The organism is Cyanobium sp. Maggiore-St4-Cus (assembly GCF_024345615.1).
In the GTDB taxonomy this organism is placed as follows: domain Bacteria; phylum Cyanobacteriota; class Cyanobacteriia; order PCC-6307; family Cyanobiaceae; genus Cyanobium_A; species Cyanobium_A usitatum.
In genome coordinates, this window is record NZ_JAGQBL010000003.1 from 159295 (window position 1) to 210471 (window position 51177).

Annotated in this window: 71 protein-coding genes and 1 pseudogene (2 of these 72 cut by a window edge); 37 read left to right on the forward strand and 35 right to left on the reverse strand. The window is 60.3% G+C overall.

All coding sequences use genetic code 11. The annotated features are described in order from the left end of the window. Positions 1 to 320: the 3' portion of a DUF3368 domain-containing protein gene (locus KBY99_RS04065; RefSeq protein WP_254997494.1), read on the forward strand. 211 nt of this gene lie to the left of the window's left edge; only the last 320 of its 531 coding nucleotides appear in the window; its start codon lies off the left edge, out of view; its stop codon occupies positions 318 to 320. Here KBY99_RS04065 and KBY99_RS04070 read toward each other — a convergent pair. From KBY99_RS04070 to KBY99_RS04080, 3 genes are read right to left on the reverse strand one after another with little or no spacing between them, the layout of a single operon-like run. Next, a complete protein-coding gene (locus KBY99_RS04070) occupies positions 317 to 799 on the reverse strand; it encodes a sigma-70 family RNA polymerase sigma factor (RefSeq protein WP_254997496.1) in 483 nt (160 codons plus the stop codon). The genes KBY99_RS04065 and KBY99_RS04070 overlap by 4 nt on opposite strands. Before the next feature lie 36 nt (positions 800 to 835). Continuing rightward, positions 836 to 2572, reverse strand: a complete 1737-nt coding sequence (gene terL / locus KBY99_RS04075; RefSeq protein WP_254997498.1) for a phage terminase large subunit — start codon at positions 2570 to 2572, stop codon at positions 836 to 838. Beyond that, the gene (locus tag KBY99_RS04080) at positions 2572 to 3198 is read right to left on the reverse strand and encodes a hypothetical protein (protein WP_254942767.1); all 627 of its coding nucleotides are present in this window, start codon (positions 3196 to 3198) and stop codon (positions 2572 to 2574) included. The genes terL and KBY99_RS04080 overlap by 1 nt, the downstream gene beginning before the upstream one ends. A gap of 124 nt (positions 3199 to 3322) precedes the next feature. On the opposite strand from KBY99_RS04080, the gene KBY99_RS04085 reads away from it, so the two are divergent. The 9 genes from KBY99_RS04085 (at position 3323) to KBY99_RS04125 (ending at position 10571) form a co-directional block, all read left to right on the forward strand. After that, the gene (locus KBY99_RS04085; protein WP_254942766.1) at positions 3323 to 3478 is read left to right on the forward strand and encodes a hypothetical protein; all 156 of its coding nucleotides are present in this window, start codon (positions 3323 to 3325) and stop codon (positions 3476 to 3478) included. 389 nt (positions 3479 to 3867) lie between these two features. Beyond that, positions 3868 to 5598, forward strand: coding sequence for an AAA family ATPase (locus KBY99_RS04090; protein ID WP_254942765.1), 1731 nt, complete (start codon positions 3868 to 3870; stop codon positions 5596 to 5598). Between the two features lie 78 nt (positions 5599 to 5676). Further along, complete coding sequence (locus KBY99_RS04095; RefSeq protein ID WP_254942764.1) at positions 5677 to 6291, forward strand: hypothetical protein; 615 nt, start codon at positions 5677 to 5679, stop codon at positions 6289 to 6291. Positions 6292 to 6569: 278 nt separating this feature from the next. Next, positions 6570 to 6968, forward strand: coding sequence for a hypothetical protein (locus KBY99_RS04100; protein ID WP_254942763.1), 399 nt, complete (start codon positions 6570 to 6572; stop codon positions 6966 to 6968). 113 nt (positions 6969 to 7081) lie between these two features. After that, a complete protein-coding gene (locus KBY99_RS04105) occupies positions 7082 to 7519 on the forward strand; it encodes a RusA family crossover junction endodeoxyribonuclease (RefSeq protein WP_254942762.1) in 438 nt (145 codons plus the stop codon). 102 nt (positions 7520 to 7621) lie between these two features. Beyond that, a complete protein-coding gene (locus KBY99_RS04110) occupies positions 7622 to 8338 on the forward strand; it encodes a hypothetical protein (protein ID WP_254942761.1) in 717 nt (238 codons plus the stop codon). 58 nt (positions 8339 to 8396) lie between these two features. Then, a complete protein-coding gene (locus KBY99_RS04115) occupies positions 8397 to 9104 on the forward strand; it encodes an ERF family protein (RefSeq protein ID WP_254942760.1) in 708 nt (235 codons plus the stop codon). A gap of 660 nt (positions 9105 to 9764) precedes the next feature. Next, the gene (locus tag KBY99_RS04120; RefSeq protein ID WP_254997499.1) at positions 9765 to 10103 is read left to right on the forward strand and encodes a hypothetical protein; all 339 of its coding nucleotides are present in this window, start codon (positions 9765 to 9767) and stop codon (positions 10101 to 10103) included. A 210-nt stretch (positions 10104 to 10313) separates the two neighbouring features. Further along, positions 10314 to 10571, forward strand: a complete 258-nt coding sequence (locus KBY99_RS04125) for a hypothetical protein (protein ID WP_254997500.1) — start codon at positions 10314 to 10316, stop codon at positions 10569 to 10571. Here KBY99_RS04125 and KBY99_RS04130 read toward each other — a convergent pair. Next, a complete protein-coding gene (locus tag KBY99_RS04130; protein ID WP_254997501.1) occupies positions 10568 to 11770 on the reverse strand; it encodes a site-specific integrase in 1203 nt (400 codons plus the stop codon). The genes KBY99_RS04125 and KBY99_RS04130 overlap by 4 nt on opposite strands. Positions 11771 to 12180: 410 nt before the next feature. Between KBY99_RS04130 and KBY99_RS04135 the strand changes: the two genes are divergently transcribed. From KBY99_RS04135 to brnA, 4 genes are all read left to right on the forward strand, one after another. Next, positions 12181 to 12843, forward strand: coding sequence for an alpha/beta family hydrolase (locus KBY99_RS04135; protein WP_254997502.1), 663 nt, complete (start codon positions 12181 to 12183; stop codon positions 12841 to 12843). 214 nt (positions 12844 to 13057) lie between these two features. Further along, positions 13058 to 13345 carry a hypothetical protein gene (locus KBY99_RS04140; protein WP_254997503.1) on the forward strand — a complete coding sequence of 96 codons (288 nt, stop codon included), beginning with the start codon at positions 13058 to 13060 and terminating at the stop codon, positions 13343 to 13345. Beyond that, positions 13339 to 13782: a type II toxin-antitoxin system VapC family toxin gene (locus tag KBY99_RS04145; RefSeq protein WP_254997504.1), complete on the forward strand. Its 444-nt coding sequence runs from the start codon at positions 13339 to 13341 to the stop codon at positions 13780 to 13782. Before KBY99_RS04140 ends, KBY99_RS04145 begins: the two co-directional genes overlap by 7 nt. A gap of 287 nt (positions 13783 to 14069) precedes the next feature. Beyond that, positions 14070 to 14324, forward strand: a complete 255-nt coding sequence (gene brnA / locus KBY99_RS04150; RefSeq protein ID WP_254997505.1) for a type II toxin-antitoxin system BrnA family antitoxin — start codon at positions 14070 to 14072, stop codon at positions 14322 to 14324. A 159-nt stretch (positions 14325 to 14483) separates the two neighbouring features. Here the strand turns inward: brnA and KBY99_RS04155 are convergent, their stop codons facing one another. The 3 genes from KBY99_RS04155 to KBY99_RS04165 are packed head-to-tail and all read right to left on the reverse strand — an operon-like array spanning position 14484 to position 15131. Further along, positions 14484 to 14696 carry a type II toxin-antitoxin system HicA family toxin gene (locus KBY99_RS04155; RefSeq protein WP_254997507.1) on the reverse strand — a complete coding sequence of 71 codons (213 nt, stop codon included), beginning with the start codon at positions 14694 to 14696 and terminating at the stop codon, positions 14484 to 14486. After that, positions 14697 to 14894 (reverse strand): type II toxin-antitoxin system HicB family antitoxin, encoded by a 198-nt coding sequence (locus tag KBY99_RS04160; protein ID WP_197153641.1) that lies wholly within the window; start codon positions 14892 to 14894, stop codon positions 14697 to 14699. A 42-nt stretch (positions 14895 to 14936) separates the two neighbouring features. Continuing rightward, positions 14937 to 15131, reverse strand: coding sequence for a hypothetical protein (locus tag KBY99_RS04165; RefSeq protein ID WP_254997508.1), 195 nt, complete (start codon positions 15129 to 15131; stop codon positions 14937 to 14939). Between the two features lie 100 nt (positions 15132 to 15231). Between KBY99_RS04165 and KBY99_RS04170 the strand changes: the two genes are divergently transcribed. The 3 genes from KBY99_RS04170 to KBY99_RS04180 are packed head-to-tail and all read left to right on the forward strand — an operon-like array spanning position 15232 to position 16506. Then, entirely contained in the window at positions 15232 to 15516 is a 285-nt protein-coding gene (locus KBY99_RS04170; protein ID WP_254997509.1) for a galactose oxidase, read from the forward strand. Positions 15517 to 15523: 7 nt separating this feature from the next. Next, positions 15524 to 15808: a DUF1651 domain-containing protein gene (locus KBY99_RS04175; protein WP_254997510.1), complete on the forward strand. Its 285-nt coding sequence runs from the start codon at positions 15524 to 15526 to the stop codon at positions 15806 to 15808. Between the two features lie 14 nt (positions 15809 to 15822). Next, positions 15823 to 16506, forward strand: a complete 684-nt coding sequence (locus tag KBY99_RS04180; protein WP_254997511.1) for a cupin domain-containing protein — start codon at positions 15823 to 15825, stop codon at positions 16504 to 16506. Here the strand turns inward: KBY99_RS04180 and KBY99_RS04185 are convergent. The 5 genes from KBY99_RS04185 to KBY99_RS04205 form a co-directional block, all read right to left on the reverse strand. After that, on the reverse strand, positions 16495 to 16662 hold the full coding sequence (locus KBY99_RS04185) for a DUF924 family protein (protein WP_315857958.1): 168 nt from the start codon (positions 16660 to 16662) through the stop codon (positions 16495 to 16497). The two genes, KBY99_RS04180 and KBY99_RS04185, sit on opposite strands and share 12 nt — an antisense overlap. A 6-nt stretch (positions 16663 to 16668) precedes the next feature. Further along, the gene (locus tag KBY99_RS04190) at positions 16669 to 16779 is read right to left on the reverse strand and encodes a DUF924 domain-containing protein (protein WP_254997512.1); all 111 of its coding nucleotides are present in this window, start codon (positions 16777 to 16779) and stop codon (positions 16669 to 16671) included. 359 nt (positions 16780 to 17138) lie between these two features. Next, entirely contained in the window at positions 17139 to 17891 is a 753-nt protein-coding gene (locus tag KBY99_RS04195; protein WP_254997513.1) for an amino acid ABC transporter ATP-binding protein, read from the reverse strand. Positions 17892 to 17895: 4 nt separating this feature from the next. Continuing rightward, a complete protein-coding gene (locus tag KBY99_RS04200) occupies positions 17896 to 18840 on the reverse strand; it encodes an amino acid ABC transporter permease (RefSeq protein WP_254997515.1) in 945 nt (314 codons plus the stop codon). A gap of 96 nt (positions 18841 to 18936) precedes the next feature. Beyond that, positions 18937 to 19884, reverse strand: a complete 948-nt coding sequence (locus KBY99_RS04205) for an ABC transporter substrate-binding protein (protein WP_254997516.1) — start codon at positions 19882 to 19884, stop codon at positions 18937 to 18939. Between the two features lie 309 nt (positions 19885 to 20193). On the opposite strand from KBY99_RS04205, the pseudogene KBY99_RS04210 reads away from it, so the two are divergent. The 4 genes and pseudogenes from KBY99_RS04210 to KBY99_RS04225 form a co-directional block, all read left to right on the forward strand. Further along, a pseudogene (locus KBY99_RS04210) lies at positions 20194 to 20574 on the forward strand (zincin-like metallopeptidase domain-containing protein); the annotation flags it as partial. A 123-nt stretch (positions 20575 to 20697) separates the two neighbouring features. Continuing rightward, on the forward strand, positions 20698 to 20907 hold the full coding sequence (locus KBY99_RS04215; protein ID WP_254997517.1) for a hypothetical protein: 210 nt from the start codon (positions 20698 to 20700) through the stop codon (positions 20905 to 20907). A gap of 145 nt (positions 20908 to 21052) precedes the next feature. Next, the gene (locus KBY99_RS04220; RefSeq protein WP_254997518.1) at positions 21053 to 21280 is read left to right on the forward strand and encodes a hypothetical protein; all 228 of its coding nucleotides are present in this window, start codon (positions 21053 to 21055) and stop codon (positions 21278 to 21280) included. 10 nt (positions 21281 to 21290) lie between these two features. Further along, complete coding sequence (locus KBY99_RS04225) at positions 21291 to 21575, forward strand: DUF1651 domain-containing protein (RefSeq protein ID WP_254997519.1); 285 nt, start codon at positions 21291 to 21293, stop codon at positions 21573 to 21575. Positions 21576 to 22044: 469 nt separating this feature from the next. On the opposite strand, the gene KBY99_RS04230 is transcribed toward KBY99_RS04225, so the two are convergent. The 3 genes from KBY99_RS04230 to KBY99_RS04240 all read right to left on the reverse strand — a co-directional run bounded on the left by KBY99_RS04230 (position 22045) and on the right by KBY99_RS04240 (position 23491). Next, positions 22045 to 22272, reverse strand: coding sequence for a Nif11-like leader peptide family natural product precursor (locus KBY99_RS04230; RefSeq protein ID WP_254997520.1), 228 nt, complete (start codon positions 22270 to 22272; stop codon positions 22045 to 22047). 147 nt (positions 22273 to 22419) lie between these two features. Further along, positions 22420 to 22581: a DUF924 family protein gene (locus tag KBY99_RS04235; protein ID WP_315857959.1), complete on the reverse strand. Its 162-nt coding sequence runs from the start codon at positions 22579 to 22581 to the stop codon at positions 22420 to 22422. Positions 22582 to 22678: 97 nt separating this feature from the next. After that, positions 22679 to 23491, reverse strand: a complete 813-nt coding sequence (locus tag KBY99_RS04240) for a class II aldolase/adducin family protein (protein ID WP_254997522.1) — start codon at positions 23489 to 23491, stop codon at positions 22679 to 22681. Positions 23492 to 23891: 400 nt separating this feature from the next. Here KBY99_RS04240 and KBY99_RS04245 point away from each other — a divergent pair, with 400 nt between their 5' ends. Beyond that, complete coding sequence (locus KBY99_RS04245) at positions 23892 to 25487, forward strand: carboxylesterase/lipase family protein (RefSeq protein WP_254997524.1); 1596 nt, start codon at positions 23892 to 23894, stop codon at positions 25485 to 25487. A gap of 444 nt (positions 25488 to 25931) precedes the next feature. On the opposite strand, the gene KBY99_RS04250 is transcribed toward KBY99_RS04245, so the two are convergent. After that, on the reverse strand, positions 25932 to 26342 hold the full coding sequence (locus KBY99_RS04250) for a Fur family transcriptional regulator (protein WP_254997525.1): 411 nt from the start codon (positions 26340 to 26342) through the stop codon (positions 25932 to 25934). A gap of 73 nt (positions 26343 to 26415) precedes the next feature. Between KBY99_RS04250 and KBY99_RS04255 the strand changes: the two genes are divergently transcribed. From KBY99_RS04255 to KBY99_RS04275, 5 genes are all read left to right on the forward strand, one after another. After that, positions 26416 to 27399, forward strand: a complete 984-nt coding sequence (locus tag KBY99_RS04255) for a CobW family GTP-binding protein (protein ID WP_254997526.1) — start codon at positions 26416 to 26418, stop codon at positions 27397 to 27399. 7 nt (positions 27400 to 27406) lie between these two features. Then, on the forward strand, positions 27407 to 28507 hold the full coding sequence (locus KBY99_RS04260; protein ID WP_180667594.1) for a WD40 repeat domain-containing protein: 1101 nt from the start codon (positions 27407 to 27409) through the stop codon (positions 28505 to 28507). 106 nt (positions 28508 to 28613) lie between these two features. Beyond that, positions 28614 to 29609, forward strand: a complete 996-nt coding sequence (locus KBY99_RS04265) for a metal ABC transporter solute-binding protein, Zn/Mn family (protein ID WP_254997527.1) — start codon at positions 28614 to 28616, stop codon at positions 29607 to 29609. After that, positions 29606 to 30397 (forward strand): metal ABC transporter ATP-binding protein, encoded by a 792-nt coding sequence (locus tag KBY99_RS04270; RefSeq protein ID WP_180667589.1) that lies wholly within the window; start codon positions 29606 to 29608, stop codon positions 30395 to 30397. The genes KBY99_RS04265 and KBY99_RS04270 overlap by 4 nt, the downstream gene beginning before the upstream one ends. Beyond that, positions 30390 to 31283, forward strand: coding sequence for a metal ABC transporter permease (locus tag KBY99_RS04275; protein ID WP_254997528.1), 894 nt, complete (start codon positions 30390 to 30392; stop codon positions 31281 to 31283). The genes KBY99_RS04270 and KBY99_RS04275 overlap by 8 nt, the downstream gene beginning before the upstream one ends. Here the strand turns inward: KBY99_RS04275 and KBY99_RS04280 are convergent. Genes KBY99_RS04280 through KBY99_RS04300 form a run of 5 tightly spaced genes read right to left on the reverse strand, consistent with a single transcriptional unit; the run spans position 31192 to position 35384 of the window. Continuing rightward, positions 31192 to 32094, reverse strand: coding sequence for an alpha/beta hydrolase (locus tag KBY99_RS04280; RefSeq protein WP_254997529.1), 903 nt, complete (start codon positions 32092 to 32094; stop codon positions 31192 to 31194). The two genes, KBY99_RS04275 and KBY99_RS04280, sit on opposite strands and share 92 nt — an antisense overlap. Further along, positions 32091 to 32801: a phosphoesterase gene (locus tag KBY99_RS04285; protein WP_254997530.1), complete on the reverse strand. Its 711-nt coding sequence runs from the start codon at positions 32799 to 32801 to the stop codon at positions 32091 to 32093. Before KBY99_RS04285 ends, KBY99_RS04280 begins: the two co-directional genes overlap by 4 nt. Further along, the gene (locus tag KBY99_RS04290) at positions 32801 to 33622 is read right to left on the reverse strand and encodes a metallophosphoesterase family protein (protein ID WP_254997532.1); all 822 of its coding nucleotides are present in this window, start codon (positions 33620 to 33622) and stop codon (positions 32801 to 32803) included. The genes KBY99_RS04285 and KBY99_RS04290 overlap by 1 nt, the downstream gene beginning before the upstream one ends. A gap of 5 nt (positions 33623 to 33627) precedes the next feature. Continuing rightward, positions 33628 to 34377, reverse strand: coding sequence for a GTP-binding protein (locus KBY99_RS04295; RefSeq protein WP_254997533.1), 750 nt, complete (start codon positions 34375 to 34377; stop codon positions 33628 to 33630). Continuing rightward, a complete protein-coding gene (locus tag KBY99_RS04300; RefSeq protein WP_254929601.1) occupies positions 34374 to 35384 on the reverse strand; it encodes a CobW family GTP-binding protein in 1011 nt (336 codons plus the stop codon). The genes KBY99_RS04295 and KBY99_RS04300 overlap by 4 nt, the downstream gene beginning before the upstream one ends. Before the next feature lie 138 nt (positions 35385 to 35522). Here KBY99_RS04300 and KBY99_RS04305 point away from each other — a divergent pair, with 138 nt between their 5' ends. Continuing rightward, on the forward strand, positions 35523 to 35720 hold the full coding sequence (locus KBY99_RS04305) for a hypothetical protein (RefSeq protein WP_254929602.1): 198 nt from the start codon (positions 35523 to 35525) through the stop codon (positions 35718 to 35720). 186 nt (positions 35721 to 35906) lie between these two features. Here the strand turns inward: KBY99_RS04305 and KBY99_RS04310 are convergent, their stop codons facing one another. From KBY99_RS04310 to KBY99_RS04325, 4 genes are all read right to left on the reverse strand, one after another. Further along, positions 35907 to 36323 (reverse strand): PIN domain-containing protein, encoded by a 417-nt coding sequence (locus KBY99_RS04310; RefSeq protein ID WP_254997534.1) that lies wholly within the window; start codon positions 36321 to 36323, stop codon positions 35907 to 35909. Positions 36324 to 36325: 2 nt separating this feature from the next. After that, positions 36326 to 36547, reverse strand: coding sequence for a prevent-host-death protein (locus tag KBY99_RS04315; protein ID WP_254997535.1), 222 nt, complete (start codon positions 36545 to 36547; stop codon positions 36326 to 36328). A gap of 66 nt (positions 36548 to 36613) precedes the next feature. Then, positions 36614 to 37183 carry a hypothetical protein gene (locus KBY99_RS04320; protein ID WP_254997536.1) on the reverse strand — a complete coding sequence of 190 codons (570 nt, stop codon included), beginning with the start codon at positions 37181 to 37183 and terminating at the stop codon, positions 36614 to 36616. 9 nt (positions 37184 to 37192) lie between these two features. Continuing rightward, positions 37193 to 37681 carry a hypothetical protein gene (locus tag KBY99_RS04325; RefSeq protein WP_254997539.1) on the reverse strand — a complete coding sequence of 163 codons (489 nt, stop codon included), beginning with the start codon at positions 37679 to 37681 and terminating at the stop codon, positions 37193 to 37195. A gap of 116 nt (positions 37682 to 37797) precedes the next feature. Between KBY99_RS04325 and KBY99_RS04330 the strand changes: the two genes are divergently transcribed. Next, positions 37798 to 38064, forward strand: coding sequence for a hypothetical protein (locus tag KBY99_RS04330; RefSeq protein ID WP_254997540.1), 267 nt, complete (start codon positions 37798 to 37800; stop codon positions 38062 to 38064). Beyond that, the gene (locus tag KBY99_RS04335) at positions 38064 to 38492 is read left to right on the forward strand and encodes a type II toxin-antitoxin system VapC family toxin (RefSeq protein ID WP_254997541.1); all 429 of its coding nucleotides are present in this window, start codon (positions 38064 to 38066) and stop codon (positions 38490 to 38492) included. Before KBY99_RS04330 ends, KBY99_RS04335 begins: the two co-directional genes overlap by 1 nt. A gap of 476 nt (positions 38493 to 38968) precedes the next feature. Here KBY99_RS04335 and KBY99_RS04340 read toward each other — a convergent pair whose 3' ends face one another. Beyond that, positions 38969 to 40111, reverse strand: coding sequence for a cation:proton antiporter (locus tag KBY99_RS04340; RefSeq protein WP_254997542.1), 1143 nt, complete (start codon positions 40109 to 40111; stop codon positions 38969 to 38971). Positions 40112 to 40279: 168 nt separating this feature from the next. Between KBY99_RS04340 and KBY99_RS04345 the strand changes: the two genes are divergently transcribed. Continuing rightward, complete coding sequence (locus KBY99_RS04345; protein WP_254997544.1) at positions 40280 to 40474, forward strand: hypothetical protein; 195 nt, start codon at positions 40280 to 40282, stop codon at positions 40472 to 40474. A 39-nt stretch (positions 40475 to 40513) separates the two neighbouring features. Here the strand turns inward: KBY99_RS04345 and KBY99_RS04350 are convergent, their stop codons facing one another. From KBY99_RS04350 to KBY99_RS04370, 5 genes are all read right to left on the reverse strand, one after another. Further along, positions 40514 to 40936, reverse strand: a complete 423-nt coding sequence (locus KBY99_RS04350; protein ID WP_254942707.1) for an NUDIX hydrolase — start codon at positions 40934 to 40936, stop codon at positions 40514 to 40516. A gap of 9 nt (positions 40937 to 40945) precedes the next feature. Further along, positions 40946 to 41188: a hypothetical protein gene (locus tag KBY99_RS04355; RefSeq protein WP_254997546.1), complete on the reverse strand. Its 243-nt coding sequence runs from the start codon at positions 41186 to 41188 to the stop codon at positions 40946 to 40948. 103 nt (positions 41189 to 41291) lie between these two features. Next, positions 41292 to 43376, reverse strand: coding sequence for a 4Fe-4S binding protein (locus KBY99_RS04360; protein WP_254997547.1), 2085 nt, complete (start codon positions 43374 to 43376; stop codon positions 41292 to 41294). A gap of 197 nt (positions 43377 to 43573) precedes the next feature. Next, positions 43574 to 43879: a hypothetical protein gene (locus tag KBY99_RS04365; RefSeq protein ID WP_254997548.1), complete on the reverse strand. Its 306-nt coding sequence runs from the start codon at positions 43877 to 43879 to the stop codon at positions 43574 to 43576. After that, the gene (locus KBY99_RS04370) at positions 43876 to 44160 is read right to left on the reverse strand and encodes a PQQ-dependent sugar dehydrogenase (protein WP_254997549.1); all 285 of its coding nucleotides are present in this window, start codon (positions 44158 to 44160) and stop codon (positions 43876 to 43878) included. Before KBY99_RS04370 ends, KBY99_RS04365 begins: the two co-directional genes overlap by 4 nt. A 100-nt stretch (positions 44161 to 44260) precedes the next feature. On the opposite strand from KBY99_RS04370, the gene KBY99_RS04375 reads away from it, so the two are divergent. The 3 genes from KBY99_RS04375 (at position 44261) to KBY99_RS04385 (ending at position 45246) form a co-directional block, all read left to right on the forward strand. Then, positions 44261 to 44632: a hypothetical protein gene (locus tag KBY99_RS04375; RefSeq protein ID WP_254997550.1), complete on the forward strand. Its 372-nt coding sequence runs from the start codon at positions 44261 to 44263 to the stop codon at positions 44630 to 44632. A 17-nt stretch (positions 44633 to 44649) separates the two neighbouring features. Continuing rightward, the gene (locus tag KBY99_RS04380) at positions 44650 to 44901 is read left to right on the forward strand and encodes a hypothetical protein (protein WP_254942714.1); all 252 of its coding nucleotides are present in this window, start codon (positions 44650 to 44652) and stop codon (positions 44899 to 44901) included. A gap of 141 nt (positions 44902 to 45042) precedes the next feature. Next, on the forward strand, positions 45043 to 45246 hold the full coding sequence (locus KBY99_RS04385; RefSeq protein WP_254997551.1) for a hypothetical protein: 204 nt from the start codon (positions 45043 to 45045) through the stop codon (positions 45244 to 45246). Between the two features lie 56 nt (positions 45247 to 45302). Here KBY99_RS04385 and KBY99_RS04390 read toward each other — a convergent pair whose 3' ends face one another. Together KBY99_RS04390 and KBY99_RS04395 are read right to left on the reverse strand one after the other, a co-directional pair. After that, positions 45303 to 45530: a hypothetical protein gene (locus KBY99_RS04390; RefSeq protein WP_254997553.1), complete on the reverse strand. Its 228-nt coding sequence runs from the start codon at positions 45528 to 45530 to the stop codon at positions 45303 to 45305. A gap of 39 nt (positions 45531 to 45569) precedes the next feature. Further along, complete coding sequence (locus KBY99_RS04395; RefSeq protein ID WP_254942720.1) at positions 45570 to 45974, reverse strand: YccF domain-containing protein; 405 nt, start codon at positions 45972 to 45974, stop codon at positions 45570 to 45572. Between the two features lie 186 nt (positions 45975 to 46160). On the opposite strand from KBY99_RS04395, the gene KBY99_RS04400 reads away from it, so the two are divergent. Then, the gene (locus tag KBY99_RS04400) at positions 46161 to 47783 is read left to right on the forward strand and encodes an FAD-dependent oxidoreductase (RefSeq protein ID WP_254997554.1); all 1623 of its coding nucleotides are present in this window, start codon (positions 46161 to 46163) and stop codon (positions 47781 to 47783) included. Between the two features lie 150 nt (positions 47784 to 47933). On the opposite strand, the gene KBY99_RS04405 is transcribed toward KBY99_RS04400, so the two are convergent. Beyond that, positions 47934 to 48353 carry a MerR family transcriptional regulator gene (locus KBY99_RS04405; RefSeq protein ID WP_254997555.1) on the reverse strand — a complete coding sequence of 140 codons (420 nt, stop codon included), beginning with the start codon at positions 48351 to 48353 and terminating at the stop codon, positions 47934 to 47936. A 173-nt stretch (positions 48354 to 48526) separates the two neighbouring features. Between KBY99_RS04405 and KBY99_RS04410 the strand changes: the two genes are divergently transcribed. Beyond that, positions 48527 to 48745 (forward strand): DUF3721 domain-containing protein, encoded by a 219-nt coding sequence (locus KBY99_RS04410; protein WP_254942721.1) that lies wholly within the window; start codon positions 48527 to 48529, stop codon positions 48743 to 48745. A 42-nt stretch (positions 48746 to 48787) separates the two neighbouring features. Then, positions 48788 to 49180, forward strand: a complete 393-nt coding sequence (locus KBY99_RS04415; protein WP_254997556.1) for a hypothetical protein — start codon at positions 48788 to 48790, stop codon at positions 49178 to 49180. A 404-nt stretch (positions 49181 to 49584) separates the two neighbouring features. Here the strand turns inward: KBY99_RS04415 and KBY99_RS04420 are convergent, their stop codons facing one another. Next, positions 49585 to 51177 carry the 3' portion of an iron uptake porin gene (locus KBY99_RS04420; RefSeq protein ID WP_409996525.1) on the reverse strand. 57 nt of this gene lie beyond the right edge of the window, so 1593 of the gene's 1650 nt are visible here — the last part of the coding sequence; the start codon falls outside the window, past its right edge; the stop codon is at positions 49585 to 49587.

Sequence of the window (51177 nt, forward strand, 5' to 3'; positions counted from 1 at the left end):
CAGCTCTGGCGCAGGGCATTGATCCATACAGGCCGCTCAACCCCGGGGTGGATGCAGGAGAAGCCAGTGCGATTGGCTTGGCCCTGAGCCAGCAGGTTGCCGGCCAGTCGGTTCTTTTGGTCGTAGACGACCGATGCGGTCGCGCAGAAGCTCGAAACCAGGGACTAGCAATCATTGGCACCGCTGCAGTGCTCGTGCTTGCAAAGGAACGGGGACTGGTGAAAGTTTGCTCGCCTCTGCTATTTGCACTACGGGATCAGGGCTATTACCTCAGTGATGCATTGGTGGCAGCGATTCTCAAGCAAGCCCAGGAGGATTAAAGCTCGAATTCCTGAATTGGAGAAGCCATTGCCACCACCCGGACCGAGCAAGCGGCTGCGATCTCAGCCCAACGCTCCGGTGTGAGCCCCAACTGCTTGGGGATCTGATCTGCGGCTATGCCCTGCCGCAGCAACTTCTGCCCCCTGGCATGTAGCTCCCGCCAGCGGCCTGGCACCGAGATCAGAAACCCCTTATCGCGCAAGTAGTGGGTGATCTCACCGTTCACAAACGGCCTGGCGTAGGCGATGAAGTTGGAGCTGCTGCGGTTCACCCGCTTGCAGTCGTAGCGGCGTGAGGCCTTGATCAGCCCAATTGCTGCCAGCTGCTCGAGGTCTTCTTTGGGATGGCCGGTGCGGCGGGCGTAGTTGGCCGCCACCTTGGCCGCAAAGTGCAGGTGCTCAACCACCAGAGCATCAGCAGCGCCGTGGGGCGAACGGCAGGGTCGCTGCCGGCAGTGGTTTTGGGAGGTAGGGCTCATGGCAGGGCGGCAGTGAGGGGAGGGGGCTATGCCCCCTCAGCGGGAGAAGAGAAGCGGTCTTGCGGCAGTGCTGCCGCTGCCTCGCCAGTGCTGGTTTTGCAGCCAGATCACCCCCTGGCAGAAGGCATCCACCAGGTCGTCATGGGCGGCATTGGGAAAACCCAGCAGCTCTGTGATCAGGTCGTCGTTGCCGTGGCAAAAGCCCAGTTGGCCGGCCTCAAGCAAGGGGGCGGCGGCATGGGCGCGGCTGACCTTGCTGCCTACTGGCCGCACTGCGATCAGTCCAGGTATCTGGCGCTGGAGCAGCTGACATACCGCCGGGCCATTGGCGGCGTCTTCTATCAACACCGCATCGGGGCATAGCCCCTGCGCTTTGAGCGTGGCCAGGCACTGGCCAAGAAATTTGACAACACCAGGCAGATCCAGGTGGTGGTGCTGACTCCAGAGCACCTCAATGCGGTGACTCGGTGCTGTTGATCTGCCAAGTGCACCTACCGGCGCGACTGTTCCACTGCGCGCAGAAGCGGCGGTGCGATGTAGCTGCAGGCCCTGGCCATGGGCCTCAACTGCTGGGTGAACAGCTCGCTGTTCTGCAAGCAGACCGAGCAAGACAAAAGCGCAGTAGTCATTGCCCTCACCGCCCTTAAAGCTCAGGTCACAGCTGAGTACCAAGGGGGAGAAGGGCTTCTGCTGGCCCCTCTGGTGATTGCTCCTTTGGGGCTGCTCCCGTTGCGGCGTCTGCAGCAGCCAGTGCCGCTGGAACAGCAGGCCCTCGGCTGGTGATGGCCGTTGCTGGTAGAGGGCATTCCACCAGTAGCTACCGGCGCGGATGCGAATCTGCTCAAGCTCCGCAGCAGGGAACCGCTCTGGGCAGAGCGGTTGACCGGGCTGGCGCCAATCAGGCTCAAGGCTGCAGGTATCTGGAAAGCGCAGTTGCTGGGCTGGATGTTCAGCAAGGGCGGGCAGGTTGAGCACCTGCCAGTGCTGCGGTGCGGCGCCACTTTCTTGGCTAAGTAGCCAGCCGATCAGATCGTCCTGATGCCAGCGGGTGAGCACCACCACCTGGGCGGCAGAGCCAGCCCCCGGCCTGTCTTGCTCTTGCTCTTCTCCCGTTCCAGCACTTGGGCCCTCATCTGCAACACCCCATCGAGGAGGCCCCTGTGGGGCCCCGGGTTCGGCGCGGGTTAGCCAGACGGACTGGAACCACTCGATCAGCTTCTGGCGTTGAGCTGCGGAGTTGGCATCTTCTGGGCCCTTGTAGGGGTCATCGATGATCCCCAGGGCGTAGCCCTTGCCTGTGAAAGGTCCGCGCACACCAGCAGCAATGCAGCCGCCGCGATCAGGGGTGAGCCAGTTACCAACGGCGGTGGAGTCCTTAGAGAGGGGATGACCAACCGCGCGGTAGTAGTGCCTCGCTTCTCGGCTGTGGGCATAGGCCAGCTCGGCTGAGTAGGAAGCAATGGCGCAGAAGCGTGTTGGGTAGCGGCTCACCCAGTAGGCGGGAAACAGCTTGGAAACCAAGAGCGATTTCCCCAGCCTTGGCGGACAGCAGACGATCAGGCGATTGAGCTGGCCATCAGCAACGCGCTGCAGCAGGGCGATCAATCGCTCGGCCCAGGTGTGGAAGGCGTAGCCGGGATAAGCGGCCACGATGAAGTCACGAAAGCTCTGCTGGTCCTGCTGCTGGATTTGGCTGCGGTTGGGATCGGGAAAATCCAGCAGGCCCCAGTCAGCCCAGAGGTCGGTGGCCGGATCTAGGAGCAGGCCTGCCATTAGAGCCTTCTCCCGGGCAACGATTCAGGTGGCTTGAGTGGTGCGCGCAGCATCCCGCCGATCTCGGCGATCACCCGGAAGGCACCGACGGCAGCGCTGAACTGCTCAGCCTCCATTGCGCGGCGGGCACATTCATTGAGGGCAAAGATCTGCTCGGCCTGATGCCGTTTGCGATCGCGAACCAGCTCCTCGACCATGCGCTGACGCGCAACGTTGAGGTAGCGGTTGAGGGTCTGGATGTTCGTGACGTTCCAACTGTCACGAGCGTTCTCGTAGATCTGATTAAGGGCTTTGCGTTGTGCAATCCAAAGCTGGGCCTCAGCAATGCGGCGCTCCACCTCATAACGAGTGGGCCTAGTGGCCTTGGGAGCGGGCTTGCCTTTGACGCGCCGAGGGGGGTTGCGATCACCGATTGGTCTTGAGGGATCGGTAGGTGCGTAGAGGGGTTTTCCTTCCCCGTCCTCAGCGTTGGCCGCATCACGCAGGAGCTCGGCGTTGTCCTGCTCGTCTGCGGTGGGCTCCTCTACCAGTGCGGCCGTAGAGCAGCTCGGCGCAGCGAGAGACGCGTCGCTTGACGTGGTGCCCGCAAGAGAGGGGGGCGAAAGAGGGGGGTCCGGCTGAGCCACTGAACTTGCTACCTGGGATACCGCTGCGCAGTCGCTGGAGATGGGGCATGGCCCCGGTCCGATCAAATGCTAATACGCCGCCGTATGAAACGGTTAGCGTGCAGCGGCAGTGCACTTTTGGGGCATGAAGGATTCCAAGATCGTGATCGTTGGGGAGGTGATGGAGCGAGTAGAGGCAATGATTCCGCCGTATATCAGCAGGACGGCCTGGATCAATTTGCTGCTGGAGCAGGCCTTGGCGGAGGCGGAGCAGAAGTGGGAAGCCAAGGGTCGTGCCTGAGCTGCCTACCCATGCGCAGGGGGAGTCAATCGGGGTGCCAGAAGGCGCGGCCTGCGAGCTCAGCGGGCCTAGCCATTGGCAGAGCGACATTGCGGAGGGCGCCAGCTGGCGGGACGCCGAGGTGCGCGCATACCTGCTGCTCCAGTGGGTGCCATATGGGCTGGAGGCTGCCTTTAGCGAGGAGCTAGCCGTTGCTGGGCACTACACCCGGCTGCAGAAAATGCGCAGCACCCAGGCACTCGACGACTGGGACGCTGCCAATCCAGTCACTTCCAGCCGTGAACGAGCAGCGTTCACGGAACTGAAGAGGCTGGGTATCTATACCCAACAAGACTATTACCTGCCAAGTAAAGCCGATGAGCAAATTTACAGCAAAAGACTTAAAGAAGTTGAGCGCAAGATCGGCCGCCGAGCAGGAAGCAGAGGAGGAAACCCACAGAAGCCACAAAGTACTGATCGAGCACGTCGAGCGCGCCGCCGAGGTCACTAGGGGCTGGAGCGATCACGCCGCCTTGGAGTGGACTGAGGAATACCTGGTGCGTAATGGCATCACGGTGCCAGCAAAGCTGAGCATGTTCCTAAAGGAGGCCAGTGGCCTATGGCTTGGCATCCCAGAGCCAAGGCGTAAAGGGGAGCGGATGGATACAACTCCTACGCCTTGGGTGTGGGAGGGAGTCGTGATGGCCGGAGCCATGAACCTGCTTGTGGCACCACCAAAGATTGGCAAGTCAGCCCTGATGGTCGGGATGATCGCAGCGTGGTGGCAAGGCGCGCCCGAGTACCTGGGGCGGCCACTACACGGCACCTGTCCGCGGGTATTCGTTGTTGGCACAGACCAGCCAGAGAATGACTGGTTCACGCTGTTCAAACGAGAAGGCCTGATTAGAGAAGATGGAACGATGGGCGGCCCTGTAGAGGCCCTCTGGCATGCAGGCGCTCCCTTGCACCTAAACGAGCAGGGGATTGGGAAGTTGAGCCAGTTGGCGCAAGACAACCCTGGCGCGATGTTCCTTGTTGACAGTTACCACGCCTGCGTCAGCCCGCTTGGCATCGATGAAGCCACCAGTGCATTCGATGGTCCGGCCAGACGGCTGCAGGAGGCGCTTGCGCCCCATCAAGCAACACTGGTAGCAATCCACCACGCCAACAAAAGCGTCTCTGGCGGAAACGCGACGAATGCCTCACGGGGAAGCAACTCACTGCCAGCAGCGGCAAGCCTGACGATCCTGATGAACTGGCTAAAGCAGCCGGTCGACGGGCAGACGCAAAGCGACTTTCGCGTTGTTGTTAAGACGCAGGGGCGCGCCAAAGGTTCGACGTTGCTGGTGGAGCTAGAGGACACCGGCTGGGTGTGCCATGGCGATGGTCAAGGCGTGCTGCAAGCGGAGTCACTAGCAGCAGCGCAGCTTGAACTGAGCGGGCGCCAAGCAGACGCCTTTGACTACATCGCAGATAGGTGGGAGCTAGGAGGCTTCCAGGTTTCTGGCGTGGAGCTGGCCAGCCACCTGAACCTGCAGGGGAACAAGGCGAACCGTTGCCTGCAGCAGCTGCTGGCTAAGGGGCTGATCGAGAAAGTCGGCCAGAGCGAACCTGCAGAGCAAGGGGGCCGGCCATCGGGCCTATTCACCCCCGCTACCCCCCTCCCCCCAGAGGGGGTGATAAAGGGTGAAAAAGGGAAAAACCCCTCGCGCACGTACGAAATAAAGGGTTTTTCACCTTTTTCTTCTTTTACACACGCGTACGGGGGAGGGGGGTTAAACACACCCCCTGTTGGACCCGCTGCAGCCACTGGAGAAGCCGTGGCTGCAGCAGAAGGCTTAATCACACCCCAGCCCCAAAAGGGGATGGCTGTCGAAAAGCTCGGCAGCGATGGGTGCTGGCAGAACGGCTGGGTAATCCAGGACGCCAGCAAGCCCCACAAGGTTGAGATCGTTCGGCTGGGTAACCCGCTGCTGAAGTTCATCGCCCAGCGCTGGCTCCTAGACATCAGGCCTTGCTCTGGCTCTCCATGGCCAGCTGGGGGCCCTGACCATGAGCTGGCGCAGCCAGACGAGCACCGAGCCTCAGCCGGCCTGCTTGAGAGCGAGCAGGCTGGCTCACCGGAAGAGGACTGGATCTAGCGGCTGCCCTATTCCCTAGTTTCATATGCCTAGGTAGGGGTATATTCAGAAGATCTGCAGCTGCGCCTGCCTCCCTGAATGCTTGCTCCCCTGCCAATCCACTTCGATGCCAGCTGGCACCGCTACTGCTGGGAGCCAACAGGGGAGTGGCTGCTCCATTCCGTCACCAAGGTCACAGGAGCCAGCAAGAGCGAAAGCCAGAAGGCGGTCTTCTTGAAAACGCAGCACCTCTGGGAACCCCGCGGCAAGCACGTTCACGCTTGCCTAGAAGCCTTCCTCTCCGGTGGCCCGCAGCTGGATGCGGGTGACTACGGCGACTGGGTTGAACCTTTAGTGGCACACGCGTTTTGGAGCAAGGTCACACCGCTGGCGATCGAATACCGCATTTGTGATCTTGGCCACTCGATCGGCGGCTCCCTTGATGCCCTTGTGCAGCACGACAACGGCAAGGTGCTGCTGCTTGATCTCAAAACCCAGAGCAGCGCCAGGGCCAGCACCTACAGCACCGACGCCCAGCTAGGCGGCTACCTGTCCATGCTGAAACTGCATCACCCAGCGCTCTATGTCGATGAGTGCCTAACGGTCTGGTCCAAGCCAGGTAAGAGCGTCATCACCAGGGCAGCCGCTGCTCAGTGCGGAGCGGCCTGGGCCGGCGCCGTTGAGCAGTTCATGGGCTACCAGGAGTTCCTGTAGCGATGCAGCTCCACGCCGCTACAAAGGCTGGCTTGCTATTCGGCCTTGGGCTCGGTGTGCTGCTGATCCAGGCAGCACAAAAAGGCAGCCGGGCGCCTGCTGGCTATGCCGGCCTGCTTTGCAGCTCGCAGCCACCGCCTAGGCCCATGCCAAAGGTGCAGCTGGCATTGCAGAGCGCGGCTAGCTGCAGTTCCGCTCGGCGCGCCGATGGACGCGGCACAGGTCCCTAGTCCTGCGCAGCCGCTTTATCTAACCCAGTGCCTAGAGCATCACTTGCGATGACATCAACCGATCTACTGAGCGCCCCTAGCGGTGGCAGCCCGCTGGCTCCCGGTGGCGCAGCGACCAGCGGCAGCGCCGCAGTATCAGAAGAGCTCTCGCCAGCACAGCGGGCGCTCAAGGTGGCTGAGCTCAAGGCGCTGATCAAGGCCGCAGAAGCCGATCTGGCTCTGCAGCTAGAAGCGTTCGACGCTGATTTGGCAGCCGGAAGACTTGATGAGTTCTCCTACCAGCCAGGGGTCTTTGAACTCGGTTCGATCACCCTGAACCGCAGCAGCAGGGCTAGCTGGCGCTACAGCCCAGCAATCAAAGAACTGCAGAAAGCCGAGCAGCAAAGCGGGGCCGCAACGCAGGTGATCAGCGAGTTTTGGAGGATCAGCGCCCAGGAGACGTTTTGAGCGCCACCCCATCGGTTGGGCTCAGCGAATCGGCTCTGCCCAGCGCACCTTCTGGTTCTGCGTCGCACAGCGCTCCAGCCAGTACGACTTCGCTGGGTGCTGCGGCCGCAACCTTGACCCTGCGCATCTACGGGCTACCTGGACCCATGGGCTCCAAGCGCCATCTCGGCCATGGCGTCATGGTCGAGAGCAGCAAGAAGGTCAAGCCCTGGCGCTCTGATGTCATGGCCGCTGTTGTTGGCGCATACCAGGGCCCCCTAATAGCTGCCCCCGTATCGGTAGAGGTGGTGTTCCTGTTCCCCCGTCCCAAGGGGCACTACGGCAAGCAGGGGCTAAGAGCTAGTGCTCCGCTGCACCTGATCAGTCAGGGCGCAGGTGACATCGACAAGCTGTGCCGCTCCACTCTCGATGGCATCTCAGCTGGCGCTGGCGGCGCCCTGCTGCGAGATGACAGTCAGGTAGTGAGCCTGCAGGCCAGTAAGCGCTACTGCTCGATAGGGGAGCGCCCTGGGGCCTTGCTGACGGTGATCGTGCTTGCAGAGCGCAGCTAGCGGCGGAGCCGTCCTACGAGGTGGGATTGCTGGCGCGGCCAGGCAGGCGATAAAGAGAAAGTTCCGCTAACGTAGGGGTATACCACTCCTGCGCAGGCACACTTGTCGACCCCCAGCCGAGCCGTCCCCGAGCGATCCGAGTTCGGACGCGTCATCCAGCGTTGGTTCAAGGCCAACCGCTGGCCGCAGGATGTGCCCCATCGCCTGGCAAAGGTCACCGGTGCCCAAGGTCCTTGGAACAGCCAGATCAGCTGCGCCATGAACGGCAAGCTCGATCCCAAACCGGCCTTCTTCCTTGCTTTTGGCGCTTTCAATGACGCCGTTGCGCGCCAGTCCTATCCAGGCGTCACCGACCGCAAACTGCTTGATCAGCTCAAGGGAGCCACCCCTCTAGCCAAAGACGACGGCACCCCCTACAGCGCCGTTGAATTCTTTGCCCTGTTTGCTGGGATGCTGCCGTCACCTGAGGCGTACCAAGAGCTTTCGGCTGGCGAGGAGATCAGCGACGAGGAAGCCAAGGCCCGCAGCGAAGCCCTGCGGCGCGCCTTCCAGGACGTAGCCAAAGAGCAGATGCTCAGCCCCAAGGAGGCCTGGGAAAGCCTGCGGCCTCACATCAAGAACCTCGATGCATCAGCCCTTAACCGTTTCAAGGAGGTGCTCAGCGGCTGGGGGGACTACAGCGGAGCGGAGCTGATGGAGCTTGCAACCAGCGGGCCCTACTCAGAACCGGGAATGGCCCTAGAGAGCTGGGCCTCAGGAGTAGATGGCGTCAGCGGCATTGAGCTGGCCCGAGAAGCGCGGGCCGCGGTGGAGCGTTAGATACATACGCAGGCGTATGGCAAAGGGTATATTTCTTGCGTAAGCAGATTTGCTGTCCATGGACTCATGCCTCAAGGAGCTCCCCAAGGCCCTTGCTGCCTTTCAAGCCGAGCACCACGCCGCAGGCCGTGACAGCAAGGGCAACTACGGCGCCTACACCTCGCTAGCTGGCGCCCTAGCTGCGATCAAAAACGCCACTGCTCATGGCCTTAGCCACTCGCAGACCCTTCACCCATTAGGAGACGAGGTGATGCTGCTGCGCACCAGCGTCTTCCATATCAGTGGCGAGCTGCTCTGCAGTGATCTGCCGATCCCGCTCAAAACAGAAGGCCGCGCCAACTACTGGCAGGGGCTGGGATCTGCAATCACCTATGCCCGTCGCTACAGCCTGCTTGCCATCTACGGCCTAGCCGGAGAAGACGACGAGGCAGAAGCAGCGCCTGCCCCGGCAGCGAAAGCAAAGCCTGCCGCAGCCAATTCAATGCGAAAGCAACATACTCCTGCGCAGGCATTACAGGCAGATGCTGCAGGGGCGCCCGGGCCGCCTGCAGCGGAAGCAGATACGGACATCTGCTGGATTGAAAAGGAGCGCCATGGCCGCATCGTCGAGTCACTCAAGAGCGCACCAAACAAGGACGAGGTGCTCACAGCTTTTAAGGAGCACTTCAAGATCGCGACCCCAAAAATCAGCCCCGCCCAAATCCAGCTCCAAGCGCACGGTGACTTCCTTGAAGAACAACTTGGACTCGCAGTTCTCTCTGCCTAGCGCGCCTAGCGGTGCTGTTCTGCCCAGCAGCGGTGCGACCGAAAACCTAATAACAGCAGCCCTGGAGCTGCTCAAGCTCGCCTTATCGCAAGTCAATCAAAATGAAGCCCTACGTCTCCAATTTGCTGAGCGCACCAACGAGTGCGACAACCCCTACCAACAGGGAAGCGACCAGCAGGTCAAAGCAGCTCTTATCTGCAGCGCAGTGCTCAGCCTCGCGCAGCTCAAGCCACCTGCGGCGAGTCTTTCATTGCCTCAGTTCTGCTCAGGGCTACCTCGCAGACCAAAGCAACAGGCCCGTTGATGCTGCCATAGCGGGCGCCTCCTTAGGGACAAGGTTCGCGGTAAATGAATGAGTAGCCAGGAGCAAAGAGAAGCAGACCAACTGAGCGCACCTACCAGTGCGGATTTACACAGCGCACCTAACGGTTCTGATTTACATAGCGCACCTATCGGTGCGACTCACACCAGCCGGTGCCAGGAGGCTGAATTCACCAAAAGGAGGCCAAGGCCCTGCACCCCTGGATACAAGAACCGCAACCTTGTCCAGTCAAAACTTACCGACGAGTTATATCGCAAGGCCTGGATTTACTGCCGCGATCACGGCTACAGCTTTAGCAGCTTTACCCGTTCCCTTTACGAATCCTTTTTCACAGAATCATGAGTGACTTCAAAGCAGCACTGCCTCAGGTAATCAAGTGGAGCACCAGCGAAAACAAGTACGACCAAACCGGTAAAAGCCCAATCTCAATGTCATTGTTTGTGCCGGTTGAATCGGCCTTTGCCTTTGCTCAATACGTTTTGAACATGGCAGATGATGAAACCCGTCACAAAACCGGCAAGATCTGGGACTACAGCAGCAACTGCGAAATCGAAGTCCAAGGCTTTTACATCAATGGCAAGGGTCGAGACGGTCAAGGTGGTACCAGCTACGGCAACATCAATCCCCAAAGCACCAAGTGGAAGCAGGGACCCAGTGAGCAGGAGATCCCCTTTTGATGACTTCTCAATCTACAGAGATAGACATGAACACGGAGCTGCGCACCTTGTGCGCTGACCTTGCTGGCCACCTGGCATACATGCACGCACAAATGGAAGAGGCGAATCAATACTCTGAGCTAGAAGATTACTACTGGTATCGAGAAAGCGTAAAGCTGCTTAAACGTGCCCGCACCGTCCTGGCTGAACCTCCAACTACTACCTAGTCCCATGAAAAGCAAGCCAGCTTTGAAAGACCCACCTAGTGGTGCGACCTGGATTCCACAGCGGGCGGCTGCAGTACACCTTGGCATCAGTGAGCGCACCTTGCAACGCTGGAGGACTGCGGGACTTCTCATCGTGGGAGTGCATTACCGCCGCAAGTTCCCAAGTTCTAATAGCCCACTTCTTTATCAGCTGGAGCGTTGCGAAGAAGCCATGAACGAAGCCTGCTTTAGAAAGGTGCAGACACTTGAATTAGCGATTTAGCTAGTGGTTTCGAGCGCTGCACCTGGCGACTTAAGTGTTGAGCTGGCCTTGGCAAAAGCAGCTTCTGCGCCAGCTTCCGTTGCCCAGGGGTAGCTGCGGCAGTGAACCTCGATGCTGTGACCCATCGCCAGCGCCATCGAGCCGTTATCGATGCCGCGCTGATGACCACGCACGCTGTAGCTGTGCCGGAAGGAGTAGCAGGTCAACCTCTCGCCCTGGGACTCCACTTGCTCCTTGAGTGACTTCCAGCCAGCTCGCCGGCTCAGATAGGTGGCAATGGAATCGGCAGCACCATTACCTGAACGCAACGCCGGCAGCTCGATAAGCCGAGCCTGCCAGCGCGGGAGCAAGTTCCACTCCACTGCTACATCGCCTGGTCTATCCAGCTCGCCTAGCGGTGCTGCGTCGACAAGCGGTAGTGGCCACAGCCTGCGTGGCTTGGTAACCCCTCCACCAGAACGCTTTTCGTAACTGCACCACCAGTAAGGCGTCTTGGTCTTGGGGTCAGTCCTGACACTCAGGTGGAGCAGCTCAACTGGACGCAGGCCCAGCTCACTCATCAGCCGGATCACATCAGCCCAGCGCCCACCAGCCTCATCATCAGGAAAGGAGGCAAGCAGGTTGAGGATCTGCCGGTCAGTGATTGCATTGCTTTTCTGGCTGATGGCGCTGGCAGGCTTGCGCCCAATCGCATCCTTGAGGTCAGCTGGTGGCTGCCAGATCGCCGGCAGTCGCTCGCGGCTAACGCAGTACCTCAGGAACTGAGCAAGGTTGCGTGCACGCTCCTGGCGGCTACGACTGCCAGGCTCCCATTTCCTAATGCACTCATCGATTAGGTCCTCTGGCGTCGTGGGTGGTTTACGACTAGTGAGCTGGCCAACAGCTTCTGTAAGTACAGGGACATATTTCGTCTGCCATGTCTCGGGCTTGATGGCAGTGCCGTGGCTGAGCTTTTGCTGCTTAAAACGCTCCAGTGCACCGGGCCAGTCGTGCTGTTCAATCAGCTTTGGCGCCTTGCCGGCTGCCACCTCTTCTGCCTGCTTGAGGGTGTGACCCTTCTGGACGAGCGCGTAGATGTTGCGGATGCGGACGTAGGCGTCACCAGCAGACGAAGCAGTCCACGAGAAGGGGAGGGTGACGGCCTGCTCGGTATTGCTGCTCTGCCCAGCGGACTTGACTGGGCTACGCCACTTCAGCATTACTCGTCCGGACTTTGGCGACTCACGCACAGTCCAGCCGCTCCCAAGCTGCCGGACCTGCTCACGGAAGGAGATTGCCCAGTGATCCAGGTTTTTGACCCTAGGCATCAAAGGCACCCAAAAGGCACCCAAAACCTACCGGATCTGTCTCGACAAGGCCAGACAGCCCGAGCCAAAACAGTTGGTATGACTCAAAAACCCTGTGGGGGTCAACATGCCAATCTGGCTTTGGGAGCACTAGGTCGCAGGTTCGAATCCTGTCGCCCCGATTGACTTTTCACCGATAGCCCGCTGATCCTGCGGTCAAATTGCGGTCAAACTGGCGCCGCGGTCAATGACCGCCACATGTCAGTCGCAATAGGGCAAGCAGCGATTGTTGAGATCCGAGCGGCCTCCGCGAGGATCAACCCATGAATCCTGCTGATACGGCTGCTCCTCGGTTGCTCGATGGTCCAGCTGACGCTCTTGGCAGCGTTGTGCTGGCCCATGGGGTCGGTGCACCAATGGACAGCCCCTTTATGGCTGCTATCGCCAGCGGCCTGGCGCAACACGGCTGGCGGGTGCTGCGCTTTGAATTTGCCTACATGGCACGGCAGCGCATCCTTGAGCGCCGCCAAGGGCCCGATCGAATGCCTGTCTTGCAGGAGGCCCTACGCGAGCAGGTGCAGCTGGAGAGGCGGCTCAATCCAAACCTTCCCCTGTTTATTGGCGGCAAGTCGATGGGCGGCCGGGTAGCGAGCTTGCTGCTGGATGAGCTTGCAGCCAGCTATGGAGTGAGGGGTTGCCTTTGCCTTGGCTATCCCTTCCATCCACCAGGCAAACCGCTGCAGCTACGCACCGAGCACCTAGCCACCCTGCAGACGCCAGCACTGATCTTGCAGGGCGAACGCGACAGCTTTGGGCGCCGTGAGGAGGTTGACTCCTACAGCCTTTCGCCTCAGATACAGCTGCGCTGGATACCTAGTGGTGACCACAGCTTTAAGCCCACCCGCAGCTCTGGTGTGAGCGAGGCGGAGAACTGGAATACAGCAGTGAAGTTCAGTGATCAGTTCCTACGGCTGTTGCTGGGTTGATGGGGTGAGACGCTCTGTTCACCTGCGCTGAATCCAGGAATGTCATGGGGCCAGCTGTGGGCACGTTGGCCTGCTGCTGATGCCGCCTGGATCTACGCCTCAGCAACCACAGCCCCCCTGAGGGATCAGGGCCGCATGGCAAAGCAGTACTGCTTTCAGTACCAACCCACGCCTAGGCGGCCTAGAGTTGCCCCATCGACTGCTCAGTCTGTCCGTGGCCGACCAGCCCCTAAATGTGCTCCGTTCGGCCGAGCTCAAGCGGGGCGGCATCGCGGCGGTGGAGCAAGCCCTACGTGCTGGTCCAGTGCATCTGCTCAAGCGCAACAGCCCAACGGCCGTAGTGCTAAGTGAAGCTGAATACAACCGCCTGCGGCGATTGGCCGATCGTCCAGCCGCTGCAGGGCCGAGCTGCCTGGACTGGTTGCTTGCCCTGCCCTCAGCAGCGACAGCCCGGAGCAAGCAGGAGATCGACGCTGAGCTGCGGCAGGAACGCGAGTGGTGATTGCCTTTCTCGATGCCAGCGCCGTGATCTACGCCGTAGAAGGAACAGAGGCGTGGGCCGAGGCGCTGAAGCAACAGCTGCGGCAGCTGGCCACAACGGCAGAGACCTCCGCAGGCGGCCTGCAGCTGGCCATCAGCCGCCTGAGCTGGTTGGAGTGCCGAGTTGGGCCGCTGCGCCGGCGGGATGCGGAGGCCCTTACCCGGTTCGATGCCTTCTTCTTGCACCTGGATCTGGAGTGGGTGGAGCTCAGCCCAGCTGTTGTGGAGCAGGCCACGCAATTACGGGCCGAGCACAACTTGCGTACCCCCGATGCTCTGCAGGCAGCCAGCTGTCTGCAGCTTGGTGCCGGCGCCGTGATGGTCACCGGCGATGCCGGTTTCCAGAGGGTGCCGTCACTCCGCCTGGCGCTAGTGAACGCAGGTGAAGGCCAAAACTGAATCAGGGGATTAGGGCCATCTCAGTGATACCGCTATCCCAATACGGCAGAGCGTCCAATCCTCTGCGCCAAAAAGGTATGGATTTTGAACTCTATGGAATATGAGTTCGACCCGCTCAAGAGCAAGGCCAACTAGGCGAAGCACGGCATCGACGAAGTCGATGCCCAGGCTCTGTGGAACGATCCTTCAGATCCATGGCAAGCACTGGTCAGCCGTCATCACCCATCGCAGTCAGGCCATCCGTCTCATTTCTGTCCGTCGCTCCCGCCTGGAAGAGGTCCAGCTCTATGAAAAGTTCTGAATTCGATCGTCGCTTCGATGCTGGTGACGCCGAGCTCGGCGCACTCGATCTCGACGCCGCTACGCGGCCCCGCCTGCAGCAGAAGCGCGTCAATGTGGATTTTTCCCTCTGGATGGTCGAGCAGCTCGATCGTGAGGCAACTCGCCTTGGCATGACACGGCAGTCGATCATCAAAGTGTGGCTCGCTGAGCGACTGGAGCACCGCACTGAATCAAACCTGGGCACAGCCACCGTCCACTGAAGGACCTCATCACCAAAGGCCGATCAGCTCAGTCTCGGCGCCACCAAGACTGGATTGAGGCGTTTCTTGTGTCGCACTGATAGGTGCGCACTGCAGAACCACACCAAGCGGTTGGTTGATGCCGGTGCACTCTCCTGTTCGCGATAGGTCTGCCTACCTTCAGAGCAGCTCGCGGAACTGCTGGGGAGTTAAGCCGGCATCACGGGCAATGGCCCCCATGGTGATGGCGTTGATCTGGTCATGACGCGGGATCACCAGCCGGCGTTCTCCATTGCTCAAGATCAAGTGGCCGGACTCCCGCACAATGCGGTAGCCCAACTTCTGGAACACACGAACCGCATCCTTTTGGCTGATGCCTGGCAAGCGAGGCATTCAGATCGCCAGCTCAAGCGTCTCCACCTGCTTGATACCGGCTTCTTCTGCCTCCACCTCAAGCCAAAGACCAATCGCCTCACGGATGCTGGTAAGAGCTTCTTCCCGGGTCTCGCCCTGGGAGTGGCAGCCAGGCAGATCCAGGCAACTCACCGACCAACCCTCCTCTGTCTCCAGTAAACGGATCCTGTACGACACCGCCGGTTCCTCGTTATTCCTTGAACCTAGCCAGATCCAGCCTCAGCGCTGCAGCAACCAGCGCAGCAGCGACAGGCCAATGATCAGCCCGATGCCGGTGTTCCAGAGCCAGGACGGGCGCTCGGCCAATCGTTGCAACCAATTCGGCAGCTGCTCACGCCACTGCTCCATCGCCAGCACCGCCAGCAGCAGCAGGACCAGGGGGATGCCGATGGCCAGAACAAGCTCGCGCAACATCGGCCCTTATCCACTGAGCGCACCGTATCGAGGGCGCAAGGGGAAGGCAGCGAAGGCCCTTCAACCGTGCTAGTACATGCGTACGCTTTAGTCATGATTCATGGGTGCCCCTCTCCCCCGGCCCGCAGCACTGAATGCCCGGCTCGAAATCCCGATCGAGGAGTGGCCCTACCTCGATGAGGGCACCATGCAGAAGGCCCGCAGCCGCAAGGTCTGCATGACCTGCCACTGGTTTAGGCACCACGCCGGGGTGAACTGCATCCCAGTGCTCACCTGTCAGCTGCACCAGGGGCTGATCGCCCATGGCGAGCACCTCGCCAGCCGCTGCCAGGGCTGGACCGACGACATGGTGCGTCAGCGGGGCTGGGCGCCGGAGGTGGCCTGAGCAGGCCATGCGAATCGGCGATCGCAACCGCCCACCGCTGTCTCCACAAGAGGGCTGGCTCAGCGATGGCCGTCAGGTGCTCCATTTCCAGCCCTGCCGCTACGACCGCTGGAGCCAGAAGCTGGAGGTGACCTTTGGAGAGGTGATGCCCGGCGGGGAGCCACCGCTGCTGAAACACCGCAGGGAGCTGATGCGAGATGAGGCGATCAAGCTGTGGGCCCAGAAGCGCCAGCAGGGCTGGCAGGTCTGCGCGCCGCAGTGGAGCCCGCCAACGCCTCTGTCGCCGGGTTGATCAGAATCGGGGCCATGGAGCTTTATGCCGACCTCGGCCAGCGCGCGGTGCTCGACACCAACGCCCTGGCTTGGATGCCCTCCCCGATGGCGGGGGTGGAGCGGCGGATGCTCGATCGCCGTGGCGAGGAAGTGGCCAGAGCCACGTCGATCGTGCGCTACGCCCCGGGGAGTCGCTTTGAGCGCCACGTCCATGGCGGCGGCGAGGAAATCCTGGTGCTGGAAGGCACCTTCTCCGATGAGCACGGCGATTACCCAGTCGGCACCTACCTGCGAAATCCGGCCGGCAGCAAGCATGCTCCCTTCAGCGACCAGGGCTGCACGCTCCTGGTGAAGCTCCACCAGATGCACCCGGCCGATCAGCGGCGGCTAGTGATCGACACCACTAACGCAGCCTGGGTGCCAGGTCTGGTGCGCGGCCTGGAGGTGATGCCCCTACACGCCTTTGGCTCGGAGCACGTCGCCCTTGTGCGCTGGGCCCCATGCACGGTGTTTCAGCCCCACGGCCATCCCGGCGGCGAAGAGATCTTCGTGCTCGCTGGCGTGTTTCAGGACGAACACGGCAGCTATCCCGCCGGCAGCTGGTTGCGCAATCCGCCCGGCAGTGTGCACCGCCCCTGGAGTGAAGCGGGCTGCACCATCTGGGTCAAAACCGGCCATCTGCCCGCTAGCCAGGGCCCCGACGGCTCAGAAGCGTGAGCCCGGCGTCTGCAGGAAGGCCAGCTCCGCTGCGCTCGACACCCGTCCCAGGAGCATGTTGCGGTGGGGAAAGCGGCCAAAGCGGGCGATCACATCCCGGTGCCGGCGAGCGAAGTCGGCGGTGCGCGGATCGCTGAATCGCTCAAACAGCGGCAGCGCCGCCTACTGCACCGCCAGCTCTTCCGAGTGCATCAGCGGCATCAGCCAGAACTGCCGCCGCGGCCGCTCCTGTTCCAGCTCTAGCCAGCCCAGCTCCCCTACGGAGAAGCCCATCTGGTGGTATGGGGGTTACACGTACAGCAATCGGCAGCGGTAAGGGCGTGCGCTATTCCCTCAAGAACATGGGAGCCCGCTGGCAGGCCGATGGCCCAGGTACCGGGTGGTGGATGCAAATCAGTAGGTAGGGCTGAGAGTCTTCCCATATGGGAAACCTTTACTAGCTGGCGAAAGCACTATTGCCACCAAGACAACCTCACTCATTACCTGGTATTCCGCAGTCGAGGGAAAGGCCTTGGACGCAAAGTAGATACGGCGGTTAGGGGTCGACGGTCTGGAATTTCAAGGATGCTGGAGTAACGTTTGCGCTCTGTTCCTTGAAAGCAGCTAAATGTTACCCAGAACCTGCAATATGGTCACCGCCTTTTAGTTAGGAACGCTTTCGTGCGAGCTTGCTGTGGGTTATCTAGCACCTGGTCGGGGGAACCTCTCTCCACGACCATGCCGGCATCCATGAATACCATTTCGTCGGCCGCCTCACGGGCGAACCCCATTTCGTGGGTAACGACTAACATCGACATTCCAGACGCAGCCAAAGCTCGCATGGCTGACAGGACTTCGCCGACTAGCTCGGGGTCCAGGGCAGAAGTGGCCTCATCAAAAAGCATCAATTTTGGTTTCATCGCAAGAGCACGAGCAATCGCGACTCTTTGCTGTTGTCCTCCAGAAAGTTGACTCGGAAGACTATCGCCTCGTGTGGACAGACCAACCATGGCCAAAAGTTCTCGAGCCGAATTAATCGCATCCTCTTTGGATAGTTTGAGAACTCGCTGCGGTGCCTCAATGATGTTCTCAAGGACACTCATGTGTTGGAATAGGTTGAAATTCTGAAAAACCATACCGACAACTGCACGATTCCTGCATGCCTCTCGCTCTTTGAGTTCGTGCAACCGCCCCTTCTCTTCCCGGTACCCCACGAGCTGACCGTTTACAGCTAGCCGACCGCCATCAATCGACTCGAGGTGATTTACGCATCGCAGAAAGGTGGACTTTCCAGACCCGGAGGGTCCTATCAAGCAGGTTACTTGGCCGGGCATTACCACTAGGTCAATCCCAGAAAGCACCTCTAAGCTCCCGTATGACTTTCTGACGCCCTCGGAAACCAACATTGGCTCAACCATCGCTACTCTCCAGGTTCTTTTGATCAAGGCGCTGGTTTAGCCGCGGTCGCACGATACCGCCGAGTAGCCACCGCAGCATTTGCGGTGGCTTTTGCCGAGAGCTACCATTCGAAAGTTTTTGCTCAAGAATTGTTTGCCCGACGGTGAGCACTGACGTGATCGTTATGTACCAAAGGCTAACCACAATAAGAAGCGGAATTGTCTGAAAAGTACGCGTGTAGATCGACTGCGCGGAATAGAGCAGATCGGCAAGTGCCAAAATGCTAACCAATGAGGTAGTCTTCAGCATAAGTATTGTTTGATTGCCGGTGGGAGGGAGGATGAGCCTAAGAGCCTGAGGCAGGACTATTCTTCGCAGCGTCTGGGAATGCGTCATCCCAAGGGCTTTTGCTGCCTGAGATTGCCCCGAATCGACACTGAGAATCCCACCGCGAACAATCTCAGCCATGTATGCCCCCTCATTTAGACCCAAGCCGAGAATGGCAACAGCAAGCGGTGTGATGAGTGCGTTTGCATTAAATGACAAAAAGGGTTCAAGGAATGGTAGCCCTATGGTGAATTCTGGGTAGAGCGCTGAAATGTTGTACCAGAAAATCAACTGAACCAACAACGGAGTCCCTCGGAAAAGCCACAGGTACACCCAGGCACAGCGAGCCACGGTGGGGTTGGGGGAGAGCCTCATAACAGCAAGACCCACTCCTACAACAATTCCAAGCAGTTGCGCTATCAATGTCAGACCAATGGTTAGTCGGACGCCACTGAGGATGATGCCGCTAAAAAGGTACTCGCCTACTATGTCCCACTTAAAGCGTGGGTTGGTGATGACCGATATTAGAACTTGGGCCGCAATCAGAAGAACTATGACCGATCCCACCCGCCTGCCAGGATGACGAGCGGGTATCGGGGGCAACTCGTGGGCTGGTTTATCTTCTGGCATAGCCTTCTACTTTCAGTCAGTGACTCGAAATGTATTTGGAGAAACGCTATGCCTTGCCATGCCTGAATAGCCCGGCAAGGCATAGTGCTCTATGTGCTACTTGCCAACAGTTCCAGCATTGATTGTTGCAGTGGAGAGAATAACGTTCTGAAGTCCCCATTTGGTCCAAATAGTTTCAAAATCACCCGAGTCCATTAGCTGCTGAATAGCTGCTTGGAACACTGGTGCGAGATCTCCCTTGCGAAGCAGGATCCCGTTAATGTCTTTTCCATCTTCGGGGCGAAGGAAGACTTCCAACTCGTCCGCTTCACCCTCTGTTTGCTTAGCGATCCATGAGGCTGCATGTGCGCCAAAGAAAGTTAGGTCAGCACGTCCCGAGCGTACGGCTGTTACACTATCTGCCTGGGTTGGATATTCTTGAATATCAATTTTCGCTTTGCCACTCTTGATGCAGGCTGCGCTTTGCCTAGCCACATTCTCAGCCGCTGAGGTCGCTAAGGCGACCGCTACCGCTTTTCCACATAGTTCAGCCGTTGCTTCCTTCAACTCGGGGTGTTGACCCTTGAGAACTAAGAGGCCTCTTGAGGTGGTGAAGTAATTTACGAAGTCAACAACCTGTTGTCTAAAGGGACGGTCCGCAAATCCGGAGACTGCGCCATCGAAGCGTCCTGCCTCGACACCGGGGATGATGTTTCCAAAAGGAGACACGGTTAGCAGAATCTCAACACCGAGAATCGTGGCTAGAGCCTCCACCATGTCGACTTCCGAACCAACGAGAACGCCTCCCTCGTCATAAAACTCAAGTGGAGGGTCCGTTGGATCAGTTGCCAAGACTATGTAGCCCTTGTCTTTAATGTCCTGGGGAAGCTGTTCGTATAGAGCCTTGTTGTATGCGATTCCAACAGACACTGCTGCAGGTGCGGCCGGCGCTGATGTTGTCTCCGCTACTGACTTGGTCACGCTGGGCGTGCAGCCAGTCAGAACGAGACTCAAGGAAGCTAAACCGGCGACCCAAATCCCCTTGGTGAGGGTAATACTCTTCATTCTTTCCTCTTTCCTTAGTGCAGTTCCAGCGAGGACTCGTTGGCTAGTGGTCTGACGGGAAGATCTTGGGAACCAGGAAGGTTGCAGGTTCGCAGAGATTTTCGGTACAATAGGTGATGACAGTTGCTTTTAGGAAAGATCGCGCGCCCAGGCTGCCATTCAAGCGGTCTTGATTAAGGGTAGCGCGAGGACCAGATCTGGTTCTCCTGTTTGCTTGTTTATCTACACTTCTGCCGGTTAACTCCAGCAACGGGTGGCAGATGTCTAAGGCTTCACTGATGTCGTGACTGGGGTTGCCCCGGTGCCGATCGCATCGCCATGCCACTGCCGGAAGCCTTCTCACACCGGGAGGCCTACGCCGCCACCTGGGCGCATGAGCAAATCCACTCCACCGGCCATCCCTCACGGCTGGAGCGAGCACAGAGCGGTGCGATGGGCAGCTCTGCCTATGCCAAAGAAGAGCTGGTGGCCGAGCTCGGGGCAGTGATCGTCTGCCAGCGGCTGCAAATCAGCTCGGACTTCCAGAACCATGCGGCCTACCTCGCCCACTGGGCAGAGTTGCTGCGTGAAAAGCCGTCGGTGCTGTTTCAGGTGCTTAGCGCTGCGCGGCAGGCGGCTGATCTAATCGCCCCGGAGCCAACTGTCGCAGCAGCAGATGGCATCACGAATCCAGAGCCGATGGCGCCATGAAAAGGCAGGGGGCTCATCCCCGATCCGAAAGTTTCCGCTCATCCCAACCAGTACCCCCCTGCCTATAGGCCTCAGCCACAGCCACGAACTAGTCACTCAACCGTATCCATCGACGTCATCTCCATGAGCCACAAAACAAAGCGCCGCAGCAGTTCAGCGCCCCCCGTTGCAGCACAAGACAACTTCTGGAGCACAATCGCCGCTTACTCCTCAGAGCTCGCCCACGTGGCCGGACCTCTGTTGGAGGCGATCGGCCAGACCGCTAACGCCATCGAGCGGGCCGAACGCCAAAACCGTGCCTTGGAGGCAGCCTGGGAGGAACTTGAGGAGTAGAGGCGTTGCCAGGACGCAATCACCCTCATCAGGCGCCAAGGAGTGCCGGGAAGGCAAGTAGCGAAACAAAACCAACCCCCCGAGCACGGGCACTTGCCTCAATCCCCTCTGGGGCTAGTACTGGTGTATGCATGCACGGGTCGTCGTGTCGTCAGTCCCGCTTTTACGGATTCAACCCTCCCGCATCGAGCCCATCGAAGAGTGGCCCTACCTCGATAAGGCAGTGCTGCTAAAGACCCGCAGCCGCAAGGTCTGCATGACCTGCCAGCTGCACCAGGGGTTGATCGCCCATGGCGAGCACCTCACCAGCCGCTGCCATGGCTGGACCGATGACATGGTGCGTCAGCGGGGCTGGGCGCCTGAGGTGGCCTGAGCAGCTCTCGATGAACGTCACGAACAGTCCCGGCCGGCCGCCGCTGTCTCCGCAAGAGGGTTGGATCAGTGATGGCCGTCAGGTGCTGCACTTCCAGCCCTGCCGCTACGACCGCTGGAGCCAGAGCCTGGAGGTGACTTTTGGAGAGGTGATGCCCAGCGGGGAGCCACCGCTGCTGAAACACCGCAGGGAGCTGATGCGAGATGAGGCGATCAAGCTCTGGGCTCAGAAGCGCAGAGCCGGCTGGCAGGTCTGCGCGCCGCAGTGGACGCCGCCACCACTGCGCAGGGCCTGAGCTGCTGCAGGACACAAAGCAATTCCACCCTGCTCCGATTTGCAGCCAGAAGCAATGCGTTTAAAAGCTGATTGTGCTGAGCCGCTAGCGCAGCGATGCTGTGTTCATCAACCCAGGAGGCGCCCAACATGGACGACACGCCACCCCGCCAGGTTCAAGAAGCACGCTGACGCCAGGCCCCTGCTCCAACAGTCTTTATCTAAATGTGGGCGGGTCGTTCAGTCGGGCAAGAGAGCAGCATTCCCCACTGCAGCTCACCTTGTGCGCCTGACTGATCGACCCCCAGCTGCACCGCCACAGGTGCCCTCAGGAGGATCATCCGCCCCACACCTGGAATGCATGGCCCCAGGTGCCAACGTCAGCAGCTTCGCTAGCCCATTCCACGCTCCAGCGTGTGAGGACACGACGACCCCTGGGGCCAACCCTGGGGGTTTTGTTTTGTATGTACTGATTGCGGACTAAAGCGCACTCAGTAGTAGCGGCCGGGATATTCGCCAGGATGGTCGATTCGGTTGATGCGGATCCCAGAAGCCGACTGGCCGTGGAAGCGCAGAATGTCGCTGCCAGAGACCAGAAAACCCCTCTCTTGGGCCAGCAGCGACACCTCATCAGCGGTGAGGGCATCAGCCATCATTTGCCGCAGAGCTGGATCAGCCTTCACCTGGGCCAGGAACCGCAACAACTCGCTTTGGGGCACGGCAGCTCAGCAAGTTCTGCAACATAGAACTGCCAGCAGGACAGGCTTCAGTGGCTCTTGACGCAATAGCTGCCAGAGGAATACCAGCCCAGCAGGTATCCCTTGCCACAGTGGTCACCGCAATCATTTCGCAGGGCCTGAGCCGCTTCAGAAGCGTGAGCCAGGCGTCTGCAGGAAGGCCAGCTCCGCCGCGCTCGACACCCGGCCCAATGCAGCATTGCGATGCGGAAACCGCTGGAAGCGGACGATCACATCCCGGTGTCTGCTGGCGACATCAACGGTGCGGGAATCGGTGAACTGGTCAAACAGCGGCCCAGCCTACGGAGCTGTGTTCTGAGGTTATCCGCGCTGAGCGCTCGGCTTTTCACCGACCCGGCGCCCAGCGGGCAAAGTCCCTGGTGTGCTGTCACTCCAGCAGTTCAGGATCACTTTGGAGGATGTCCTCCCAGAACGACTGAAACCCCAGCCAGCCATCCTGGGGCCTGCCGACGTGGCTCCGGGTGTAGGTGGCCCAGTCTTCCCGGATCAACTGGGGGCTGCCGGCCGCTTCTGCCAGCAGCTGGCTCTGGCAGCAGCGCTCCATGGAGATGAACCAGAAGGCGGCTGCATCCACGCTTTCTCCCACGCTGAACAGGCCGTGGTTCTGGTGGATGGCGGCCTTCCCCTGCAGGAATTGCGCAGCGAAGGACTGGCCGGCTGCTTCCTCCAGCACCACCTTGCCGCCATCCTCTTGAATCAGCTCGTGGTCGTTGAAAAAGATGCAGCAGTCCTGGGTGATTGGATCGAGCCGTTTGCCAAGGCTCGAAAAGGCCTTGCCATAGGGCGAGTGGGCGTGAGCTGCGGCGATCACCTCCGGACGCAGCTCGTGGATGGCCGCATGCAGTACGAACGCCGCCCGGTTGACCGGGCGATCGCCGATCACCACCTCGCCCGCGTGGTTCACCAGCAGCAGGTCGCTGACGCGCACGCGGTTGAACGACAGCGCGAACGGGTTAACCCAGAAATGATCCGGGAATTCCGGATCGCGGGCGGTGATGTGGCCGGCCACGCCTTCCCCGAACCCCAGCCGGCCGAAAATGCGCAGCGCTCCGGCCAGGCGTTCCTGGCGATGGCGCCGCTCGGCTGCCACGCAGCTGAATTGGGGCGGCGAGAGATCACGCAGGGGCTTGGCCGTGAGTCGGATCCCAGCGATCTCACCTGGACTGATCGGATCGGCCATGCCTCAAGCACCGCAGACTCCATCCTCTCAGCAACCGGCCGCTGACCTGCTCGACGACACCCTCGATCTGATCCATCAAGGGGTGCTGCAGGGGGCCTTTGGTTGTTGAGGTTGCAGGCGATATTGCGGGATCAGTGGATTCGGATTGGACTGGCTTGCTAAACCGAGTGAAATCGTTGAGAAGGCTGTGATGTTGCGAAAGGCTGTCCTGACGGGAAAGGCTGTCCTGACGGGAAAGGCTGTCCTGACGGGAAAGGCTGTCCTGACGGGAAAGGCTGTCCTGACGGGAAAGGCTGGGCTGGTTCGAATGCGAGCTATGGCCTGGCTGAGCCTGGTCCTCCCCTCGCTGGCTCTGCTTCCTACCCAGGTCGCCCGTGCCAAAGGGGGGATGGAGCCGCTGTTGAATCAGCCCGCCAAGGTGAGGATCGAGCAGGGATGGCTGCGCGGCGTGCGGCATCACGACGTGATGGAATTCCGCGGCATTCCTTACGCCGCCTCCACGGCGGCAGACAAGCGCTGGACCTTGCCGGTACCCGCCAAAGGTTGGTCCGGGCTGCGCGATGCCAGCGCCTTCGGACCCGCCTGTCCCCAGGAGGCACGGTTCAATCTCACCGAGGCCAGCAACGCTGAAGACTGCCTCAGCATCAATGTGAGCGTGCCGCAGCAGCGGCCGGCCGGACGACGGCTGCCGGTGCTGGTCTGGATTCATGGAGGCGCCTTCGTGGGCGGTGGGTCCAATCTTTATCGGCTCGATGCCCTGGCCAGACAGGGCGTGGTGGTGGTGAGCTTCAACTACCGGCTTGGTGTGCTGGGGTTCATGCCCCATCCAGCCTTTGATTCGGCCACCAATGGCAACCTGGGCCTGGTGGATCAGCGCGAGGCCCTGCGCTGGGTTCAGCGCAACATTGCCGCGTTTGGTGGTGATCCGACCAACGTCACCCTGGGTGGAGAGTCGGCCGGGGCCGGTTCAACCTGCATGCATCTCGCCGCCCCTGAGCTGTCACGAGGTCTCTTTCATAAGGCGCTGGTGATCAGTGGCGGCTGTCTGGTTTCCTTGCCTTCGGTGCAGACCTATGAGCAAGAGGTGGGTCTGCCGATCGCGGCCAGGCTGGGCTGTGACAAGGTCGGCGACGCTCTGGCCTGCTTGCGCCGCATCCAGGTGCAGCGCCTGGTGCAGGTCGGTGGCGAGGTGACGGCTGGTAAAACCATGTCGTTTGGCCCCTCGATCGGGGCTGCCCAGGCCACGCCGCGCACCGTCCGCGATGCGCTGCGGAAGGGTCAGGTGATGAAGGTGCCGTTGTTGATGGGCGGGGCAAGGGATGAGCTGCGGCTTTATGTCGGCTACGACCAGCAATCTCAGGACCCAGCGCGGGTGGTGACTGCGGAGAACTACAAGCAAAGACTGATTGGCACGTATGGCTATACACCTGACCAGATCAACGAAGATCGGCCGCAGCAGATTCTGGCTCGCTTCCCGCTGCAGGATCCGCAGCGGGCACCGGAGCAGGTCGGTTCGGTGATGTCCCACTACAACCCGGCGGTGGGCATCAATAACTGTCTCTACTTGCATACCGCCAGTGCTTTTCGGCGTTTTGCCAAGGTGCCGATTTACCAGTTTGAATTTGCTGATCCCAAGGCGTTGGTGCTGGGCGTTGGTATTGCCGCTCAGCCAAATCCCGGCATGGAGTTTGGCGCGGTGCATTCAGCTGCTCTCAATTATCTGTTCCCCAATCTCTCCAACACCAAGCGTATTGATGCCCCTGGGCTGCCTGCCGATTCCCAGCTCTTGGCAGGCCAGATGCAGGGAATGGTCACGAGTTTTGCGACTCAGGGTGTGCCTTTGGCCAAGGGGCTTCCCGCCTGGCCGGTTTACAACTCCGGCAAGAATGATGTGATGCTGCTGGTGCCGAAGCGTTCAGCATTGCACGATGCGGATGCGGCCCACTTCTGTGGATTCTGGCGTGAGCTTTATCCCGAGTTCTTGGCCAGTCCCTAGGGGCCTAATGAGCATAGATCTCCATCAAGACAATAAGGTCCTTGCCAGGAAAATGCGGGCTCGGGCCAGAATCAAGCTGAGAAAGTAGAAGACTAATCTTTTGGTACAGGTTCGCCGAAATTGCTAAAATTGCAAGTACCAGGTGCCTCTGCAGCGAGAATGCTTTAAAGGTCGTTCAGATAACAATGAGGTTTGGCATGAGGCGATGAAGTGGCATCCAGCCAGTATCGATTGGTTCGGCCGCGCAGTCAGCTCTGCTGCCCCCTAAGGCCCTAGCTAGCAAGTCTTTCGGGAAAATCGATCCTGAAAGTGGTGGCCATGAGAGTCATCAGGCAACCGCAGATATCAGCAACATGCCCAACTACTTGGCGTCAGTGGTGTTGTTGAAGTGGGCGAGGTAGAGATGAAATTCGTGGGCTCCCATCGTCTACGGCGACCACCTGATCACTCATCCCCTGCGATTTCATGTTGCTGGCAGCGGCTGCAGAGCCCATGGATTTCAAAGGTGTGGAACAGCGGCCTGAAACCCTGCAGAAAAACCGCACCCAGCCCCAGGCTGCCACTGCTAATGGGACAAAGGGGGAGAGCCTGGATAAGACCGCACTGCACACAGGTGAGATGGTGTTCATCTCGATCCACCGGCGCATAGACGGCCTCGCCGCTGGGGAGCTTGCGGCAGCGCACTAATCCGGCTTGCTGCAGTTGTTTGAGAACCCTGTAAACGGTTGCCAGGCCGGTGCTGTGCCGCGTTGCTCTCAAGCGTTGGTGCAGTTCCTGGGCGCTGAGCTCGCCGTCCGTCTGCTGGAGCAGCTGGAGCAGGGGCTGCTGCCTGGGAAAAGAAGTCGCGGAAGCCATTGGGGTCGATCCGGGCGGCTGCCTTTGCTAGAACGACAACCATTCTCACTCTTGGGCCCGACCCAGCCTGGCCATGGCCTTCTCCAGCCCCGTTCCCGCCGCCGAGCGCCTGCCAGTGACCGTGCTCACCGGTTACCTCGGTGCCGGCAAGACGACCCTGCTCAACCGGATCCTCACCCACGAGCACGGCCTCAAGGTGGCGGTGATCGTCAACGAGTTCGGCGAGGTGGGCATCGACAACCAGCTGGTAGTTGATACCGATGAGGAGATCTTCGAGATGAACAACGGCTGCATCTGCTGCACCGTGCGCGGCGATCTGATTCGGATCATCGGCAACCTGATGAAGCGGCGTGATCGCTTCGATCACCTGGTGATTGAAACCACCGGCCTGGCCGATCCGGCCCCGGTGATTCAAACGTTCTTTGTCGATGAAGACCTGCGCGATGAGCTGCGGCTGGATGCGGTGGTCACCCTGGTGGATCTCAAGCACGTTGAGCTGCATTGGGATACGGAGGAGGTGCAGGAGCAGCTGGCCTTCGCCGATGTGCTGGTGCTCAACAAGGCCGATCTGGTGAGCGACAGCGAGCGCGCCGCGATCGAGCGGCGGGTGCGCGCCATCAACCCCATGGCTCGCCTGCTCACCAGCCACAACGCCGATGTGCCGATGCAGGAGCTGTTGGGCGTTCAGGCCTTCGAGCTGGAGCGTGCCCTAAGCCTCGATCCAGGCTTTTTGGTGGACGAGCACGCCCATGAGCATGACGATGCTGTGGGTTCTGTGGCCCTAGTGGAGGAGCGGCCCATGGACATGGAGAAGTTGGGCAGCTGGATCTCGGAGCTGGTGAGCAGCCGCGGGCCGGATTTGTTCCGCATGAAGGGCATCATCCAGCTCGCTGGCAAGGATGAGCGCTATGTGCTCCAGTCGGTCCACATGCTGGTTGATGGCGATTTCGATCGCCCCTGGAAAGCCGGTGAGCGGCGCCAAAGCGAATTTGTAATCATCGGCCGCGATCTCGATGCTGAGGCCCTGCGAGCGAGCTTCCTGGCGTGTGTGGCCTGAGTAGGCGATGGCTCAGGCAACCCTGGTGAGCGAACGGCTCTGCGGTGATCTGCAGCAGCCAATCTCGGCGATGGCCTGGTCGGTTGATGGTGAGTTTCTAGCCATCACCAGCACCGGTGGTGAATTGCTGCTGCTCGATTTCCGCGCCGGCTGTGAGGAGCTGCTGCGGGGCGACCATGACAGCAGCCTTGACGTGGTCGGTTTCAGCGGCAATGGCCAGTTCCTGATGGCCGCAGGTCAGGCCGGCGAGCTGCTGCTCTGGGAGCTGGGTGGCACCGGGGTGCGGCCGCTGGCCATGGATCCCATCCCCCTTGGCAGTGGCTGGATCGATGCGGCGGCCTGGCAGCCTGGTGGCTTACTGCTGGCAGTGGCGGCCGGGCGCGAGCTGCGGCTCTGGGATGGGGCCAACCGCCAATGGCGTGAGCCACCGTTGCCGTTGCCCGGCACGATCCAGACCCTGGCCTGGAGCGCCGATGGGGTACAGCTAGCGGCCAGTTGCCACGGTGAAGTGGTGCTGTGGCAGCCGTGTCTGAGCTCGCCGTCGGATCCGCCGCTGCGCCATGCCATCGCATCTGCAGGTCTGGCCCTGGCTTTTTCAGGGCCGGGGAACCATCTGGCCTGCGGGATGCTGGATCGCTCCTTGCTGGTATGGCCCCAGGACTGCCATGGCCAGCCCTGGCAGTTCAGCGGCTTTCCCTCCAAGGTGCGTCAGCTGGCCTGGAGCGATCAGCCGGGCCGCCTGGCACCACTGCTGGCCAGTGCTGCTGGTGAGGCCGTGATCCTGTGGACACAGGTGAAGCAGGGTGCCAAGGCCTGGCAACCCGAGCCCTTGCTGTGGCACGAAAAGCGCGTGCAGGCGCTGGCCTTTGCTCCCGGGAGCACCCTGCTTGCCAGTGCCTCAAGCGACGGCAGCGTTGTGCTCTGGGATGGCAAGGGGCAAATGTTGCAGCCGCTTGAGGGACAGGGCTGCGGCTTCAATGCCCTGGCCTGGCGACCTGATGGCCTCCACCTGGCTGCTGGTGATGCCCAGGGGCGTTGGTGGCTGTGGCCGGTGGCGGTGCCGGCTCGCGCGCGTCAGCGGGCTTCTGCCGGTAGCGGTTTTGGCTGAAGGGCTTTCCGGTCGCCAGAGCGCCAGCCAGCTGCCGTAGCAGCGACGGGGATCGCACCCTCGCCTAGGCTGAGAATGGTTCTCGTTCCTGTTGGCCAATCATCCCTTGCCTGCCAAGCCCATGATCATCTTGCTGGCCCGAGCAGGCGCTTTCTCCCTGGCTCTGGCTCTGGCCGCCTGCGGCGCAGCCCGCCAGGCCCCCCCTGATGCCGCAGCTGACAAGGCGTTCAAGGTGGTCACCACCTTCCTGCCGATCACCCTGTTCACTCGCGCCGTGGCGGGCGACTGCGCCACGGTCACCGCACTGATCCCTCCCAGCCTGGGCCCCCACGATTTCCAGGCCAAACCGGGTGATCTGACGGCCCTGCGCCAGGCCGGGGTGCTGGTGAAGAACGGCCTAGAGATGGAGGGGTTTCTAGGCAAGCTCGTTGCTGCCGCCGAAAACCCCCAGCTGGTGGTGATCGACTCCAGCCGCGGCGTCGCCACCCTGGAGTCGGCGGAGCACGGGGATGGGCCTGGACATGACGGTGATCATGATCACGGCGATGACCATGGCCATGACCACGGCCATGATCACGGCGCTGTTAATCCCCACATCTGGCTGGATCCTCTGCGGGCGGTGCAGCAGGTGGCAACCATCCGCGATGGCCTGATCCAGGCCGATCCCAGCTGCGCGGATGGATACCGGCGCAACGCTGCTGCTTTCACCGCTCAGTTGAAACAGCTGAACAGCGAGATCGCCAGCCAACTTGAGCCCTATCGGGGCAAAACGTTTGTGGCCTTCCACGACTTCGCCCCCTACTTCGCCCAGCGCTATGGGCTCAAAGCTGATTACTTGGTGGATGTGCCCGAGCTCAATCCAGCACCGGCTGATCTGCAGCGGGTGGCGGCCGAGGTGAAGAGCAGCCAGCTCAAAGCCCTGCTCAGCGAGCCTCAGGAAGGCAACCGCTCCTTCAATACCCTGGCCAAAGATCTGGGCGTGAAAGTGGTGGTGTTCGATCCGATGGAGACGGCCACGGAGGAAGCCTCGAAGAATCCGGCCACCTACGTCAGCGTGATGCGCCGCAACGTGGCGGATCTACGCCAGGCCTTCGGCCAATGACAGACAACCCCCCAGTGCTTGTGGTTGAAGGCCTGAGCGTTCGCCGTGGCGAGCAGCTGGCTGTGGAGCAGGTGAGCTTTCAGCTCGCCCGCGAAACCGACACGGCTCTGGTGGGTCCCAACGGTGCCGGCAAAAGCAGCCTGGTAGCTGCTTTGTTGGGTCTGCTGCCCAGGGCGGCAGGGTCCGTTCGGATCCTTGGCCATGCGCTCGGTCCGGCGGGCGAATTGCCCCGTGCGGTGCGTGCCCAGATCGCCTACTTGCCCCAGAGCCTGGCGTTGCAGGGCCGCTTCCCGCTCACGGTGGGCGAATTCGTGGGCTTTGGCTTTGATCCACCAGGCCTGAGCTTGGCCTGGCTGGGCAACAAGCGCCGAACCAAGGCCGTGCTCCGTGCCCTGGAGCGCACCGGCTGCCAGGACCTGGCAGAACGCCGGCTCAGCGAGCTATCTGGCGGTCAGCTCAAGCGGGTGTTGCTGGCCTTCTGTGTGGTGCGGCCCCGCCAGTTGCTGGTGCTCGATGAGGCTCAGGCGGGGCTGGATGCCCCCAGCAGTGAGCAGTTCCAGGAGCTGCTGCTGGATCTGCGCCGCCAGGAAGGCTGGACCGTGCTGCAGGTGTCGCACGATCTGGAGATGGTGCGCCGCAGCTGTGATCAGGTGTTGTGCTTAAACCGCCGCCTGCGTTGCAGCGGTGCCCCCGACCATGCCCTCAGTGCGGCGCGGCTGGCCGAGCTCTATGGCCCCAATGTGGTGCCTTACCGCCATAACCATGCCGGGATTGCTGGCCATGGCTGATGCCGCAGGCTTGCTGGAGATTGTTGGCCAGCCCTTCATGCAGCGGGCCCTGCTCGGTGGCTTGCTTACCGGCGCCCTAGGTGGGCTATTGGGCAGTTTCGCGGTGCTGCGTCAGCTCTCGTTCTTCAGCGATGCACTGGGGCATTCGGCCCTCCTGGGCATCAGCCTGGGAATACTGCTGGGGGTCAATCCCACCCTGGTACTGATCCCTTTCGCGGTGGTGTTTGCCCTGTTGGTGAACCAGCTGGTGGCCCGCAGCGGCCTACCGGCAGACGCCCTGCTCAACATCGTGTATTCCACCTCCCTGGCCTTTGCGGTGGTGGCCCTGAGCTTGGTGGAGACCTACCGCGGCGGCATTCAGCAGCTGCTGTTCGGCGACATCCTCGGCATCAGCTGGAGTGATCTGGCGGTGATCGGCCTGCTGCTGCTGGGTGCATTGGGCTATCTCGCCTTGAGCCTGCGGGCCCAGGTGCTGCTCACCCTCAACAGCGATCTCGCCGGAGCCTTCGGGGTGGGGGCCAACCGTCACCGCCTGATTTTCATCGTGCTGCTGGCGGTAGTGGTGGCGGTGTCAATCAAAGCGGTGGGGGTGCTGTTAATCAGCGCCTTTGTGGTGATTCCGGCCTGCGGGGGGCGGCTCGTGAGCCGCCACTTCCCGCTCTATGCCCTCGCCTCAGCCACCTTGGGCGGCGGCTGTGCATTGCTGGGCCTACTGGGCTCAGGCCTCACCAACCTGCCCTCCGGTCCGTGTGTGGTGATCGTGCAATTTGCAGGATTCCTGCTGGCGCTGCTGGTCAGCCAGCAGACACGCAACTCTCTAGCAGTTGCCGTGCCAGCAGGGCCCCAAATTCCTGGTGCAGCCCCAGTCGACCAGGAATCACGCTGAGCTGATCAGCCGCCTCCCAGGCCAGAACCTCCATCTCTTTCTTTGAGCGCGGCGGAGCCTCAGACGCCAGCACCACCTGCAGCGGGCATTGGAGCAACCGCGCCTGCTGCAGCCACCAGGTGCGATCACCTACCGAATCAAGGCCACCGCTCACGAAGGCCACGCTGGCAAAGCGCGCTCCGGGGCGGCGGGCAAGAAGCTGCTGTTCGCGGATCCGAGCCGGTGTCAGCAGGGCGGGGGCGACCCAGACATGACGCCGCAGCATCAGGCGCAGCACCATTCGGCTGGTGTTGAGCCGGTAGAGCGCCGGGCCGATGCATGGTGCTGCCACAAGACTCCGCAGCCAGTTGAACTGCTGCTGCGGCAAGCCGGTCATCGTCGGCAGGGGCCCGCGCCAGGTGGGGGCCACCAGCACAAGCTCCTGCCACAGCCCAGACCATTCGGTGGCCAGCCCCAGGGCCACCGAGGCACTGTGGCCGGCGGCAACCACAATTGGCAGCTGACGGGTTGTGGTGCGGAGGTAGGAGAGCACGGCCCGCAGCGCCGAGCGCAGCAGGGCGGCGTCGTAGGCAATCGCTGGGCAGTCACTGTCGCCGAAACCGGGCCAGTCGAAGCTCACCAGCTGACGCCGATCGCCCATCGCATCCGCAAAGGCTTTCCATTCACCGCGGCTCGACACAGTGCTCAGCGCCGGCAACAGCAACCAAAGGGGGGCAGCCGCTGGCCCCCGGCGCTCCAGCACCAAGCGCAGCTGTCGCCCGGCCAGGTCAACCTGCAGGGTCTCCAGGTTCCCCCCCAGCTGCGGGGTCATGCAAACCCCCGCGCCCGTTGCTGGGGCCTGCTGCCGGCGATGAGGAAATCGAGGCGATCGCTGCCGGGGTCGTAGATGGTGTAGTGGACGCCAGCCCCGATGCCGATCACCTGGCGCTTAGGAACGCTCTGTTGCTGGTGCCGTTCGCCCTCCAGATCCCGCACCTGGGATTGAATTCCACCGCCGCTGAGCTCGAGGCGGAACTGCTGGCCGCTGCGGGCGGTGAACAGCCGGTTCACTTCCATACGGGTGAGGCGATCCAGCAGCAGCAGCGGTGAGCTGTTCGGACCCAGGCTGTCGTCGACAGAGGCGGAGCTGCCGTGCAGCAGGGCGCAGTCGAGCTCGATGAAGCCGAACTGCAGCGCCGCCAGCCAGCCCATGTGGCCGGGATCCACCGCCTGGAGCAGGGCATCCACGGCCGGCTCCCCCTGGCTGAGGCGCAGGGCATCGGCTCGCCGCCCGCCCCGGTATCCACGCTCGGCCAGCAGCTGGTCCTCCCACCAGCCGTAGAGGCACTGGGGCTCCAGCTCGCCACGGCGCGGCTGCTGCAACCGGTTCAGAAGGGCATTGCACTCCCGCTCAGGGCCGATCACATCCCCCAGCACAAACAGGGTGTCCACCCGCCGGGTGTGGCGCAGATCGGTCTGGATGGCCTCATAGGCCTCCAAATCTCCGCGCAGTCCACTGATCAGGGCCCAGCGTGCCATCAGCGCTCACACACGTGGCTGGCGTCATCGGCCCGCTCGGCGTACTCGAAGCCATGGCGCAGGCGCCAGGCGAACACCGGTGGCAACCCCACCTCAACGATGGTCCGGCAGGTGCGCTCCACGTCGTAGGCCACCTCCCGGATCTCCACGCTGTCCGCGGCTTCGTCGTGAATCACATAGGTGGCGTTGGTGTTGCCATGGCGCGGCTCACCCACCGAGCCGGCGTTGATGATGCGGCGCATCGGCAAATTGATTTGTCTTTCTACGGATGGGCCGCCGCTGGCTGCACCGTCCTGCACGCGCACCCGGATCGATCCCTCCCGCAGCTCCCGCACATAGGGCCGATGGGTGTGGCCGCAGAACAGGGTCTCGGCACCGGCGGTCTCCACCCGCTCCAGGGCCGCGAAGGCATCCATGTTGGGCAGCAGGTATTCGTGCTGACTGTTGGGACTGCCATGGACGAACAGCAGCCGATCGCGCCGCAGCGACATCGGCAGGCTGGCAAGAAACGCCTTGTTCTCCTCGCTCAGCTGATCGGCAGTCCACTGGTGGGCCAGATGGCCTCGCCTTTCCGCCAGCTGGGAGGGGTAGCTGCAGTCGCAGGCGTTGAGGCCTTCGATGATGTCCTCATCCCAGCAGCCCTGGCAGGTGGGAATCGCCCGCTGACGCACCAGGTTCACCACCTCGTTGGGCTGGGGGCCGTAGCCCACCAGATCCCCCAGGCAGGTGATGGTGTCGATGCCCTTTTGGTCGATGTCGGCGAGCACGGCCTCCAGGGCGGTCAGGTTGGCGTGCAGACAAGAGATCACGGCATGGGGCATGGCGATCAGGCAGAAGGGGATGAATGGGGCAGGGCTTGGCTGAGCAGGCAGTCGGTAAGGGTGACCTCGATGGCGGCGGGATCGAGGCCCTTGCCCTGTACCACCAGGCGGGAAAGGCGCTCCGGGCGACCGTCAGGCGGGGCAAGCGCCTGGAGCGGCAGAAACTGGGAGCCCTCCTGGCTCACCATCCAGTTGCAGAAGAAGGCCCGGCCATCCGGCAGGTTCATTAGGGCCTTGGCGCGGTACACATCGCCATAGGCAGCGTTCACCAGTTCAAACCAGAAGCTGCTCAGGCTGGCCGGATCCCACACACTCCCAGCCAGGTTCCTTTCCCAGGACTGCAAACTGCTGAAATCCAGGGTGTCCTGGCGGGGCAAGGCGGTGTCTCGCCCGAAGTGCAAATGCTCGTCGGGCTTGAGATGCAATGCCTCCAGTTGGGGAATCACGCGCCGGTCCACCCCACCAAGACCCGATTCCGTCGGCGGCTGGAACTGGGGTAGTTCAATCAGCGCCAGAAGGTGCTCCGGCCTTGGTGCCAGGGCCTGATCGAGATCGGCCAGATCCAGCAGCCTCGGGCACTGGTCCTGCAGGTAGGCCAGATCGATACCGCCGTCAGGTGCCTGGGCTAGCCCTTCGTCGGGGTAGCCGGCCAGCCGCAGATACCCGCATGGGCCTCGATGAGCCTGGACCCGCTTCAGGATCCAGCTGGTTTTACCGCAGCCAGGCGGTCCAGAGATCAGCAGGGTCTGGCTCATGGCAGCGCTACGCAGGCCTCGAGCTGGGCCTTAAGCGTTGCCTGGTCAATGCCCTTGCCGATCACCACGACTTTGGTGTGGCGCTCTGAGCCATCGGGCCAGTCGGAGTCATCGATCGTGAAGCGCTTGCCGCAGAGGTGAAACAAATGGCGCCGCTCGCTTTCGCGGAACCAGAGCACCCCTTTGGCGCGAAACACCGATTCAGGCAGCTGGATGTCAAGGAAGTGCTGGAAGCGCCGCAGATCGAACGGCGCGTCCACCGCCAGGCTCACGGAACTGAAGCCCTCCAACTCCGGGGTGTGGGGATGGTGGTGATGCTCGTGGTGGTGGTGATCCCCGTGGTTGTGATGTTGTTCATGGGCATCTTCCTGGGCCTGAAGCGATGCCAGGCGATCAGTTTCAAACAACCCCACGCTCAGCAGCAGGCCCAAGGGAACATCACCGCGGCTGGCCCGCAGAATTCGTGCGTCGGTTTTGATCGCCCGCAGCTCGGCCTCAACCTCCTTCAGCCGTTGCTCATCCACTAGGTCGGCTTTGTTGAGCAGAAGGATGTCGCCATACACCACCTGAGCGCGAGCGATCGGGCTTTCGAGGGCTGTGACGCTGAAGTGTTCGGCATCAATCACGGTGATGATCGAATCGAGCCGCAGCCGATCGCGCAGGTCCCCTGCCATGAACGTCATGGCCACGGGAAGCGGATCGGCTAGGCCGGTGGTTTCCACCACGATCAGATCCAGTGGCTCGGGGCGTTCGAGCACCCGATGCACCGCCTCCTGCAGCTCCCCATTGATCGAGCAGCAGATGCAGCCGTTGCTGAGCTCCACCATCTGATCACTGGTGGCCACCACGAGCTCGTTGTCGATCCCCACCTCACCGAATTCATTGACCAGCACGGCGCTGCGCAGCCCCTGCTGGTTGCTGAGGATGTGGTTAAGCAGGGTGGTCTTACCAGCGCCGAGGAAGCCGGTGAGCAGGGTGACGGGCACCTGAACGACCTGCTGACCCATCTACCCACCCATTGCCGAGAACGGTTCTCATTCTGACTGATCGATGGCTCCTTTGGCCAGGGATTTCGGCAGTCCAGCGGTTGCTGGTCCAGAGGGCCTGGCAGTGGCAGATTGTGCACATGCACACAAACATGCTCGATGTCCACGCCTGAGCGCCATTGCACCTCCAGCCGCGAGGGCAAGGTGATGCTGTCCTGCTGGATCCCTGAGAAGCTGCGCCAGGAGCTGGATCGTGTGTGGGCCGAGAAGGGCCTGCGTCCCCATGGGAGAACGCAGAACGGCATGGAGCAGATGATCCACAACTTCCTGCAAGGCCAGGCGGTGAGAGACCAGTAGTCGAATCACCGACCCCTGACCTGCACACCGATCACCCCCGCGCCGGGTGAGCTAGTCACGCTGAACTTTGGACCCCATGCCAGAAGAACCATTAATCCTCGTTGTCAAATCACCTCGCCTCTGCTGCAGGCAGTAGTGATAGTGGAATTGGAAGATGCAAATGGCATGACCCATCTCGACGACAAGTCAACTGTTCAAGTAGATCTCCACCGTGCGAGTCGTCCACGTGGCGATACCGCTGCCAAAGAAGTCTTGGTCCTCCGTCCAAATGGCGCACTCCAGTTGCAGGCCAAGCGCTAGTGCAGGCCAGTCATAAGCATCGCGGATTCTGGCCAGCGCCTCCGCTCGAGCTGACTCGAGTGCCGTGTCCTCCACCAGCTGAACAACACGCATCAAACTGAGAAGGGCTTCTGCGCAGAGCACTTCATCGAGGTTCTTTTCTCTGGCGAGATCAGCGATGTAGCCAGCCGCCTCGGCGACATTGGCTTCCGCGACAAAGAAGTCCACTCGATCGGCGTAATCGGCGATCAGGTTCCTCACCCGCACGCCAAGGCAGCCACGAATCAAAATGTTGGCGTCAAGGACGAGTCGTTTGCGCTCCACCTTCAGTGCTGCTGGTGCCGCTGACGCCAAGCCTTGAAGTCAGCACTCAGCTCCTCCTCTGTTATGCCAAGCCGCTCCAGCTCAGCCTGCATCAGGCGGCCTGCTTCGAGCAGTCGTTCCCGCTCATCCAGTTCAGCCGGCTGGGGCAGGGGTACGTAGAGGCCAATAGTGCGGCCGTGGCGCGTCACCTCAATCGGCGTCACCGACTCAAGGTGAGAAGCCAACTTGGCCCTCAGCTCACGAATGCCGACACGGACGGTCACTGTCTTGACCATACAAGTGTGTACACCTTAGGACTGGTCCAACCGATTCGGCTTGAGCGTGCCAAACACCCGTTCACCAATCAGCGGCTGCACCAGGCCGCCGATACCGCCTGAGCCGTAGCTGGCGCCGAACTCCAGCACGGTGAACAAGGTGTACTGGGCATAGGGATCGACACCTGCATCACCTGCGGCATTGAGCAGGGTTAGATCACCAAGCCAAATTGCGCCCTCACAAGGGGCCACAACGGTTCTGCCTGCAGCGGAGACACGCCGGCCGTTTTGACTCCACTGCAGCTCCCTACTCAGCCAGATCGCACCAGGGTTGGGAGGCAGCCGGGTGGCACGGCAGATCATTCCTTGAAAGGTGAAGTCACCGGTATCCACACCAGGGCCGTTGTCTCTGGCGGTGATGTAGCGAGAGCGTTCAAGAAAACACTCGAGGACGTGGCTGGCCACCACAGCGGAGGTCGTGTCACCAGGTATGGCGTTTTCGCCAAGCAGTAGCCGGGCATTGGCAAAGGGCTGCAAGGGGGTAGGGCCCCAAAGCACTGCATTGCGCTGGTGCTTGCCACTTGTGAACTGGCGGGGGCTGATCATTGCCAGCGCTCAACCCCGCAGCAGGGCCGCGCTGCCAGTCATCCCGGCGGCAGCAGCTGTGAACTGAACCCAGTTGGCTAGCCCTGGCAGCAAGAGCAACAACTGTTCTCCGTAGCGGCGCCGCTGGTTAAGCAGGGCAGCCGCGCTGGAGCGGGGATTGGCGTAGACGGTTTCGTTCTCCTGGCGCAGTAGTGCCGTGTCGTAAGCGATCACGTCGGCTTTCTGCAGCGGGGCATCGCCACCGGCTGCCACTGAACCAGCTATCGGCCCGGAGGAGGAGCGCTTCTCGATTGCCTGCTCCTGCTCAGCTCCGCCCTCCAGCAGCTGCTGATCGATCAGTGCCACTGCATCGAGCAGGGCGCGGGCGCTGAGCACCCCAGCTGGGTGGTGGCGCTCCAAGTCCGCCATTGCCCGCCCGATGGCATCAAGGCAGGGAACTGTTGCCGGCAAGGCCAGCGCCTGGCGGATGGCTTCTTGATCCTGCGGTTGCCAGCTCACCGCGGAGCCTGAATTCAGCAACGGGCCAACTACGCAGCATCGAGGGCCATTGCCGACCATGCAAAAACCTGTATTACAGTTAGTCCATTCGTCGTACTGGGTTAGCCCTGCGGGCCATGCCGCTCACCGTCAGGCTCGATTCCGACACCGAGCACTTTCTCAATGACCTGCTGGACGAAACCGGCCAGGACAAAAGCTCTCTGATCCGCCAGCTAATCCGTGAGCGCTGGCAGCAGGGGCAGCCACGACCCTCGATTACCCAGCAACTGGGAGGCCATCCCGAGGCCTTCCTCGACACCCTGCCAGCCGGCAGCGCGGAGCGGCAGCAACGGCGCCGGCTTCTTGGCCAGCACCTACAAAAGCGCCGAACCGAGCGGAGCTGATGCAGCGGATCTTGATCGATTCCGGCATCCTGCTGAGCTACTACCAGCAGCAGGAACCTCTCCATCAAGCGGTTATCGCCTTCTTTGACCAGAACACTGCTCAGCTCATCACCTCACCTATCTGCATCGCTGAGGTGCTCTGGCTGCTTGGTAATCCAGGTAACCCCGCAGTGCTGGCTGCTCAAAACCACCTGCTTACTGCTGTGATTCGTGGTGGCATTGAGGCCATCAACCTGCTTCCAGGGGACTATGCCCGTGTCGCCGAGCTCAACGGGCGCTACGCAGACCTGCCAGGTGATTTCGCCGATCTCACCGTGGTGTGCCTCTCCGAGCGGCTTGATATCGCTCAGATCCTCACGCTCGACAGCGACTTCGATGTCTACCGGCGCTTCCGCAAGCAACCCTTCTGCCGGATCCCTCTTGGCTGAGCAAAGGTCTTTTGTATCGCCTGGCTCTGCAGCAAGGCCTAGGACTGGGAGGCGGCAATCGTCACCTCAACAGGTAGGGCTAGTCACACCTTTGTCATCTCCGTTGCGGTGAGAATGAAGCAATCAATGGCATTAGCAAGCCCAGCCCTCAAAAAGTCGACTTGGATGAATTGATGATTCCTTTCCGTGCCCTACTGCTACAGAGACTGATTTGCTCGGCCTGGTCCATCGGCGCGATTGCGCTGGTGACCGCCTCACTGCTGGAATGGGGTTTGGTCGTTGCTGGCCCTGCAAGGTTGCTCTGATTGCAGCGCCTGAGCTCAGCACCTCAAAGCGAGTGACGGCGAGTGACAGGAAGGCGTTTAAAGTAATTAGTCAGATCAAAGTAGTTAGTCAGATCAGAAACAATGGCCCTCAAGCTTGGCCAGAAGAAAAGCCCTAAGAGATCAGCGCACACTCATCTGGGTTAAACAGGTTCACCGCTTCACCGCCATAGCCAATGCCGGCAGTAGTAAGACTGACAGCAGGCTGCCGCCCACCAGAGCTGCTCCCACTTGCGGCGACATCAGCCCAGCCTGTACCTCGAGATAGGCGACAACAATCGGCAAATTGAGTGACTGTGACACCAGCAGCGAAAAGCGCAGTCGTTCGACCAGATCAGGCAGCGCCTGGCGATAAAGCAGCCACTGGGGCAGACCACGTATCAAGAGAATCCCCGCTAAGCAGATCACTGGTCCCCAGGGATGGGCTGCTACAGAGGCGAGGTCCAGCCGAGCACCGGCAACGACGAAGAACAGCGGTACGAATAAACCGTAGGCCGACGCCTCCAGTTGCTTAATCGCAGGGGAGATGTCGGGTTCGGCGATAAACCGCCTCATCACCAAGCCTGCCAGCAGTGTTCCCATCAGGGTGGCAACTCCCAACGCCTCCGACAAGGCAATTAGTCCGACCACGAGCAGATACAGCAGCTGCATTGGGGTGGCGGATGCTGAGCCCGCTACGGACTCGAACCAATACCAAAATCTTGACTGCCCCATCCGCGCCGGCACCAATGCCAGCAACCACGCCACCACCACCACCAGAGCAACACTGAGCACAGTTGTGATGGGATTGGTTGATCCCAGCAACAGAGCCACGGCCAACACCGGGCCCAGTTGTCCCCAAGTGCCTGCACTAAGCAACAACCGCCCCAGCGGTGAATCCCACTCTCCCGACTCCCGCAGGATCACCAGCAATGTCGATAGGGCGGTCGAACTGAGTGCCACCACCAATGCAACCGGACGTAACCCACCGCCGAGGGGCAGCACCGAGACCAGAAGAACCCCAAAAATAAGCGTGGCAAACCATCCCAAGGCACCCAGCCGGCCTGGGGTGCCGCTAAGGGTTTTCTGATCAATATTCAGTCCTATTAAGGCGAAGATCAAACCAAGACCTATCTTTGCGAAAAGATCAATCGCTGGATCCTGCTGTAGTAAGGCCAGGCCAGAAGGCCCTACAGCAATTCCCCCCAACATCAATAGCGCGACTGTTGGGAGGCGGCCTCCAAACAGTCGAGCTACGAAGGGAGATACAGCAACAATGGCAACGATTGTCAGCAGTCCCTGTAGACCAACACTCATGGGCTGCGGAAAAATTCAACCATCATCCTGCTCCAGCAGAGCTGGAACGTTGAGGAGGGGCCTTGCCTTCCGCTTGAGGGCAGGTGCGCTGGTGCCGATGTGGGAAGTCAGTGATCGGCTGGGGTGGTATTTATCCAGCTGTTACTGCGTCAAGAGCCGGTGATAACAATGAGCGAAGCTCCTCGTCTTGAAAAGCTAGGCCGCTTTCTGTTGCGGGGCCTGCGCATCGGCGCCAGCACCGTGTCGATCGTGGAGTTGCTGCGTAGCGACTGGAACGCTGGCATCAGTGCTGGCGTCGCCTGGCTGGTGTTTCTGCAGGTGGAGCGGCGGCTGCCGCCCCTCAGCCCGGAGACCGAGGACTGATTCGTGCCCCGACTTTCATCGCTCCGGGCTTTGTCGTGCTCAGACCAGCTTGGTGAGCACGTGCTGCATCACCTCCAGTAGTCCATCGGCGAGGGGGCGATGGCTGCCGAGCTTGGCGCTCCAGATCGATCCCGACAGCAGTTCCTCTGGGCTTATCAAACCCAAGTCCTGGCCCTCCAGAAGCTGCAGCTGCTCCAGCGGCACTGATAGCTCGGCCTGAAACACATGGGCCGTTCGGCGGTGGATGTGATGCACCATCACCAGCTCCACCGCCGGGGGCTGCCAGCTGATCTCCTCCAGCAGCTCCCGCCGCAGGGCCTGCTCTGGCGTTTCGCCGGGGTCGAGGTGTCCGCCAAAGAGCCCCCAGCAGCCGGGCGCAACGATGTCGGGGATCTCGTCGCGCAGCTGCATCAGCCAGCGACCATCCCGATGCAGCATCGCCAGGGCGACTTCAACGGCCATGGATCGGCCTCAGGCAGAGGCCGACCGGCGCTGCTGCTTGGCGACGAGCGCGGCCCCGCCGGCTGCCAGCACCAAGCCACCGCTGATGGCGAAGAAAACCAAGGTCTGCAGCAGCAAAAGGAAGATTCCAATGGCCGACCCGGCCACGATCTGCACCCTCGCCTTGATCAGCAGGGTGAGTAGCAGCAGCACAGTGGCCTTCAGGGCCAGAACCTTGGCCGTGCTGAATGGCAAAAAGGGGTTCAAGAACACATGTTGATCACGGGTGTACCCATGCTGGCGGACTGATCCGGCAGCGGTGGCTTCATTTGCGGCATATCAACGGGGGTGCTTTCTCCCAATCGAAGGAGTTGCTTTAGGCCATGCCCGTGAGCCAACGTCCCCCCAGGGCCAGGGCGATGGCAAGGGTTGATCCCAGCCCCAGCAAGCGGGGACTTGTGAGCAGCAGCCTGCGCAGGATCACCAAGCTCCAAAGCAGCCCCAGCGCCATCACCGCGCTCTGGCAGAAGGCCACCACATGCTGATCGGCGCTCCAGCTTGGCCAGAGGGCAGCTGCGGCTCCTTGCCAGGGGAAGGCACTCACCGGCAGCAGCTGGCCGGCCTCGACCATTCCCAAGGGCAAATAGCGAGACAACATCAGGGCCCACACCAGAGGCAAGAGCCCATAGAGCAAGGGTTTCGGCCACCAGCCGGCCACCAAAACAGGCAGCAGCAGCGCAATCAAACCCACCCCAAACCTGGGCAGCAGGGGACCTGCTTGTAGGGATTCAGGGGCCCATGGCAACCAACCCAGCCAGCCCTGCCAGTGATGCAAAGCCACACCGCCCAGCAGCACCAAGAGCAAGAGCCGTTCGCCAAAGGGGACAGCCATGCCCTTTTGCAGGTCGGCCGCGGGCGGGCGCAGGCGCAATTTCACAGAGCGGTGCGGACAGGCTTGAACGCAGGTGAGGCAAAGCACGCAATTGCGATTGTCTTCCAGGTGGGCTGGATGGGTCCCCAGGGGGCAGCCTCCCGTGGCCAGGCCTTCACCTTCCGCTGGTCCGCCTTTGAAGCAGGCATAACTGCTGCAACTGCCGCTGCAGGTGCCCGCCTCGGCCCGCAGCTCCAGCACCGATAACTTCGCCATCAGGCCATTCATGCCCCCCACTGGGCACAAATAGCGACACCAGAAGCGCTTTTCAAACAACAGCGAGCACACCACCGCCCCGCCCGTAATCACGAGCAGCAGACAGCTGCTCAACCAGGCCGTGTCTTCAAGATTGCCCAGCTCCTCCCACAGCAAGATGGCGCCAAAGCCACCAGCCAACACCGGTGCGGCCCAGCGGTCGGTGTCGCCCCGGGGCCAACGGCGCGGCTGCCAGCCCAGTAAACGGGCAAGCTTCTGGCTGATTTCGCCCCACACCATGAACGGGCAAAAGGAGCACCACAGCCGCCCCACCAGCGGGAAGGTGACAAGAATCACTGGCCACCACCAGGCCCAAAACAGATTCAAGGCACCGTTGTGGGCCCGATCCTGGGGTCCAAGCCACAGGGCCCCATTCACCAGCACAAACAGCCAGCTCACCAAGCCAAACAACAGACCATTCCAGAGCAAAGGGGCTCGCATCCACTCCCTCAGCCGAGGCTTCCAGCCCCAGATGTCGAAGCGCAGGCTGGTGGGCCGGCTTAGTAGCCAAAACACATCTTCCGGCAAGAGATCGGGCAGCTCACCATGAACGGCTGACGCCTTGGCCTGAAGCAGTGCCCGGTTGATCACCACATCCAGTTCCCGCAGGTTGTTGGGGAAGTCGTGGCTTTGGAGACGCTTCACCACGTTGGCGGGCACCTGGGGTGGCTTGGGCCAGCCCAATTGGCGGGCACGGCGCCGCAGGGAGTAACGGATCCAATCCCCCAAGTCTTGGCGGCGCACCCGTAGGGGAGGCACCCGGATTTGGTCGCAGAGACCTTCCAGTTCCGGCACACTGGATTCGGCGGTGAACAGCAACCGGCCTTGAAATGGTTCGCTGCAGCCAGGCCATTGGCCCGTTCGCGCCAGCTCGATCAGTAGGGCTCGCAGCTCGGGAGGGGCGGCATCGAAGCGATCCAGCAGCACGCACCCCTGACCGAGGCACTCCAGCAACGGCGGCCCTTGGCTTGGGGAACCGTGAAACAAATCGCCGCCATCGGCGCGCAGCAGGCTGGTGTCAACGCGAATCAATACATGGCGCCGGTCGCCCGAGCCGAAATGAACGAGCGCAGCCAGGTTGTCCTTCTCCAGCCCCGGCTCGCCACTGATCAGCACAGGCCGCCGCGCAGGATCTTGAGCCGCCTGGGCCAAGGCCGCCCGGAGCTTGACGGCGTAGCGACTTCCCCCAACCACCCCACGCCGGGTGGATCCCACCAGGTAGGGAGCCAGGCGTCGCAGGGCCGGTGCGTCTAGCTCCTGGGTTGGGGAGGTCATGGAGAAGGTGGGCTTGGCGGCGGGGGCCAGGGATGTCCGGTTGCTGTTGGGGCTTCCAGTTCCGCTTCAGCATTACCACCAGCGGAGGCTGATCGCTGAATGATCTGGGGATAAAACACAACTAGCTGTCCCCTTTGGTCTGAAGACCCGTATCAAGACCGTATAAAAACCGTAGCGATGGAAACCCAAGAGACTGATCAGATCAGCTGCTCATCGCTGAGCTCGCCGCTGATGTAGCGATGTAAGACGCTGCTGATAAGGGTTTGGTAAGGCATACCCAGCCGCAGCGCCCTGACGCGCAAGGCCTCTAGGTCAGTACCGGAAAGCCGGATGTTGATTCGTTGGTCCTTCTGGCCGGTGATCTGGGCTGACTCTCTGAGCTGATTGAGGAGATCAGAAGTGGCAATTGAACGCAGCGCGCCCGATTCCACAGCTTCTAGGAGCTCACGCTCGTCTTGATCGAGTGAGTCGTTGCTAGGTGGAAGGTGGCTTTGCATCGTCATGGCGTGTCTTGACGGAGGTAGTCGCGTGTGGCTTTGCGGCTGGGAATGATCGCTTTGAGAAAGAGGTAGTCGTCGTCTTCCACGTAGGGGACGAGGTAGACATATTGATTCACCTCAACAACAACAATGATGCGCTGTCCCCGATTTTGCTCTGGATTGGGGTGGGCCAACACATCGAGCAAGCCTCCAGTTTCGATGGCCACCACAACAGCCTCGAAATGGATGGACCGCTGGGCTCCGAGCTGCTGGTTTTTGCCACTGCTCCAGCGAAAGGGCTTCATGAGTTCGGCTTAAGCACTCTGTCTGCCGTTTGTCATCAAGCAGCACTGAGCCGCTGCGGCAAGGGCTAGCAGCCACGTGCCCTGGCGGATGGAGCTTGAATTGCCGATTTCCCTCCACCCGAGCTTGGCGGCACTGCTGCCTCGCCTGCAGCTGTTGCATGACTGCTGGCACAACCTGCCTGGAATGAGTTGCGCTCCAATGCCCCTTTCCCAAAGCTCGATGGGACTTCATGCGCGCCCTCGGTCAGCTCTGCCAAGGGAGCCTATGCTGGGTAATTGGGATTTTAGTAAAGTGAATAAGGAAGAAATCTTGCATGACTACAAGCAAAAGCCTGGTGCGTTTATTCCTGAATTCGTGGCCTTGGATGATCTTGTGGACATTTTTCTAAACAACCCTGGCTTCCACTCAAACTTCGAGGACTTTATGGACGAATGGCAAGAAGAGGATAATGCTGTAGAATGTGAATTCTAAATCATAACCAATTTCATATGGATATCCCTCCTCAAGAACTTAATCCAAAGTGGTTTAAGAGTCACCTGCTTGATCGCTCGGTTGAGCTTCAAGAGCTTTATGAGTTGCCTCAAGGTGAGCTAGATCTAGTAATGGCAGAGGCTGCCGAGCTCAGGACTGATGTAGTCAATCGCGACCGCAACCATGGCAAGTGGTGCACCGCCGGCTATTTTCTGGAATTGGCGAAGATCATTAGTGAGCGGCGATTCGCTCAGCTTGATCAGAAGTAAGGCTGCACGGCTCCGCACCAACCACCTTGAAAAAGAACTGCGGGGTGTGCGGCAGCAGCTGCTGTTGAGGAGGGCATGGAGCCCCCAGGCTGACTGCTGATGCAGCAGCCCCCACCACTCAGAGCGATGCGGGAACCCGTAATGGCCAACACCCTTCACGTACCGTTGCAATTCACGCAACAATTTGAAACAATCGTGGCCGAGTCCACTGCCCGCTTTGGCTTTGTCGCCTTCGCCGAAACCTGGAACGGCCGCGCCGCCATGCTCGGCTTCGTGATCGGCCTCGGCTCCCTTGTGGATGGCTACGCCGCCTGCCGCACCCAGTTCCTGCCCTTCTGCTTCTGAGCCCCTGTTCGGCTTGTACGCCATTGGCTTTCCGTAACCGGGGTGCTGGGCAGGGTCTAGGTGCTGGAGGGCGGCCTGCGGGCCGACTCGATCAGCAGGTTCTGGAGTAGCTCCCTGCTGCTGATCAGCAGGTGGGCCAGCCAGGTGCCCGTCAATCGGGGTTCAGCTACTCGATCGCCCCTGCAATGGCTGATGGCTTGCTCGATCTCGGCCAGCTCGCGAGCGATGTTGCGCACCATCGCTTCTGTGGTCTCGCGGGGGCTGGGCCGGAAAGGAATTTGCATCGGCTCCACTTTGCCCCCGGGCAGGCGCTGGGGTGGCATTCAGCGGCGCACCGGCACTACCTGCATGCCGACAGGGGCCAGTGCGATCAGCGCCAGCTTGATGTGCTGGATACCGAAGGGAATGCCGATGATCGTCACGAAGCAGGCCACTGCAGAGGTGAGGTGGCCGATCGCCAGCCACCAGCCGGCCACCAGAAACCAGAGCACGTTGCCGATGAGCCCCAGCGGTCCTGTGCCGAAGTCGTTGCGTCCGGTGAGCTCACGCCTGCTCACGGCCTCATTGCCAAACGGCCAGAAGGAGTAGTTGCCGATCACAAAGCAGGCCCGGGCCCAGGGAAGGCCGACGATCGTGATCGCCGCCACAAGACCGGCCAGCCACCAGCCCAGACCCATCACCACCCCGCCGAGCACGAACCAGAGAACGTTGAGCAGAAAGCGCAGCATCAGATCTTCCACGGTGCTCCCAGCCTGGCAAAAGGGAGATGGGAGCGCAGCCGTGATGGGTGATGTCCTCCTTCTTCTTTTCAACCCCTGCTTCCCAGCCCCCTGCAGCAGTAGTCAGGCATCCGTTGTCCCTCTCCATCACTATTTGAGTAACTTGCAAAAGCTGAGCCGACGTTCGTAGCAGCCATGCCTGACGGAAGACCATCCCATGTAGTCGTCATCGGAGCTGGATGGGCTGGTTGGGGCGCAGCCAAGGCACTCTGTGAAGCGGGTATTCTTGTCACCTTGATTGATGGGATGTCCGATCCAACAGGCACTCAACCAATCACCACCAAAAGCGGCAAACCTTTCGAGGCAGGCACCAGAGGTTTTTGGAAAGACTATCCCAATATCAATGCACTCACAGATGAACTCGGCGCTGGCGATATCTTCACTGACTTCACAACCAGTGCCTTCTGGTCGCCAGATGGGTTAGAAGCAACAGCGCCTGTCTTTGGAGAGGCACCCCAATGGCCAAGTCCGCTTGGCCAGATGGTGGCAACAATTACTAACTTCACGCGACTACCTATTCAAGATAGGCTCAGTATTGCAGGGCTGCTCTATGCGATGCTGGACCTTTATCGCAGCGATAAGATTTTCCAGCAGTACGACGATCTCGATGCGCAATCACTCTTTGTCAAGCTTGGCATCAGCGATCGTCTCATCAATGAGTTCTTGCGCCCCACCTTGCTGGTTGGCTTGTTCAAGCCGCCCGAAGAGCTTTCGGCCGCGGTCACCATGGAGCTCCTTTACTACTACGCCCTGGCCCACCAAGACTCATTTGATGTCTGTTGGATCAAGTCGAAAAGCATCGCCGAACATTTGTTTGCACCTCTGAGTAGAAGGCTGATCTCCCGCCATCATCTGCAGGTTCTTGGTGGAACGTTGGTGAGACGGGTGAATGTGTTGTCTGACTCGCAGCGCGTCAGCTCGGTTGAGATTCAGAACGTGGCAACCAAAACAGTTCAGGTGATTGACGAAGTGGATGCTGTGGTCTTGGCGGTTGGTGCAAAAGGGCTCAAGTCTCTGATGGCTCAATCCCCAGAACTCAGCAAGGCAGCACCAGAGCTTGTTAGCGCTGCTTCGCTTGGCTCCATCGATGTCGTTTCAGCACGTCTATGGCTGGATCGTTATGTTCCAATCGCTTACCCAGCCAACGTGTTTTCCCGCTTCGAATCACTGAAGGGCTCAGGGGGCACTTTTTTCATGCTGGATCAGTTGCATAAGGATGCGCAACAGGCTCTCTGGGGTGATGGGCAGCCCCAAGGCTCGGTGGTCGCCAGCGACTTTTACAACGCATCGGCTGTAGCAGCGATGAGTGATCAAGAGATCATCGACCTGCTTACGCGTGATCTGCTTCCCATCGCGCATCCAGAATTCACCAATGCCAGGGTGGTTGATTCCGAGGTGCGGCGCTATCCAGGCTCGGTGTCGCTCTTTTCTCCGGGCAGTTTCAGAAAACGGCCACCTTTGGAAACCTCAGTGCAGTCGATCGTCTGCGCTGGCGACTGGGTGCGGATGGGCGACAAAGAACATGGAGCCAAGGGTCTGTGTCAGGAACGAGCCTATGTGTGCGGGCTGGAGGCTGGGAACTCCTTGATCAGACGCAAGATTGTCAACGGTGCCGATCACTCCCATTCCGTTCTTCCGATTCGGGCAGACGAGCCACAAGTCGTTCTAGGCCGTGCTCTCAACAAGCTCTTGATGGATCCAATCGAAGCCCTTGGTCTGAAATTGCCGTGGTTCAACTCCAAACGAGTGCTGGACTGATGGCCGACCTAAACGCACAAGGGATTCGGTGTTCGATTGTAAGTTAGAAACTCTATGGATCAAGAGCCACTCCCCGCAGGAAGGGATGTTGGCATCTGATTGGGATTGCTACGGCGCTTCTGATGGCCGGGAGGAAATGGAGATAGCGGATCACTTCTTAGCAGCATCCTCGGCTTTGGCGCCTCCGCAGTCTTGCCAGCTAGAGAGCAGGCGAGCCAGCTCAGATTTCATCATTTGCAGCTCTTGAATGCGCGAATCGATTGAAAGCAATTTAGTTGCGATACTATCCTTTAGCACCGAACAATTGCATACACCTGCGCGGCGCACTTCAAGAATGCGGGCCAACTCGCCGATCGGCACATCCATAGACCGCAAAGCCCGAATGATTTCCAATTCCGCAAGACTATCGGAGCTGAATATACGGTATCTACCCTCAGATCGGGCCGTATGCAGCAAGCCCTGATCGCAATAAAAGCGAATCGTTTTCACCGAAAAGCCGGAGATCTTGGCCATCTCGCCAATCCGAAGACCAGGAGCGTCTTGAGCTGCGGCAAGGGGCAGGGGATCCATTGGTCAACCCTCCATCCAGTGGATAGATACAACTCTACCCAGGGCCCGGAGAAAAAAGCGCTCATCTCTCCATCAACCAGCACTTAGTGGAGATTAGTGTTAGGGTTGGTGGTGAGTAAGTCTGCCCCCGCCTGTTGAATCCTGTGACAATGAGTTCCCTGAAGATTGCCGCGATGGGGATCGGAGCCATTGCGGCTCAATTCTTGCTGGCTGGAGCGTGCAACGCAAGTCAAAAGGGCGTACCGGCTCTTTACCCAACCAAGGCGGAAGCTGAAACCGCCGCCAAACTGCATTTCAATTGCACCGGAGCACACAGCATGGGTACCCAGTGGATGCCGTGCGCCAAACATGGTGAGTCCCAGCCTTCCAAGCCCAGTGGATCCCAGCACTGAATTCTATAAGTGAACTAATTCACTGCTCGCCATCTAATTGATATGTCCCAATGCGGCGACAAACCGAAACTGCTCGCCATAGGCGTAGCTCCCTTGGGCATCGTTTCGATCGGAATCGTGCCGATGGGGGTAGTGAGCATTGGCGTGGTGCCCATGGGGGTCATCAGCATCGGCATTGTGGGCATGGGCGTCCTCAATGCATGCGTAGTTGGCATGGGAGTGCTGGTGGCAGGCATGAACGCCATGGGCATTTGGACATTCAGCCCAAGCAACAGCCATCAACACCACAGCAGTCGACCAGTCCAAGAGAACTTGTTGGCCTACCCCAGCAAGGTGTTGGCTCTAGAAAAAGCCCAGGAGCTTGGTTGCAAAGGGGTTCATGCCATGGGATCACAATGGATGCCATGCGCCGAACATTCGCATCCAAAACACTGATGAATCAGCTTGTTGAAGTCCCTCTTCTTATCCACCACAAATCTCATCAACGAAACTCCATGCCCCCGATTCTTAGGCTCATTCTTATCGGCACCAGCTCACTCGCTGCCCTATCAATTTCACCCCTGGCGCCCAAAGCATCAATAGACAACTCCTATGGATTAATTGGCTTAAATGCCCCTACTTCTGAGTTGCTAGCCTGCGGCGGCGGAGGTTCAGGCTCCTATCGCAAACCCCCGAAGCCCGGCCATGCGAAACCTGGGGATTCGGCACATCAGAGGGGGATCCAGTCAACCAGAACCGACATTAAGCCAGTCCAAACAAATATGGATTCAAACCAAACCTGAATTCAGCAATAGAGCAAGGGCCCCGGCAGGTAATTGCCGGGGCTTTTCATGTTAAAATTAGAATTTAAATGTCGTTTTGACTAGGGCCCCAAGTGAGCTGAAGCCTTGCCCAGTTGGCGTTCTTTGCCCCATCGGCCGGCTAAGATAAAATAGGGCAGGTGTAATGCTGATCTTATCAGTGACTTGGAACTTATACCAACCTTCCAATGCATAATTGCCATCTTCTGGGTTTACACCGCCAGTCAGTGATGTGGCAAAAACAGCCTGTCCGACTGCAAAGCCAAAGTCATTGCCTTTGGCGAACACATCAGTCCACTGCAGTCCCACCATCCAGGATTGGCTGACGCTGGGCCTACCAGTCGTTTGAACTCCGTAGGTTGTGTTATTGATCCCCCAGCCCAGGCTCACGGAAGGTATCCAGCCACTTTCGAGTGGCTGCCAAAATGCACTTACGCCGAAGGCATTGGTTTCAGCACCAACTTTTTCCCCGTGGTCAATGGAGCTATGAACAGTTGGAGTGGTGCCTGGTACAAACTGGGTGAGTGGTTGCACATAGGACCATATCGCAGCCAGGCCCCATTGTTCTTGTTGATAACCGACTTGCACACTAGCGGTGCCACCAGACTCAGACGTGAAGAGCCCTTTTGTTGAATCAGAGCCAAGGGCTGAAACATAGTTTGCACTTAGGCTCCAGCCATTGTTTTGCCACCACAGGCCAGCTCCGGGGCCAAGATTCTTGCTATAGGCAGCTGGAGCACCATTAACGGTAAAGAGGTTTAAGATGGTGTCAGCAGGGTAGACGCTGGGCCAAAGAGCCAGCATGTCTTCCTGTCCCACACGGGCCCCCACCGTGGCTGTGAATTGCTTGCCAATGGGGAATTGGTAAAACAGCTTGTCAATGCCGACAATATTTGGGCCAGCATCCTCTTCAAAAGCAACCTCTAATTCGGCGGAATTACCAATGCCGTGGGGCTCTCCACCAAAGGCGCTTGTGCCAAAATTGCCAGCACGAAGATTAGTACGAAGTAAGTCTTTTCCGGTGAAGCTTGTATCTAAAGTTAGCTGAAGATCGTAGTTAAATGTGACATTCTCGTAGACCCCCTTGACCGGGGCTCGGGGGGCGCGTTGGCTTACCGTTTTTGCCGCCGAATTGTATGCACTACCGTCGTATCCCACTCCCCCTACGACAAACGTCGCAAGCCCCGAAAGCTTGGTGGTAGTGGAGAACTGCTGGGCTTCCAATGTGCCCACCTTGGCCTCGAGGCCATCGACGCGGCCCTTGAGCACGGCGAGTTCCTTTTTAAACTCGTCCATCAGCCGTTGCAGCTCGTCGGTCACCTCGGTGACGCGATCGAGGCAGGCATTCAGTAGAGCAGCCGCTTCATAGCGGGTCATCGCCTGCCCGCCCTTGTAGGTGCCGTTGGGGTAGCCCGCCACACATCCGTATTTCTCCACTAAGTTGCTAAGTGCTTGGTAGGCCCAGTCGGTAGGCCTTACGTCGGAGAACTGGTTGACACTGGTGACCTGATTGCGAGAGCGCCAGGCCTTGAGCTCGTCAATTTCTTGCTGCTCCATGTAGCCGTTGATGGAATCACGACTATTCAGCGAGGCCAGCTCATTGGCCGATGCGGGTGCAAGGGCAGCAAAGGG

Excerpts from the sequence above, each read along its gene's own strand:
- KBY99_RS04410 (WP_254942721.1), top strand. The coding sequence starts at position 48,527 with ATGGGGATCGGAGCCATTGCGGCTCAATTCTTGCTGGCTGGAGCGTGC.
- KBY99_RS04345 (WP_254997544.1), top strand. The coding sequence starts at position 40,280 with ATGAGCGAAGCTCCTCGTCTTGAAAAGCTAGGCCGCTTTCTGTTGCGG.
- KBY99_RS04215 (WP_254997517.1), top strand. The coding sequence starts at position 20,698 with ATGAGCCACAAAACAAAGCGCCGCAGCAGTTCAGCGCCCCCCGTTGCA.
- KBY99_RS04305 (WP_254929602.1), top strand. The coding sequence starts at position 35,523 with ATGTCCACGCCTGAGCGCCATTGCACCTCCAGCCGCGAGGGCAAGGTG.
- terL (WP_254997498.1), bottom strand. The coding sequence starts at position 2,572 with ATGGCAGGCCTGCTCCTAGATCCGGCCACCGACCTCTGGGCTGACTGG.
- KBY99_RS04370 (WP_254997549.1), bottom strand. The coding sequence starts at position 44,160 with ATGAAGCCCTTTCGCTGGAGCAGTGGCAAAAACCAGCAGCTCGGAGCC.
- KBY99_RS04350 (WP_254942707.1), bottom strand. The coding sequence starts at position 40,936 with ATGGCCGTTGAAGTCGCCCTGGCGATGCTGCATCGGGATGGTCGCTGG.
- KBY99_RS04155 (WP_254997507.1), bottom strand. The coding sequence starts at position 14,696 with ATGCCTCGCTTGCCAGGCATCAGCCAAAAGGATGCGGTTCGTGTGTTC.
- KBY99_RS04385 (WP_254997551.1), top strand. The coding sequence starts at position 45,043 with ATGGCCAACACCCTTCACGTACCGTTGCAATTCACGCAACAATTTGAA.
- KBY99_RS04340 (WP_254997542.1), bottom strand. The coding sequence starts at position 40,111 with ATGAGTGTTGGTCTACAGGGACTGCTGACAATCGTTGCCATTGTTGCT.
- KBY99_RS04130 (WP_254997501.1), bottom strand. The coding sequence starts at position 11,770 with ATGCTGAAGTGGCGTAGCCCAGTCAAGTCCGCTGGGCAGAGCAGCAAT.
- KBY99_RS04405 (WP_254997555.1), bottom strand. The coding sequence starts at position 48,353 with ATGGATCCCCTGCCCCTTGCCGCAGCTCAAGACGCTCCTGGTCTTCGG.
- KBY99_RS04380 (WP_254942714.1), top strand. The coding sequence starts at position 44,650 with ATGGATATCCCTCCTCAAGAACTTAATCCAAAGTGGTTTAAGAGTCAC.
- KBY99_RS04295 (WP_254997533.1), bottom strand. The coding sequence starts at position 34,377 with ATGAGCCAGACCCTGCTGATCTCTGGACCGCCTGGCTGCGGTAAAACC.
- KBY99_RS04225 (WP_254997519.1), top strand. The coding sequence starts at position 21,291 with ATGAACGTCACGAACAGTCCCGGCCGGCCGCCGCTGTCTCCGCAAGAG.
- KBY99_RS04125 (WP_254997500.1), top strand. The coding sequence starts at position 10,314 with ATGAAAAGCAAGCCAGCTTTGAAAGACCCACCTAGTGGTGCGACCTGG.
- KBY99_RS04415 (WP_254997556.1), top strand. The coding sequence starts at position 48,788 with ATGTCCCAATGCGGCGACAAACCGAAACTGCTCGCCATAGGCGTAGCT.
- KBY99_RS04320 (WP_254997536.1), bottom strand. The coding sequence starts at position 37,183 with ATGATCAGCCCCCGCCAGTTCACAAGTGGCAAGCACCAGCGCAATGCA.
- KBY99_RS04260 (WP_180667594.1), top strand. The coding sequence starts at position 27,407 with ATGGCTCAGGCAACCCTGGTGAGCGAACGGCTCTGCGGTGATCTGCAG.
- KBY99_RS04120 (WP_254997499.1), top strand. The coding sequence starts at position 9,765 with ATGAGTGACTTCAAAGCAGCACTGCCTCAGGTAATCAAGTGGAGCACC.
- KBY99_RS04085 (WP_254942766.1), top strand. The coding sequence starts at position 3,323 with ATGAAGGATTCCAAGATCGTGATCGTTGGGGAGGTGATGGAGCGAGTA.
- KBY99_RS04330 (WP_254997540.1), top strand. The coding sequence starts at position 37,798 with ATGCCGCTCACCGTCAGGCTCGATTCCGACACCGAGCACTTTCTCAAT.
- KBY99_RS04390 (WP_254997553.1), bottom strand. The coding sequence starts at position 45,530 with ATGCAAATTCCTTTCCGGCCCAGCCCCCGCGAGACCACAGAAGCGATG.
- KBY99_RS04395 (WP_254942720.1), bottom strand. The coding sequence starts at position 45,974 with ATGCTGCGCTTTCTGCTCAACGTTCTCTGGTTCGTGCTCGGCGGGGTG.
- KBY99_RS04115 (WP_254942760.1), top strand. The coding sequence starts at position 8,397 with ATGGACTCATGCCTCAAGGAGCTCCCCAAGGCCCTTGCTGCCTTTCAA.
- KBY99_RS04175 (WP_254997510.1), top strand. The coding sequence starts at position 15,524 with ATGCGAATCGGCGATCGCAACCGCCCACCGCTGTCTCCACAAGAGGGC.
- KBY99_RS04360 (WP_254997547.1), bottom strand. The coding sequence starts at position 43,376 with ATGACCTCCCCAACCCAGGAGCTAGACGCACCGGCCCTGCGACGCCTG.
- KBY99_RS04280 (WP_254997529.1), bottom strand. The coding sequence starts at position 32,094 with ATGACCCCGCAGCTGGGGGGGAACCTGGAGACCCTGCAGGTTGACCTG.
- KBY99_RS04095 (WP_254942764.1), top strand. The coding sequence starts at position 5,677 with ATGCTTGCTCCCCTGCCAATCCACTTCGATGCCAGCTGGCACCGCTAC.
- KBY99_RS04400 (WP_254997554.1), top strand. The coding sequence starts at position 46,161 with ATGCCTGACGGAAGACCATCCCATGTAGTCGTCATCGGAGCTGGATGG.
- KBY99_RS04165 (WP_254997508.1), bottom strand. The coding sequence starts at position 15,131 with ATGTTGCGCGAGCTTGTTCTGGCCATCGGCATCCCCCTGGTCCTGCTG.
- KBY99_RS04335 (WP_254997541.1), top strand. The coding sequence starts at position 38,064 with ATGCAGCGGATCTTGATCGATTCCGGCATCCTGCTGAGCTACTACCAG.
- KBY99_RS04180 (WP_254997511.1), top strand. The coding sequence starts at position 15,823 with ATGGAGCTTTATGCCGACCTCGGCCAGCGCGCGGTGCTCGACACCAAC.
- KBY99_RS04070 (WP_254997496.1), bottom strand. The coding sequence starts at position 799 with ATGAGCCCTACCTCCCAAAACCACTGCCGGCAGCGACCCTGCCGTTCG.
- KBY99_RS04285 (WP_254997530.1), bottom strand. The coding sequence starts at position 32,801 with ATGGCACGCTGGGCCCTGATCAGTGGACTGCGCGGAGATTTGGAGGCC.
- KBY99_RS04270 (WP_180667589.1), top strand. The coding sequence starts at position 29,606 with ATGACAGACAACCCCCCAGTGCTTGTGGTTGAAGGCCTGAGCGTTCGC.
- KBY99_RS04240 (WP_254997522.1), bottom strand. The coding sequence starts at position 23,491 with ATGGCCGATCCGATCAGTCCAGGTGAGATCGCTGGGATCCGACTCACG.
- KBY99_RS04200 (WP_254997515.1), bottom strand. The coding sequence starts at position 18,840 with ATGCCAGAAGATAAACCAGCCCACGAGTTGCCCCCGATACCCGCTCGT.
- KBY99_RS04195 (WP_254997513.1), bottom strand. The coding sequence starts at position 17,891 with ATGTTGGTTTCCGAGGGCGTCAGAAAGTCATACGGGAGCTTAGAGGTG.
- KBY99_RS04190 (WP_254997512.1), bottom strand. The coding sequence starts at position 16,779 with ATGGGCTTCTCCGTAGGGGAGCTGGGCTGGCTAGAGCTGGAACAGGAG.
- KBY99_RS04135 (WP_254997502.1), top strand. The coding sequence starts at position 12,181 with ATGAATCCTGCTGATACGGCTGCTCCTCGGTTGCTCGATGGTCCAGCT.
- KBY99_RS04290 (WP_254997532.1), bottom strand. The coding sequence starts at position 33,622 with ATGCCCCATGCCGTGATCTCTTGTCTGCACGCCAACCTGACCGCCCTG.
- KBY99_RS04255 (WP_254997526.1), top strand. The coding sequence starts at position 26,416 with ATGGCCTTCTCCAGCCCCGTTCCCGCCGCCGAGCGCCTGCCAGTGACC.
- KBY99_RS04170 (WP_254997509.1), top strand. The coding sequence starts at position 15,232 with ATGGGTGCCCCTCTCCCCCGGCCCGCAGCACTGAATGCCCGGCTCGAA.
- KBY99_RS04205 (WP_254997516.1), bottom strand. The coding sequence starts at position 19,884 with ATGAAGAGTATTACCCTCACCAAGGGGATTTGGGTCGCCGGTTTAGCT.
- KBY99_RS04100 (WP_254942763.1), top strand. The coding sequence starts at position 6,570 with ATGACATCAACCGATCTACTGAGCGCCCCTAGCGGTGGCAGCCCGCTG.
- KBY99_RS04365 (WP_254997548.1), bottom strand. The coding sequence starts at position 43,879 with ATGACGATGCAAAGCCACCTTCCACCTAGCAACGACTCACTCGATCAA.
- KBY99_RS04300 (WP_254929601.1), bottom strand. The coding sequence starts at position 35,384 with ATGGGTCAGCAGGTCGTTCAGGTGCCCGTCACCCTGCTCACCGGCTTC.
- KBY99_RS04275 (WP_254997528.1), top strand. The coding sequence starts at position 30,390 with ATGGCTGATGCCGCAGGCTTGCTGGAGATTGTTGGCCAGCCCTTCATG.
- KBY99_RS04250 (WP_254997525.1), bottom strand. The coding sequence starts at position 26,342 with ATGGCTTCCGCGACTTCTTTTCCCAGGCAGCAGCCCCTGCTCCAGCTG.
- brnA (WP_254997505.1), top strand. The coding sequence starts at position 14,070 with ATGAAAAGTTCTGAATTCGATCGTCGCTTCGATGCTGGTGACGCCGAG.